Annotated in this window: 30 protein-coding genes (1 of these 30 only partly in view); 9 read left to right on the top strand and 21 right to left on the bottom strand. The window is 61.3% G+C overall.

Features of this window, described 5'->3' with window-relative positions; all coding sequences use genetic code 11:
* Nucleotides 1-86 carry the end of a tRNA 2-thiouridine(34) synthase MnmA gene (gene mnmA / locus DXD56_RS02280; RefSeq protein ID WP_117639788.1) on the top strand. It extends 1,015 nt beyond the left edge of the window, so the window shows 86 of its 1,101 coding nt (coding positions 1,016-1,101); the start codon falls outside the window, past its left edge; the stop codon is at nt 84-86.
* Nucleotides 87-94: 8 nt separating this feature from the next.
* On the opposite strand, the gene DXD56_RS02285 is transcribed toward mnmA, so the two are convergent.
* The 3 genes from DXD56_RS02285 to fucO all read right to left on the bottom strand — a co-directional run bounded on the left by DXD56_RS02285 (nt 95) and on the right by fucO (nt 4,424).
* Nucleotides 95-1,345: a DNA-binding protein gene (locus DXD56_RS02285; protein WP_117639790.1), complete on the bottom strand. Its 1,251-nt coding sequence runs from the start codon at nt 1,343-1,345 to the stop codon at nt 95-97.
* A 264-nt stretch (nt 1,346-1,609) separates the two neighbouring features.
* On the bottom strand, nt 1,610-2,653 hold the full coding sequence (locus DXD56_RS02290; RefSeq protein WP_117639792.1) for a M42 family metallopeptidase: 1,044 nt from the start codon (nt 2,651-2,653) through the stop codon (nt 1,610-1,612).
* 604 nt (nt 2,654-3,257) lie between these two features.
* Complete coding sequence (gene fucO / locus DXD56_RS02295) at nt 3,258-4,424, bottom strand: lactaldehyde reductase (protein WP_022094861.1); 1,167 nt, start codon at nt 4,422-4,424, stop codon at nt 3,258-3,260.
* Between the two features lie 415 nt (nt 4,425-4,839).
* On the opposite strand from fucO, the gene DXD56_RS02300 reads away from it, so the two are divergent.
* The gene (locus DXD56_RS02300; protein ID WP_117639794.1) at nt 4,840-5,376 is read left to right on the top strand and encodes a hypothetical protein; all 537 of its coding nucleotides are present in this window, start codon (nt 4,840-4,842) and stop codon (nt 5,374-5,376) included.
* Nucleotides 5,377-5,499: 123 nt separating this feature from the next.
* On the opposite strand, the gene DXD56_RS02305 is transcribed toward DXD56_RS02300, so the two are convergent.
* Nucleotides 5,500-6,216, bottom strand: coding sequence for a YoaK family protein (locus DXD56_RS02305; protein WP_117639796.1), 717 nt, complete (start codon nt 6,214-6,216; stop codon nt 5,500-5,502).
* 253 nt (nt 6,217-6,469) lie between these two features.
* Between DXD56_RS02305 and DXD56_RS02310 the strand changes: the two genes are divergently transcribed.
* The gene (locus DXD56_RS02310; protein WP_233524905.1) at nt 6,470-8,611 is read left to right on the top strand and encodes a YgiQ family radical SAM protein; all 2,142 of its coding nucleotides are present in this window, start codon (nt 6,470-6,472) and stop codon (nt 8,609-8,611) included.
* Here the strand turns inward: DXD56_RS02310 and DXD56_RS02315 are convergent.
* From DXD56_RS02315 to DXD56_RS02365, 11 genes are all read right to left on the bottom strand, one after another.
* The gene (locus tag DXD56_RS02315) at nt 8,608-9,519 is read right to left on the bottom strand and encodes a CPBP family intramembrane glutamic endopeptidase (RefSeq protein WP_117639800.1); all 912 of its coding nucleotides are present in this window, start codon (nt 9,517-9,519) and stop codon (nt 8,608-8,610) included. The genes DXD56_RS02310 and DXD56_RS02315 overlap by 4 nt on opposite strands.
* Nucleotides 9,520-9,553: 34 nt before the next feature.
* Nucleotides 9,554-9,757, bottom strand: coding sequence for a hypothetical protein (locus tag DXD56_RS02320; protein WP_055252556.1), 204 nt, complete (start codon nt 9,755-9,757; stop codon nt 9,554-9,556).
* A gap of 215 nt (nt 9,758-9,972) precedes the next feature.
* Nucleotides 9,973-11,349 (bottom strand): ATP-binding cassette domain-containing protein, encoded by a 1,377-nt coding sequence (locus tag DXD56_RS02325; RefSeq protein ID WP_147325170.1) that lies wholly within the window; start codon nt 11,347-11,349, stop codon nt 9,973-9,975.
* Nucleotides 11,350-11,352: 3 nt separating this feature from the next.
* Nucleotides 11,353-12,411 (bottom strand): ABC transporter substrate-binding protein, encoded by a 1,059-nt coding sequence (locus DXD56_RS02330; protein ID WP_117639804.1) that lies wholly within the window; start codon nt 12,409-12,411, stop codon nt 11,353-11,355.
* Between the two features lie 2 nt (nt 12,412-12,413).
* Entirely contained in the window at nt 12,414-14,168 is a 1,755-nt protein-coding gene (locus DXD56_RS02335; RefSeq protein WP_117639834.1) for a [FeFe] hydrogenase, group A, read from the bottom strand.
* 50 nt (nt 14,169-14,218) lie between these two features.
* A complete protein-coding gene (locus DXD56_RS02340) occupies nt 14,219-16,051 on the bottom strand; it encodes an NAD(P)-binding protein (RefSeq protein ID WP_117583958.1) in 1,833 nt (610 codons plus the stop codon).
* 256 nt (nt 16,052-16,307) lie between these two features.
* The gene (locus DXD56_RS02345) at nt 16,308-17,690 is read right to left on the bottom strand and encodes a 6-phospho-alpha-glucosidase (protein ID WP_055310193.1); all 1,383 of its coding nucleotides are present in this window, start codon (nt 17,688-17,690) and stop codon (nt 16,308-16,310) included.
* A 3-nt stretch (nt 17,691-17,693) separates the two neighbouring features.
* The gene (locus tag DXD56_RS02350) at nt 17,694-19,310 is read right to left on the bottom strand and encodes a PTS transporter subunit EIIC (RefSeq protein WP_117639806.1); all 1,617 of its coding nucleotides are present in this window, start codon (nt 19,308-19,310) and stop codon (nt 17,694-17,696) included.
* A gap of 99 nt (nt 19,311-19,409) precedes the next feature.
* A complete protein-coding gene (locus DXD56_RS02355) occupies nt 19,410-20,264 on the bottom strand; it encodes a PRD domain-containing protein (RefSeq protein ID WP_117639836.1) in 855 nt (284 codons plus the stop codon).
* 18 nt (nt 20,265-20,282) lie between these two features.
* Nucleotides 20,283-20,795, bottom strand: coding sequence for a PTS glucose transporter subunit IIA (locus DXD56_RS02360; RefSeq protein ID WP_158549283.1), 513 nt, complete (start codon nt 20,793-20,795; stop codon nt 20,283-20,285).
* Nucleotides 20,796-21,243: 448 nt separating this feature from the next.
* The gene (locus DXD56_RS02365; protein ID WP_199411529.1) at nt 21,244-23,505 is read right to left on the bottom strand and encodes a DEAD/DEAH box helicase; all 2,262 of its coding nucleotides are present in this window, start codon (nt 23,503-23,505) and stop codon (nt 21,244-21,246) included.
* Between the two features lie 560 nt (nt 23,506-24,065).
* On the opposite strand from DXD56_RS02365, the gene DXD56_RS02370 reads away from it, so the two are divergent.
* From DXD56_RS02370 to DXD56_RS02385, 4 genes are all read left to right on the top strand, one after another.
* Entirely contained in the window at nt 24,066-26,405 is a 2,340-nt protein-coding gene (locus tag DXD56_RS02370) for a cation-translocating P-type ATPase (RefSeq protein ID WP_117639808.1), read from the top strand.
* Nucleotides 26,406-26,552: 147 nt separating this feature from the next.
* Nucleotides 26,553-26,774 carry a heavy-metal-associated domain-containing protein gene (locus DXD56_RS02375; protein ID WP_117639810.1) on the top strand — a complete coding sequence of 74 codons (222 nt, stop codon included), beginning with the start codon at nt 26,553-26,555 and terminating at the stop codon, nt 26,772-26,774.
* A gap of 47 nt (nt 26,775-26,821) precedes the next feature.
* Nucleotides 26,822-27,094, top strand: coding sequence for a metal-sensing transcriptional repressor (locus DXD56_RS02380; RefSeq protein WP_006235337.1), 273 nt, complete (start codon nt 26,822-26,824; stop codon nt 27,092-27,094).
* Nucleotides 27,095-27,240: 146 nt separating this feature from the next.
* Nucleotides 27,241-27,714: a hypothetical protein gene (locus DXD56_RS02385; RefSeq protein WP_117639812.1), complete on the top strand. Its 474-nt coding sequence runs from the start codon at nt 27,241-27,243 to the stop codon at nt 27,712-27,714.
* 133 nt (nt 27,715-27,847) lie between these two features.
* Here the strand turns inward: DXD56_RS02385 and DXD56_RS02390 are convergent, their stop codons facing one another.
* From DXD56_RS02390 to gltB, 5 genes are all read right to left on the bottom strand, one after another.
* Nucleotides 27,848-29,218: an amidohydrolase family protein gene (locus DXD56_RS02390; protein ID WP_233524907.1), complete on the bottom strand. Its 1,371-nt coding sequence runs from the start codon at nt 29,216-29,218 to the stop codon at nt 27,848-27,850.
* 488 nt (nt 29,219-29,706) lie between these two features.
* On the bottom strand, nt 29,707-30,783 hold the full coding sequence (locus DXD56_RS02395) for a hypothetical protein (RefSeq protein WP_147325171.1): 1,077 nt from the start codon (nt 30,781-30,783) through the stop codon (nt 29,707-29,709).
* 278 nt (nt 30,784-31,061) lie between these two features.
* On the bottom strand, nt 31,062-31,769 hold the full coding sequence (locus DXD56_RS02400; RefSeq protein WP_117639818.1) for a hypothetical protein: 708 nt from the start codon (nt 31,767-31,769) through the stop codon (nt 31,062-31,064).
* Between the two features lie 424 nt (nt 31,770-32,193).
* Complete coding sequence (locus DXD56_RS02405) at nt 32,194-33,675, bottom strand: glutamate synthase subunit beta (protein ID WP_117639820.1); 1,482 nt, start codon at nt 33,673-33,675, stop codon at nt 32,194-32,196.
* Nucleotides 33,676-33,680: 5 nt separating this feature from the next.
* Entirely contained in the window at nt 33,681-38,378 is a 4,698-nt protein-coding gene (gene gltB / locus DXD56_RS02410; protein WP_117639822.1) for a glutamate synthase large subunit, read from the bottom strand.
* Between the two features lie 486 nt (nt 38,379-38,864).
* Between gltB and gpmA the strand changes: the two genes are divergently transcribed.
* Together gpmA and DXD56_RS02420 are read left to right on the top strand one after the other, a co-directional pair.
* Complete coding sequence (gpmA, locus tag DXD56_RS02415) at nt 38,865-39,611, top strand: 2,3-diphosphoglycerate-dependent phosphoglycerate mutase (protein WP_192934503.1); 747 nt, start codon at nt 38,865-38,867, stop codon at nt 39,609-39,611.
* A gap of 75 nt (nt 39,612-39,686) precedes the next feature.
* Entirely contained in the window at nt 39,687-40,943 is a 1,257-nt protein-coding gene (locus DXD56_RS02420) for an Nramp family divalent metal transporter (protein ID WP_117639824.1), read from the top strand.
* A 307-nt stretch (nt 40,944-41,250) separates the two neighbouring features.
* Here the strand turns inward: DXD56_RS02420 and DXD56_RS02425 are convergent, their stop codons facing one another.
* Complete coding sequence (locus DXD56_RS02425) at nt 41,251-41,394, bottom strand: rubredoxin-like domain-containing protein (RefSeq protein ID WP_055251878.1); 144 nt, start codon at nt 41,392-41,394, stop codon at nt 41,251-41,253.
* Nucleotides 41,395-41,542 lie beyond the last annotated feature (148 nt).

The following is a 41,542-nucleotide window of genomic DNA, read 5'->3' on the forward strand; positions in this document are numbered from 1 at the left end:
GACCCATCGCCCCCGGCCAGGCCGTTGTAGTCTATCGCGGCGACATCGTCCTGGGCGGCGGTACCGTGACCGGCGCACTTAAGTAGCCGTGGGTTTATCGCTGCACGTGTCGAAGTACCTCAACAGCGGCACCAACCTCGATTACGCGACGCTCGAGGCCGCGGCAAATGGCCTCGAGTCGACCCTCCGCCGTCGCCCATTCGCTCTGCGAAAGAATCTCGATCGCCTCATCAACAAATCCGTTGAGCCGCGATGAATCGAACCAATCGAGCGAGTCCGCAAGCGCCAGCTGAGCGGAAGGGTCGGGCCCAAACGGCTTAGCGGAAAACCCAAACTCCCCAGCCGCGAGCAAGACAGTTGGCACGTTATACCACAGACAGTTGCCGCTATCGAACAGCGGTGCAGGTTTTATCTCCAGGGTGTCGACATTACGGATGATGCCGAAGTTTCGCCAATGGCGGTCGCTGTTGGCCAAAAGGGCATCGCAGACAATCATCTGCGACATAGACCTTCTCACAGCGACCTCATCGGCACCATGCTTGCCAAGGTAGCGACAGTATCGATCGTATGTCGAGTCTCCCCGCTGGCTACCAAGTGCGCCCTTAACGTAAACAGCCGGAACGTATTCCTCGCGGCCGTCAAGAAAGTCGTCGCACAGACACACAGGGCCATCGAACATCCGCTCAACCGTATAAGGAACAAACTCGCCCTCCGACAGCAAGCGACGATGCAGAGCCGTTGCAACCGCCTCGTTAAAGGGACGCTGATCGTCCATGCCGCGTCCTTTAGCCAAAATGCGAATGCCGTTTCGGATCATCCACGATTTAGGAAGCTCGCCCTCGGACGTGTTATCCGGATTTTTAAGACCGATGCCTTCCAGCCAACCCGAACGCTCTTCGGGCGCCGATCGCTCAAATTCGTTCTCAAAATAATTGATGTTTTGCCATTTGAGTTCGGCACAATCGGTCGGCCGCAGCCAATAGCAATCCGAAAGCGAGAGGCCCAGGCACTGAACCGGCACCTCAACGCCGCTGACAACCCCCAGCTCGCGGTAGCGCGAGATAAGCCCAGGGCGAACATCGGGCACCGACCGATGGCTCCACCACACGTTGAGCTCCCGCTTATTCACCGTTGGAGAAAAGCTCGAACACGTGCCAAACGGCATTCGTTGCGTATCGAGGACCTCGGCGATTTCGAAGGGAAACTCGCGCGTCGGATCAAATGAGACATGCGCGACCTCATGGTCGGCCGACATCAGCGTAAACTTGCGCCCCACATCGGCTGCAGGACGGCGCCCTCGTTTGCGGACCTTTTGATAGGCGATCGCGGAATTATACTCAACCATCTTCCGTCCACCCACAGTATTGCATGCGAGCGTTCCGGATGCCGCCAGTTGCGATATGCGAGCCTTTGTGACGCCTAGTAGACGGGCGGCATCACCCATAGATAAGTATTCCGATGTATCCATGCGCCGCATCACCTCGTTAAGTATTTCACGCGTTAAAATAACTTATCTTATACAGGATAATACTAAACGGACTGAATTGAAAAAAGGCCCGAGCAATCGGGCCTTAGAGCAATTGGTCAGCCAAGCTATGAACCGCTTCCCCTAGCGCTGAACGTAGGCGCGAACGAGCTCGTAGGTATTGCGCGCGCCGTCGATGTGGCTGCGCTCGTAGTTGTGGCTCGCGTACACGCCGGGACCGATCAGGCCGTGGCGAATGTCGTAACCAGCCGAAAGCGTAGCCTCGACGTCGGAGCCGTAGTGCGGATACACATCGATCGCGTAGTCGAGCTCAAGCTCGCGCGCGATGTTGGACAGCGTCGTCACCAGGTCGTAGTTGTACGGACCGCCCGAATCCTTGGCGCAGATCGAAACCATGCGCTCGGTGCAGCCCAGATCGTCGCCCACGCAGCCCATGTCCACGCTGATCATCTCGCGCGTGTCGGCCGGCACAAAGGCGCCGCCGTGACCGACCTCCTCGTACACGGTAAAGAGCAGTGACACCTTGCGCGAGAGCGTCACCTCGCCGTCAGCAACGGCGCGAGCCAGACCCAGCAGAATCGACGCGGACAGCTTGTCGTCAAGGAAGCGGCTCTTGATGTAGCCGCTCTCCGTCACCGTGGTGCGCGGATCCATAGCGATGATGTCTCCAGCCTGAATGCCCAGCTCGAGCACGTCGTCCTTGCTGTCGACGTTCTCGTCGAGCAGGATTTCCATGTTCTTCTCGATGGTCTTGACCGGCTCATCGGCCACATGCGCCGAAGGCTCGGTATTGAGAACCACACCCGTGTAGACATTGCCATCGCGCGTGTAAACGGTGCAGTTCTCGCCATCGGCCGTAGACCACTGATGCCCGCCAAGCGTCGTGGGACGCAGGCGACCATTGTCCTTGATGGAGCGCACCATGGCGCCCAGGGTATCGACATGGCTCGCCAATACGAGCGGCTCGCCCTCGCCGCCAAGCTCAACCAACACGTTGCCCTTATTGGAGCGCTCGGGGCCAAAGCCCATATCGCGCAACGTTTCCATTAGATAGTCAGTAGCCGCACGGGTATAGCCCGTAGGTGAAGCAATAGAAGTCAGCGTCTTCAACTGGTCAGTAATATAGGAGAGCGTCTCCTCTAGAGAAGCATCAACATTAGAAGCCATATGCATCCTTCCAAGTAAAACTAAGACCGAGCCCCGATTTTAACCTTTCTGCACGTGCAATACTCTAGAAACCGAGCCGACTCCAGACGTCCCCGCACCGGTTTTGTGCACGCGCTCGGTTTACAGTCCCAATCTTGCATAAATCCTATCGGTATCTGCATAAATATGAGGCATCTATTTGCTTCGTCTCAGGGTACCCCACCTTGGACCGTGCAAAATACGGAGTATTCAGCACCGTGGACCCCGTCAGCCCCATCGCAAACGGCAAAGCGACGCGGTTACAGCAGTGTTGCAGGTCGTCGCAAACCAAAAACGCGGTGGCAGCCCCCTCCGCTCATCGATAGCCCGCCCACAAGGGCTGTCGATGGGCGTCTGCGGGCCACTGCGGCCCATTCACAACGTTATGCATTTTTCAGAGCTTGCTGAATACTCCCAAAAATGCACGCTGAGAAGTGCACCACCTATCCGCAGCGGGCAGCATGCCTTGGTTTTGCCCATCTTGGGGCATCGGCGCGGCACAAAAAGCCCCGCCGCGCGTAGCACGGCGGGGCCAGCAGCAAGTCAAAAGACCATACGCCTACGGGCGAAGGACCACCAAACTGGGCTAGGCAGCCGGGCAAATCTTCTTGAAGAGCTCGATGACGTCGTCGAGCGTCGCCTCGCGCGGGTTACCCGGGAAGCAAGCGTCGGCCATGGCGTCCTTGGCCAGGACCTCGATCTCGTCGGCCTTCATGGCCTCGCAGACGTGCGGGATGTTCACGTCGGCGGAGAGCTGCTTGACGGCGGCGATGGCGGCGTCGGCAGCCTCGTCGGTGCTCATGCCCGTGGTGTCAACGCCCATGGCGACGGCAACCTTGGCCAGGCGCTCGGCGCAGACCGGCTTGTTGAACTCCATGGCGATCGGCAGCAGCATGGCGCAAGCGACGCCGTGCGGGGTGTCGTAGTGAGCAGACAGGGTGTGAGCCATGGCGTGGTCGATGCCCAGGCCAACGTTGGAGAAGCCCATGCCGGCGACATACTGACCAAGAGCCATGCCCTCGCGGCCGGAGCCGGGCTGGCCGGACTTGGCCTCGGCAACGGAGTCGCGCAGGTTCTCGCTGATCAACTTAATGGCCTCAAAGTGGAACATGTCGGAGAGCTCCCAGGCGCCCTTGGTGGTGTAGCCCTCGATGGCGTGGGTCAGAGCGTCCATACCAGTGGAAGCGGTAAGGCCGGCGGGCATGGAAGCCATCATGTCGGGGTCGACGACGGCAACCTCGGGGGCGTCGTTGGTGTCGACGCACACGAACTTGCGGACCTTCTCGGGGTCGGTGATGACGTAGTTGATGGTCACCTCGGCGGCGGTACCGGCGGTCGTCGGCACGGCGATGGTGAACACGGCGTGGTTCTTGGTGGGAGCAACGCCCTCGAGGCTGCGGACGTCGGCGAACTCGGGGTTGTTGATGATGATGCCGATGGCCTTGGCGGTGTCCATGGAGGAGCCACCACCGATGGTCACGATAGCGTCAGCCTCGGCGGCCTTGAAGGCCTCGACGCCGTCCTTGACGTTCTGGATAGTGGGGTTGGGCTTGATCTCGGAGTAGAGGCTCCAAGCGATGCCGGCGGCGTCGAGCTCGTCGGTCACCTTAGCGGTAACGCCAAACTTAACCAGATCGGGGTCGGAGCAGACGAAGATCTTCTTGTAGCCGCGACGCTGGAGCTCACCGGGGATCTCCTTGATGGCGCCGGAACCATGATAAGAAATGGTATTGAGAACGAAACGATTAGCCATTGATAGCCTCCCATCGTGTGCGGGGCACCCATTACGCCCCGCGCTGCAAGTTCCATCCTAACGCTTTTGAAACAAAAAATGCATGAGAACGTCAAAAGTGTTAAAGCGTTTCAACATAATAACGGAGCCCCAGCCCTTCCCTCCCGACTGCAGCGAAGGCTAGATTATAGGAGCAATTGCCCAAAGAATACGACCAACTCAGTCTATAAATTGTTTCTGTTTTAGCAATATATGTTTGACAATACGTTTATAAAAGGATACTTTATAGTAATTAATATGCATGCAGCAAATAGTGTCATTCATTTTGTTAGAAATTGCCCATGCGGTTATTGCAGCTGCATGTACTGCAACGTACAGCGTAATTCTCCGCACGAAGCAGAAGACGGTTCCAATTCGATCGAGGCGATGACGCGTGATGGCTACTGGTCCTAAATCGAGCAAGACGGCTACAAACGAATATCGAATCTCAATTGAAGGTAACCCTTATCCGCATGCTCTGGCTCTCGTCAACCCAGCGGGAGACAACCTCAACATCAAAAGACATGGGTTCACGGGTCCACTAGGACAGCTATTGAGTCTTAAATACACCGTTTATGACGATGCAAATGAAAAGCTCTTTACTGTCGTCGACGGTGGTTTTAGTAACATGCCCAGGGTTGCGCTCATCATCGAACACAAGGAAGTTGCGGTGTTCGATTATGGCCTAAACAGACTTGAGATGAAGTGCGTAACGAACATACCGAATTACACAATAAAAGGTAACTTCCTATTTGGAGATTACGATATATTCAGTCAACGGGAAGTGAAGCTATCTTCAGTTAACGTCCTTCAATGTGATAAACAATCGTGCTTTAACATACAGGTTTTGGATAAAGCCGAATTAGCCGCCGCAATTGGAATACCCACAGCCATTGCCCTTCTGAGGGCTCGGATTGAAGAGCATCTCGAATAAATTGCAAAAAGCAGTTCGTAACAACATTCAGGAGCTAGATAGTTTTTTCCTGGCTCCTGAAGCTGTACTACATAGAGATGAAAATATATTGCGGCAAAGGGGCTGTCCCTTTGCCGCATTCGGTTACTTTCGACAGCCCTCTTTCCAAGCCTCGGCCGCAACCTTCCAGCGAAAACGCAAGTCGCGCTCGCGGTCGATGAACATGATGGCAAACGCGACAAACAGCAGCACGCTCGCCACGACGATGGCGTGCAGGCCCATGCGCTCAATACACCAGTTGCCCAACACGGCGCCAAACACAAAGGTAAAGATCACGCCAAAGTACAGCAGGCCGTTTTCCAAAAAGCCGCGCTTGTGGGTGATGATGTAGTCGTCCACGTTTTGCAAGGCATTACGGAGGTTGCCGATACACATGGTCGTGGCGATGCCGTGACCGTGGATCTTGCGGAAGCTCTCGACCTGCATGCCGCAGGCAAACGAGGTGAGGCAGTTGGCGAGCAGGTTGTAACCGCCGCCCGGGATAAAGCTCACGCCCAGCAAGATAACGGCTTCAAAAAACACCGTCACCTGGCGCCAGTGAATCACACTGCCAAACCGCTCGTGAACCAGGTCGGCAAGCATAATGCCCACAGCAAACGACACCACGGGGAAGAAGTAGCGCCCCGCCAGTGCCCAGTTGCCTTCCGAGATGCTCACGCCCACGAGCAGGATGTTGCCCGTCTGCGCGTTGGCGAAAACATGATCGCGCCCAATGTACGAATACACATCCATAAAGCCACCGGCGAGCGCCAAGATGATGCCCAGCTCAATAGACTCCGATATCTGTTTGGCACGCTGCATCGTCGTGCATCCTCCTTGTTGACGACTCTCTCGTGCGTTGGCGGAAACATAGCCGCCGTTCATACTGTAACCCATTGACAACATGGCATGCGCGCGAGACGGGCTCCCCAACGCGCGGATACACAGTCTGGAAACAAACGGCACCCGCATCGATACGCCGATCCGCCAACCCATGTACTCCACCAGTCTTTTTAGCCCCGTCCCAAAAAGACTGGTTACAATTACGTGCAGCATACAAACACCGGGAGGGATCGTGGCAAAAAAGCCTCAGCACGCTCAGAACAACCAGCGCAGTCAGCAGGGCAAACAGGGCCAGCAGCAAAAGCGCGGCGGTAAGGCGCAGGCCACGGTCGCCCGCACCAAGCATTCCCAAGCGACGCCCGCCCGCCCCTGGCGTCCGGGCCGCGATAAGTTCCTCCCCGTCAGTCGTGCCGACATGGATGCGCGCGGCTGGGACCAGTGCGACTTTGTCTACATCTGCGGTGACGCCTACGTGGACCATCCCAGCTTTGGCATGGCTATCATCAGCCGCGTCCTTGACGCGCACGGCTACAAGGTGGGTATCATCTGCCAGCCCGACTGGACCGATCCCGCCAGCATCACGGTGCTCGGCGAGCCTCGCCTGAGCTTTCTCGTCAGTGCCGGCAACATGGACTCCATGGTCAACCACTATTCGGTGACCAAGCACCGCCGCCACTCCGACGCCTACACCCCCGGCGGCGAAGAGGGGCACCGTCCCAACCGAGCCGTCACGGTCTATGGCAACCTCATCCGCCAGACGTTCAAGGACGCTCCCATCATCATCGGCGGCATCGAGGCGAGCCTGCGCCGTCTGGCCCACTACGACTACTGGCAGGACAAGCTCAAGCGCTCGGTACTGCTCGACTCGGGCGCCGACATCCTCATCTACGGCATGGGCGAGCACGCGATTGTCGAGATCGCCGACGCGCTCGACGCGGGACTGCCCGTCGACCAGATCACCTATATCAACGGCACCGTCTACCGCACGGGTTCGCTCGACGAGGTCTACGACTACGACCTGCTGCCCAGCTGGGACGACCTTACCGCCGACAAGCTCAACTACGCGCGCAGCTTTAACGTGCAGCAGCAGAATATGGACCCCATCACCGGTCATCGCCTGGTAGAGCCCTATCCCAACAGCGTCTATGTGGTGCAGAACCCGCCATCGGCGACGCTCACCACCGACGAGATGGACGATGTGGCCGAGCTTCCCTACGCCCGCGATTGGCATCCCGACTACGACGCGGCGGGCGGCGTACCGGCCTTTGCCGAAATCAAATTTTCCATTAGCTCCAACCGCGGCTGTTTTGGCGAGTGCTCGTTTTGCGCCCTCACCTTCCACCAGGGCCGCGTACTGCAGATGCGCAGCCACGACTCGATCATGCGCGAGGCCGAGCTGCTCACGCGCGATCCCGAGTTTAAGGGCTACATCAACGACGTGGGCGGACCGACGGCCAACTTTAGCCGCCCGGCCTGTGACAAGCAGCTCAAGCACGGCGTGTGCAAGAACAAGCGCTGCCTGTGGCCGAGCGTATGCAAAAACATGGTGGTCGACGAGAGCGGCTACACACAGTTGCTGCGCGACCTGCGCCAGCTGCCGGGCGTCAAAAAGGTCTTCGTCCGCAGCGGCATCCGTTTTGACTACACCATGGCAGATGCCTCGGACGAGTTTTTGCGCGAGCTGCTGGAACACCATGTCTCGGGCCAGCTGCGCGTAGCGCCCGAGCATGTGAGCGACGCGGTGCTCTCTGTGATGGGCAAGCCGAGCCGCGCCGTCTACGACGCGTTCTGCCGTAAATTTGAACGCTTGAACCGCGAATACGGACTCAAGCAGTACGTAGTGCCATACCTAATCTCGAGCCACCCCGGCTCGACCATGAAGGAAGCTGTGGACCTTGCCGAGGCCGTGCGCGACATGGGCTACATGCCCGAGCAGGTGCAGGACTTCTACCCCACCCCGTCCACCATGTCGACCTGCATGTACTACACCGGCGTGGACCCACGCACCATGCAGCCGATCTACGTGGCACGCGACCCGCACGAGAAGGCCATGCAACGCGCGCTCATCCAGTATCGCAAGCCCGAGAACTACAAGCTCGTGCGCGAGGCGCTGGAAAAAGCCGGGCGTCGTGACCTGATCGGCTACACCAAACACTGTCTAATCCGCCCCGTGCCGCCGCGCCCGGGTGAGACGCCTGCTGGCGGTGGGCATGGCACCGGCAAGAAAGGCGGCAAGCCGCACGGTGGCGCTGGCGGCAAGGGACCCAAAGGCAGCAAGGGGCACGGCGGCATGTCGCGTGCACAGAACACTGCCGGGCGCAACCGTGCAGCTCAGGGGCGTCAGGGCGCCAACGGAGGCGGGCGTCGCAACTAGGGCAGCGGCGCGCTCGCTGCGCCCATCCCACACGCGTGGCGCAGCGAGCGCATAGCCTCAACGAGGATGACGCCGGCGATAGCGACCGTGATTACCACGTCGAGCGGTGTGTTCACAAACCACAACAGACCCATCAGGTACGACCCGGCGTTAAAGGCAAAGTGCAGCAGGATCGTGTAGCGGAGCTTTCCGGTGGTCACGAGCACCCAGCCAAAGATGAGGCCGGCGGCACCCGCATAGCAGCCCTGTACCCAGTTCATGTGCATAAAACCGAAGATTGCCGCCTGCAGCACAATCGCCGCGGCGATACCCCACGTGCTTGGTGCCGCCCAGGGCACCATGGCGCCGTCCTGCGCGCTCGCACGACGCCTGCGCTTCCAAAGCGGGCGGCACTGCGGATTAAACGCTCGTAGCGAAAACTCAAAAACAATGCCGCGCACCAGCAACTCCTCGCAAAACGGAGCGCCGAGCACCGTGGTCAGGACGGCAAGAAGGTTGGTATCGCCCAAGCCTGTTTCCTCGACGAGCTCGCTATAGTCCGCCGCAACCTCGGGCAGCAGCGACAGCACGCCGTCGCATAGGTAGCTAATGACCACCTGCATGGATAGGCCGATCACGACAACGCATGCGACGCGCTTCCATGCAGCATTTGCTCCCCCGCCGAGCGGGCGTTCACCTTGCCGGCGCGCCATGAAGGAGCGGGGCCACAGATAGCGCCACCACAGCAGCGCCATCAAAAACGACGCCGTCTGAGCGGCGGCCTGAAACCATTGAATATCGAGATTGTCGATCGGGAAACCCGTCAGTGCCGACACGATGTCCAGCGCGGAGAACAAAACAATGCTCAGGGCAATATCGGCAGCGACGACACCAAAACAGGCAAGCGCCCAAACCAGCGCATTGAGCATGCCAACCTCCTCAAAACCCGGCACTTGGGGACAGTCATTGTTGATGAGAATCGGGCGCAGCGCCAAAAGCCCCGTTGGGCGAAATGTCGAACGGGAAGGTGCCGCAGCGATTGAACGCGGCGATAAACATGCGGATGGCGTTGGACGGCGTGGTGCCCACGAGCTGGGTTGCCGCCGCGAAGGCCGCCTTTTCCTCGGGCAAGACCTTCGCGACAACCGGGGTCATGTGTTCTGCCATGGCGCTTCCTTTTTGAAACGACGGTGGTGCGGATAGATGCGGGCCACGCGGCTGGGCGACGGGCTGTGAAGGCAACCCGATTGGCCCGCATCCGGAGTTTGTTTCTGCTGCGTTGGTATTACTTGGTATTCCTAAGTATTACCCCGCAGATAGAATAGCACACCCGACCCAATGGGGGCGGAGGAAAACGAATCATTTTGTTGCTGAGTAGGTATTTAGAGCGTGATGATGTCCGAGATATCGAGGGCCTGAGCGTCGGCGACATCGTGCGATGCAAGCAGCAGCATACGGCCGTCGAGCAAGTCGAGCACGACCTCGGCGCATGCGTCGCGCGCAGCGGTATCTAAACCGGTAAAGGGCTCGTCAAGAATCACCGCGCCGCCCGGGCACAGCAGGGCTCGAGCGATCTCGACGCGACGGCGCTGCCCGCCCGAAAGCTCGGCCACGCGAGTATGTACATCGACCCCCGGCACCAGCAGGCGCAACAGGGCCGCAGCACTCGAGGCGTCCACGCGTGCATCGGCGCACACTAGCACGTTATCCAGCGCCGCGGCGGACTCGACCAAGTGTGCATCCTGAAACACCATGGAGCACGGCGCGCACTCCCCCGCCGCAAGGGCAAGGAGCGTAGACTTGCCCGCACCCGAGGCGCCCATCACACAGATACGCCCAGACGCGGGCACGTTGAGCACCAGTCCGGCGAGCGCCGGCGCCCAGGGCGCGCGATCGCCCACGGCGAGCGCAAGCTCCGCCGCAGCGCCATCGCTCGCGGTCCCCGCGCGCCCGCGCAGTCCATCCCCATGCGCCCGCACGGCCGCTCCCCACGCCACGGGTCCCGAAACCCGCAGCAGCCACACCAGCACGCGCTCGCACGCCCACGAGGCGGCAACGACCAGCACGGTCCACGCCAGCAGATCAGCCGTCTCAATCAAAAGCTTTGCCTGATAGATGCGCTCGCCCACGGAACCCACCGCCATGCCGATAAGCTCGGCTGCCGCACCGGCCTTCCAGCTCATGCCGATGACCGCCTTCGCGCACGAAAGCACAAACGGCAGCACCTCACGCCAGGTATGGGCGCAAAACAGTCGCCAGCCCCGCACGCCATGCAGGCGGAACATCTGCTCCAGCGGCTTATCAACCTGCGTCAAACCCTCGACCAGCGAGAAATATACGCCCGGCAGCGCCATCAAAAAGACCGCCGCGATGCTCACACGTGCCGACCCCAACCAAATGAGCAGCAGGACCACCACGCAGGCAACCGGCGTCGCCTTTACAAACGACAGCGCCGGAGCCACCAGGCGCGCAAACGCACGCGAACGTGACGAAATCCCGGCAAGCACGCCACCACACACCGCGGCAAGCGCCAGCCCGCCTAGTATCCGCGCGCCCGAGCCCGCCAAAATCGCCCAGGTACCGCCATCGCACACCAGGCGCAGCAGCGCCAAGGCAACAGCGCCCGGCCCCGGCAAAATCAGCGGCTGCGCCACCAGCGCCGCCACCAGCATCCACACAGCAAGCCAAAAGGCGGCGACGGCACCCACTGCCGCCACCGCCTTCGCACGCTCAGTCATTTGTCGAGCAAACGCACGCACGGGCTACTCCATGTAGTAGAAATCGTCAGCCGGGAGCTTACCGCCCACGGCGCTCGCGTCCGCATCGGCCAGCACCTGTAGGTACCCACCGAGCGCCGCCTTCATATCTTTCCCCGTCTGACACACGAGCATGCACCCGGGAATCGCCTTTTCGGCAATCGTGGCATTATCCACGATGCCCGCATCGACCACGGCCTGAGCCCAGTCCGCCGGCGCCGCATTTACGGCCTCAACGCTCGCCGCATGGCAGCTCAAGAACTCCGCCACGGCCTCGGGATGCTCCTCGGCAAATGCACGGCGCACCACGGTCACGCCCGTCAGCAAACGGGAGCCCGTGTCACCCGCGAGCTCGTCCCACGCGTCGGTCAGGCTCACCGGTACCGACAGACTGCCCTCGCTCTTGGCGATGGCAGCGGTCTTGAATGGCTCCGGCAGCACGCCCACGGCGGACGGGTCGGCAAGCAGGGCCGACAGCACCTCGGTGGGCTCGCTCTTAAACTCGAGCGTCACTTGACCGGTCAGGCCCACGCGCTCCAGCAGGTAGTTCATGACGTACTCCGGCGTGGTGCCCTTGCCCGTCATGTAGACGGTACGACCCGCCAGATCGCCAAACGAGGCCACGCCTGCGTCGCCCGTCACAACGTTCAGCACGCCCAGCGTGTTGATGTCGATGACCTGCACCGCACCCTCGGTCTTGTTGTAGAGCACGCTCGCCAAGTTGGCCGGCACCAGGGCAATGTCGATATCGCCCTGAATGACCTTGGGCACAATCTCGTCGGCCGCGGCGCTGATCGCAAAGTCGAACTCATTGTCCGTCTCGCCATCGGCAGCCTGGTCCATAAACTGCACCAGACCGATCGACGTCGGTCCCTTGAGCGAGGCAACGCGCACCTCGACCGACTCAGCGGCAGCGCCACTCGCCGCAGACCCAGCAGCCGAACCCGCAGAAGACCTCGCCCCCGCAGCTCCGCCGCCACAGCCAACCAGCGCAAGCGACAACGCGCCCGCGGCAAGCGCCGAGGCAAATCCCCGGCGCGACATTTCAAAATCAAACGCGCGCATCGCTAGCACGTCCCCTCGTTAGGCATCGTCCATGCGTGATGGTCGGTATGCAGCAATCCCTCGGCCAGCGGCGACAGCGGCGCACCCAAGAACTCGCGATAGCACGCCTGGACATCGGGATTCTCGTGCGAGAAGCGAATCTTGGCGTTCGCATCGAGGCCCCACAGTACCTGGCCGCGCTCGGCTGCCAGCTCACAGCCGTCATGGATGGGCTGACCGCCGCCACCGACGCAGCCGCCCGGGCATGCCATAACCTCAACGAAGTCATAACTCACGCGGCCGTCGCGAATCGCGTCGAGCAGACGGGCAGCGTTTCCCAGCCCGTGTGCCACGGCGACGCGCACCTTGGTGCCATCGATATCGGCCACGGCCTCCTTCCAGCCATCGAGTCCGCGCACGTCGGTAAAGAAATCGGCATCCGGGTTCTTGCCCGTCACCAGGTAATATGCCGAGCGCACGGCGGCCTCCATCACGCCGCCCGTGGCGCCAAAAATCACGCCCGCGCCCGTGCCAAAGCCCAGCGGCGTATCGAGCGGCTCCTCGACCAGCGTGTCGACGCTCACGTGGCTCGCGCGGATCATGCGCACCATCTCGCGCACCGTCAGCGCAACGTCCACGTCGGGCGCGCCGCCCTCGCCCATCATGCTCGGCAGCGCACACTCGGCCTTCTTGGCCGTGCACGGCATCACGGACACCACGAACAGACGCTCGGGCTCCACGCCCAGCACCTTGGCGTAGTAGGTCTTGGCAATAGCGCCGAACATCTGCTGCGGCGACTTTGACGTGGACAGGCTGTCGACAAACTCCGGGTAGCGCGCCTTTACAAAGCGCACCCAGCCCGGGCAGCAGCTCGTAAACATGGGCCAGCCGCGGCTGTTACTCTCGCCCTTGGCGGCGGCGCCCAGGCGCTCGATCAGCTCGGAGCCCTCCTCCATAATGGTGAGATCGGCCGAGAAATCGGTGTCGAACACGTACTCAAAGCCCACGCGGCGCAGCGCGCAGGCCAGGCGCTCAACGGTGGCATCCTCGCGCGGAATACCGAGCTCCTCACCCCAGGCGGTGCGCACGGCCGGCGCTATCTGCACCAGCACGATCTTATCGGGATCGGCGAGAGCATCAAACACGGTCTCGGTGTCGTCGCGCTCGCGCAGCGCGCCCGTCGGGCAATGCGTGATGCACTGACCGCATGCGACACAATCAGTCTTGCCGATGGGCGCGCGCCCGCGGGTACCCACGGCGGTGTGCGTGGCTCGGCTGGTCAGGTCCCAAATCCCTAGGCCTTGCACGTTCTCGCACACCTTGATGCAGCGCATGCATTTAATGCACTTGTCGTTTTCGCGGATGATGGGGAAATCGAAGTCCCAGCCCTCGCCCGCCAAATGCCTTTGATACGGCAGATAGAAAATGCCCAGGTCGTTGGCGATGGTCTGCAGGTTGCAGTTACCGCTGCGCACGCAGCTCGTACAGCGCGAGTCGTGCTGGGACAGCAGCAGCTGCACGTTGGTGCGACGCGCCTCGCGGGCCTTGGGGCTGTTGGTGTGGACCACCATGCCGTCGAGTACGTAGTTGTTGCAGGCGGCAACCAGCTGGTCGCAGCCCTCAACCTCGACCACGCACACACGGCAGCCGCCGATCTCGTTCAGATCGCGCAGATAGCACAGGGTGGGAATCTGGATGCCGACGGACTTGGCCGCATCCAGGATCGTGGTGTGCTCGGGCACCACGACCTCGCAGTTATCGATCGTGAGCTTGACCATGTTGAGTGCTCCGCTTTCGGTGTTGTCGCTGACAGTGGTTTTGTTGGGCTCTACCATTCCAGGTTCCTCCCTCCGCGGAACGCGCCAAAGCCAAAGTGGTCGCAACGCAGGCAGCGGCTTGCCTCCTGGCGTGCCTCTTCCTCGGTAAGGCCCTGCTCGACCAGATTCCAATCGCGGATGCGCTCGCCGGCCTCGCGCTCGCCCAGCTCGCAGCGGCCGCACTCGTGCTTGCCCTTAAACTGCACGGTCGGCAGCTCAACGTCGAGCTTGATCTTGTGGTCGAAGCCCAGGTAGCGGTCGATATTTGCCGAAGCAACGCGGCCGGCGTTGATGGCCCGGATGACGGTGGCGGGACCGGTCTGGCAGTCGCCGCCGCTAAAGAGGCCGTCGAAGTTGGGCACGGCGCCATCCGAATCGGTGACGACGCGACCCCACTTGCAGACGATGCCCATGTCCTCAAACGGCTTGGAATCGATGTCCTGGCCAATGGCCACGAACACGCGCTCGCAGGGAATGACGCGCTCGGGCGTCGCGGCGGCACGCGGGGCCGGACGACCGCGACGGGGCTCGCCGATAATCTGCGGCTGCACGCGCAGGCCGCTCACGCGACCGTCCTCGCCCGTCTCGATGGCGAGCGGCGCCGTCAGCTCCAGAACCTCGCAGCCCTCGGCCTGGGCACCGGCAATCTCGGCGTCCTGAGCCGTCATATCGCAGATGCGGCGGCGGTAGACAATGCTCACCTTTTCGGCACCGCAGCGCACGGCAGAGCGCGCCACGTCCATGGCCACGTTGCCGCCGCCGATGACGCACACGCGCTGGCCGCTCAGGTCGGGCAGCTCGTCGTCACCGATGGCGCGCAGCATCTTGACGGCCGACTCCACGCCGGGCGCCTCTTCGCCCGGAAGGCCGAGCTTCTTATCGCTGTGGGCGCCAATGGCCAGGTAGACGGCATCGAACTCGTCGCGCAGGCGGGCAAGCTCCTCGCCGTTGACGGAGTGATCGAGCTCAACGTCGATGCCGGCGCTCAAAATCCAGTCGATCTCGGCCTGCAGGCGCTCGCGCGGCAGACGATAGCTGGGGATGCCATAGCGCAGCATGCCGCCCAGGTGGTGGCGCTGCTCAAAGATGGTCACCTTATGGCCCATCACGGCCAGGTAGTAGGCGCAGGAAAGGCCGGCCGGGCCGCCGCCGATCACGGCGACGCGCTTGCCGGTGTTGTCCACTACATGCGGCTTGTGGTCGTTGAGCTCACCGTGCTCGACGGCAAAACGCTTGAGGGCGAGGATGTTCATGGGGTCGTCGACCATGCCACGGCGGCAGTGCATCTCGCAGGGATGCTCGCACACCAGGCCGCAGACGAGCGGCAGCGGATTGTTCTTGCGGATGACCTTGACGGCGTCGGCATAGCGGCCGGCCTCGACCAGCGAAATGTACCCGGGAATGTCGACGTGCGCCGGGCAGCCCGAAACGCACGGGACGCGGGCCTCGCGGTCAAAGCCGCAGGAGCGCTCGCGGATGTGATGCTCAAAATCGTCGCGGAAGCCGCGAATGGCCGTGAGTGCCATGGCGCCAGCTTCGTAGCCGATGGCGCAATCGCTCGAAAGATAGATGGTGCGGGCGGTGCGCTCAATCAAGTTGAGCGTGGACTCATCGGCGCGCCCTTCGAGCACATCGGCGAGCAGGTCGCTCAGCGCGCTCAGGCCCACGCGGCAGGGCGTGCACTTGCCGCAGCTCTGGGTGGAGCACAGATTGACGAGCGCTGCCGTAAACTCAACGGGGCACGGGGCGAGCGAACTCACCGCCAGACGACGTCCGAGCGCATCGTGCAGGTCGTCCATGACGGCCTGAGCGTGGCTGCGTTCCATTACGTGCAGTCGAGCCATAAGATCCCCTCTCACATGGCAGCCCGGAGGCGAGGCCGGGCGAAGTTGCTACACGCACAACACTGACCTAAAAAGTTGCTAGGTCTCCACGCAGTTCGGCAGGCGGTATGAAATGTCACCCTCGGCGGTGAAATAGAACATTACCGCAGATAAATGCCATATTTGGTAAAACGCGTTACCAAATGACAATGCCCCGCCCACGCAATCACGTGGACGGGGCATTGCTCCAGGTATGCGGCCAGCGACCCTGTTGCTTTTACTTAAGCTCGGGCCAGTAACCCTTGTTGGCCTCGATCATGTCGTCGAGAACCTCCTTGGCGACCTTCATCGAAGGCACGGTCTTGTTGAGCGTAAAGGCCTTGAGCGCCTTCTCGTAAGAACCCTCGATCGTAGCCTCGACCACGAGCTTCTCGGAGTTCAGCTGCTGCATCATGAGGCCCTGCTGGAACAGAGGAATGTTGTCGCGGCTGATGACCTCGGGGCCATTCTTGCCAATGTAGGCAGGCAGCTCGACCATAGCGTCGTAGGGCATGTTGGGGATAGCGCCCTTGTTCTCGCAAATGACCAGGAAGCGCTGCTTGGTGTCGTTCTTCAGAGCGATAGCCAAATCGGCAATCCAGTCGCCGTGGCTGCCCGCATAGAACGTGCTCTCGTCGATCTCGCCCGTCTTCTCGTAGTGGTCGATGCCGTCGAAGAGGTTCTTCTCACGCGTCTCCTCAACCTCGTTAGCACGGGTGCGCTCGGGGTTGGAATGCTCGACGAACTCCTTCTGCTGCAGGTAGTAGTTCAGATACGTGTTGGGCAGGTACTCCGGGAAGCACTCCATGATCTCGTACTCGCCCTTCCAGACGTAGTACCAGCTGCCCTTGGTGTGGCGGTTCTGCTCGGGGTGCTCGTCAGTGGCCTCCTCGGGCTTCTTTGCCATGAGCGAGCCCATGCCCTTGAGGTAGGAGTCGGGCAGCAGAATCTCATGCTCCTTGATGTACTCGCGCAGCTGCGGGAGCACCTCCTCGCCCTTGTGGCGGATCGAGGTGAACCAACCAAAGTGGTTGAGGCCAAAGTAATCGTACTCGACATCCTTCTTGTCGATATCGAGTGCGGCGCAAACCACGTCGATGATCGCGATCGGCATGTCGCAGATGTTGATGATGCGAGCGTTGGGACGCAGCACGCGGCAGCCCTCGGACACGATGGCAGCAGGGTTGGAGTAGTTGAGAATCCAGTAGTCCTTCTTAGCGTACTTCTCAACGTCATCGATCAGCTCGACCATGGGGAAGATGGTGCGCATGCCGTAGGCAAGGCCGCCGCAGCCGCAGGTCTCCTGGCCCACGCAGCCGTGACGCAGCGGAATCTTCTCGTCCTGCTCGCGCATGGCATAGCCGCCCACGCGCATCTGGGCAAACACGAAGCTCGCGTCCGTAAAGGCAGTCTCCTTGTCGGTGGTCACCGTGAGCTTGATGTCCAGGCCGAGGTCCTCGTGCAAAATCCAGTCCACGAGCACGCCGATCTTGCGCTGGCGCTCCTCGTTGATGTCGTACAGACGAATCTCGTCAACGTCGAGCTCGTCCTTGCGCAGGGCGATGGATTTGACGATGCCGGGGGTAAAGGTGGATCCGCCACCACACAGAGTAATGATCATTGTTTACTGCTCCTTCTCAATTGCGTTTTCGACCTTGTCACGCATCTCGGCGACCTTCATGCCAAAGATGATCTGGATATTATTGCCGTTGCGGTTGATGCCGCTGTTGGGCACGTGGTTGATGAGGTCCTCATTGATGAGGTCCGGGTTCTTAACGTTCACGCGGAGACGCGTAAAGCAGTTCTCGAGCTCCTCGATGTTGTCCTTGCCACCAAGACCTGCGACCAGGTCGGCGATGCCTGCATCGACGCCCTCTGCGGGAGCCGCGGCAACAGCGCCCTGCTTCACCGCGACAGACGCGGCGGCCTCGCCCTCGGCAACGGACTCGGCGAGCTCGGACTCTTCCTCGCGACCAGGCGTGTGGAGGTTGAGCTTCTTAATAAGGAAGGTGAAGAGGAAGAAGTACAGAGCGGCGTTGACGACTCCAAGCACGAGCATCATCGGCCAGTTGGTCTTATCGACACCAAGGACCAGGTTGGAAACCACGATGTTGATGATGCCGCCTGCAGTCGAAGCGGGCACGGAGAGGACCTTGAGCAGGACCAGGAAGATACCGGAAAGAACCGAGTGAACAACAAAGAGCACGGGAGCGGCAAAGACAAAGAGGAAGTCCATGGGCTCGGTGACACAGGAGAGCACGGCGGTGATGATCAGCGGGATGATAACGGCCTTGGTCTTATCCTTGTTCCCCTTGTAAGCGGTGAAGATAAAGGCGAGACCGATACCGATGTAGGGCCACAGGTTGTTGAAGGTGTAGCTGTTGAAGTAGGTGCTATCGGAGAAGGGCTGGCCCGTCATTGCCATCTCGGCGACACGGATGGGATAGGCGCCGGCGATAACCTGATCACCCAGCGTCAGGGTGCCACCCACATCGGAGAACTGGAACGGAGTGTAGATGAGGTGGTGCAGACCGGTGGGAACGAGCAGCTTGTTGAGCATGCCGTAGATAAACAGACCGATGTTGCCCGACTCCTTAATGATGCCGGCAACGGAGGAGATGGCGCCCTGAACCGGAGGCCAAACGATGCAGAAGCCAGCGCCCATGATCCAGGAGATGATGATCATGATCAGGAACGGGAAGCGAACGCCCGAGAACATCGAAAGGGCAATGGGGAACTGCTTGTTCGAGTACTTGTTGAACACGGCACCGGTGATGCAACCAAGAATGATGCCGCCAAACACGCCGGTATCGAGCACCTGAATGCCCATAACGGTGCTCTGGCCGGTTCCGGTAAGACCGAGCATGCCGCTCGCTTCGGCAAGAGAGCCGGTGGCGTTGAGCACGATGTTGTTAGCCTGCAGGAACAGGAAGAACGACATCAGGGCAATCAGCGAAGCATGGCCCTTGTTCTTCTTTGCCATGGCGCCGGCGATGCCCACGCAGAACAGAATCGAGAGGTTGTTGATGATAAACATCAGCGACTGATAGACAACGGCGCCCACAAGCTGGAACGGACCGGAGCCCAGTACGGGGATCAAGGCGCAAATGGTCTTGTTGGTCAGAATGATGCCCACGATGAGCAGAATGCCGGCAACCGAGAGATACATCATCGGCTGAACGATCGACTTCGCGAACACCTCCAACGGCGCTTTGAAATTGAACTTCTTTTTTGCGGTCATAGCGGTACTCCCCTTCCTTTTCCGCAAATTAAGACAGATGTGCCCTGGACAAGACCGTGAGCCTTGCCTTATATCAATCGATGTATGGGCACGTTATGCCTAGAGACCAGGTTCTCCAAGCAGGTTAACAATGTGATATGCGAGATAACTCTTCTCGGCATCGGTAACGACAACGTTATAGGTAGACGACAAGTGGGCGGCTATGGCGTCCGCGCACGAGAACGCGCACGGATACTTAGTTTCATCGATTCGGAACAGTGCATCGTCATTGATCTGCCCGGCCGCGGGGTCAAGCGCCCGCTGTGCGAAAAACTGCAGGTGGCGGACGAAACGCTCATAGGGCAGCGAGGTGTCATCGAGGGTCGTAGCATAGCGCTCGGAAACAATTGCGAGCACGTCGCGAACAAGCTGGACCGAAATGATGAGGCGGTCGGAGCGTTGCGGCATAGTGGCGTTGACGATATGCAGCGTAATAAAACCCTGCTCTTCTTCGCTCATCTGGATGCCCATATACTCCTTGACAATCTGCAGCGCACGACCAGCGAGCGCATACTCCTTGCGATAGAACTGCTGGATCTCGAGCAGCAACGGATTCTCGCAGGAGACGCCCTTGCGCTCGCGCTCCAAAGCAAGGCTGATATGGTCTGCGAGAGCAATGAGAATCTTGTCGTTGATGTCGACATTGAGCTCTCGACGAAGCATCTGAACAATGTCCTCGGAAATCACGAGGTTGACGGTGGGAATGGACTCCAAAAGATGTGCCAAGCGGTCAATCGTACGCGAATCCTGAGAAGTGCCCTCCTGCAGCGCATAGGTCTTTTCGACCGATGCTTCATCGATAGCGTCGCCGGCATGACGGCCAAAGCAGAGGCCTCGACCGATGACAATAAGCTCGGAGCCATCGTCCGAAGTGACCATTGCGACGTTATTGTTGAAAACTCGCTTGATAACCACGGTACCCACCACAAGAATTTACTCGGAAAGCCAGACGACAGGCTCTTTAACAGCAACAGGGCCGGAAGCATGCTCACGAAGAGTCGAGTTCTCCGAACGCTCGCATACAATAACGAAGACCGTGGGATCGAAGCCGGCGGCGCGGACCGCGTCAAAATCGACCTCAACGAGGGGCTGGCCCGCGTCGACATGGTCACCCTGGGCAACAAGCGCATGGAAGCCCTTGCCCTCAAGTTTAACAGTGTCGATTCCGATATGCAGCATCACCTGAGCAGAGCTGTCGTCGGACATGATGCCCAGTGCATGCTCGGTCGGGAACAGCGCCGCGACGGTACCGGAAACAGGAGCGCACACCGTTCCCTCTTGGGGAACCACGGCAACGCCATCGCCCACGGCACGGCTGCTAAAAGCGGGGTCATTGGTATTTTCTAGATGAACAAGCTCGCCGGAAACAGGAGCGAGGATTTCGAACTCGGAAGTTGCAGTCTTCTGCTCATCCGAACCGCCCATCAGGCGAGAAAAGAAACCCATGGTGGCATGTCCCTTCATAAATATAGCCCAACCAAAATCAAGCGAATGCGTCCATAGAGACACATCCGTTCAAAGACTTTGGTTAGGCCCACGTCCGAGGGACTCGGTAACCTTCCGCATTTCTTTTTACGGGAGCTATTGTAGACAAGCCCAAAGCCAGAACAATCATTATGACCGGCGAACGGTATTTTTTCTTCGATAAACGGTATTTAAGCGACACTTAGGGACACTCCTTGTTTGGTGCATGGGGGACAGGTTACTTTGCACCAATCATGAGTTGCGGTGAAATAGGGACTGAAAAGCCGCTCAAAAGGCCAAAACAGTCCGTATTCCACCGCAACTTCAAGACGTTGGTGCAGATTAACCTGACCTCTTTGCACCAAAAAGGGCCCCGAGCATAGTCTGCTCGGGGCCCAAACTCATCTCGCCTTATCGCGCGATGCGTATGTTATTTGCGCTTGCCGCCGCCGTCGCCGGGACGACGGGAGCTGCCGCCGCGCTTGCCGCCACGATTGTTACCATAGCTGCCACGGTTATCGCGACCGCCGGCGCGGCCGCCACGAGAGCCGGACTGGTTGCCGCCGCGACCACCACGATAGCCGCCACGGCGCTCCTCGCGGGTGTCGTCGTAGTTGCGCCAATCATCGCGACGATCGCGGCTGGCACGCGGGTCGCGACGATCGCGCGACTCATTCGAACGACCGGCGCCGCTGCGGCCACCGTTGCCACGAGCGCCCTCGCGACGCTCACCACCGCGGCCTCCGTCGCGGCCGCCGCGCTCTTCAAAGCGCTTGCCGCCACGGGACTCACCGCTGCGGGTGCCACGCTCACCGCGACCCTCGCCGCCGCGACGCTCGTCTCGGCCGCCGCGACCGTCATCGCGACCGGAACGACGACGGTCGCCCGAGCCGCGCTTGCCGCCACGCGAGCCACGGCCCTCGTCCTCGCGCTCAACACGGCGACGACCGCCGCGGTCCTCGTCCTCTCGGCGACGGCGGTGCGCCTCGCCCTGGAACTGCTTGGCACGGCGCTCGGCACGGTTGCCTCGCGGGACCTGCTCGACGGCACCAGCACCGCCGCGCTCCTCGGCAGCCACCTCGCGGGCAACGCTCTCCACGGCCTCGTCCACGCGAGCCTGAACGCCCTCGCGCACGCGGGTCTTGCCGCCGCGCTTGGGACGGCTCGGGCGCTCGCCGTCGCCACGACGCTCGTCGCGACCGCGGTTGGAACGACCAGCCACGTCGCCGTAATCGTCGCCGTTACGCTTGCCGTCGCGACGCGCCTGCTCAAGCTTCTTCTTGCTCTTGGACTTGCCGCGCTTGGTCTTCTTCTTCACCTTAAAGGCGGCAGGATCGCGCTCGGGATCGACGGCGGGCGGGTTGGGACCCACATGCAGGTCGCCGGCTTCGTAGATGTCGGCCGTCTTGTCCATGAGCTTCTCAATCTCGTAGAACTCGTCGACGTCCTGCTCGGTCACAAACGTAATGGCCCAGCCCAGCTCGCCGGCGCGGCCCGTACGGCCAATGCGGTGGATATAGTCGGTCGGCTCGGCCGGCACGTCGAAGTTCACGACGTAGCGCACGTCGCTAATGTCGATGCCGCGGGCGAGAACATCGGTTGCCACCAGCACGTCGACGGTGCCGTCGCGGAAGGCAGAAAGCGCGCGCTCGCGCTGGGCCTGGCTGCGGTTGCCGTGAATCGCGGCGGCCTTGATGCCTTTGCGCTCAAGGCGACGGCAGCAGCTGTCGGCGCGGTGCTTGGTGCGCATAAAGACGATGGTGCGCTCCGGGCCCTCCTTTTTGAGGAACTCAGGCAGCAGGTTGTTCTTTGCCTCGATGGACACCGGGAACACAAACTGGTCGACGGTGTCGGCGGTCGACGTGGCCGGCGCGATCTCCACGCGGGCCGGGTCGCTCACCAGGTCGGTGATCTCGCCCACGGCCTCCTCGTCGAGGGTCGCCGAGAACAGCAGCGTCTGGCGCTCGGCCGGCGTCTCGCGCACAATGCGGCGGACGGCGGGCAAAAAGCCCATGTCGAGCATGCGATCGGCCTCGTCGAGCACCAGCACCTTGACCTCGTTCAGATGGCAGGCTCCCTGCTCGATCAAGTCGACCAGACGGCCTGGCGTTGCGACCAGGATGTCGCAGCCGTACTTGAGGGCAGCGGTCTGCGGCTTGTAGCTCACGCCACCCACGACGGTCACGGCAACGTGGCCGGTGACGTCGGCGATCTTGCTCGCAACCTCGTCGATCTGCTGGGCAAGCTCGCGCGTGGGAGTGATGACGAGCATCACGGGACCGCGGCCGTTGCCCTCGGGCTTCTTGGCGCCGCGACGACGGTTGCGGCCGCCGCGCTCGCGCACGGGTTTGGGAGGAGCGATGTGCTCCAGGTTGTTCATGGTCGGCAGCAAAAAGGCAGCCGTCTTGCCGGTGCCGGTCTGAGCGGCGGCAAGCAGGTCGCGGCCTTCGAGCACCACAGGAATCGAACCGGCCTGCACGGGCGTCGGCGCCGTGTAGCCCAGGTTCTCGATAGCACGAAGCATCTCGTCGGAAAGGCCCAGCTCGTCAAAGGCGGGCAGGCTCTCGGTAGCGGACTCGACGGCCTGGGCAGCATTGGCCTCATCGGCAGCATCGAAGGCAGCCTGGGTCATGGCCTCGCGGGTCTCGTCCAGAATCTCGGCGTCGGTGACGTCGGATACAGAATTACGCATATGTTGTTGTTCCTTATCTGCACGCGCAATGGGCACGGCATGCGGCCGCGCGGGCGTGCTTGGTAGTGCGCTAATACATACAAAAACGGGTGCGCACAGAGAGGACGTTGCTCAGCACGCTGGCGATCGCTTTGGCAGCCCTATCACGCGCCGTCCAGACGCAGCAGCACTAAACGATGGAGCAGATTCGCCGCCGGTTAGTATACCCGTGCTTCACATGCCCCCACGTAAACCACAGATGACGGAGCGGACGAGGCGGGCCTGGGCCGATTGTCTCAATCTGTAACAGTTACGAGACAAAACCGGGTCTACACGTTACAGATTGAGACGAACTCAAACATCGCAAAACATAATCTCGATCTGTAACAGTTAGAGGTCATTTTCCCCGCTAGATGTTACAGATCGAGATGTTTGACATGAGCTGCCAACGATTGAGCAGCCACCCGCATCTGTAGCGAAATGTCATACATTTTCATCCCCACTGGACACCCCCAGGGGGTATGGGTATATAGTATCGGCAGGTTAACAATTCCAACACCGAACTGCAGAAAGGAGAAACCATGGCTCAAGATAAGTTCGACGTGGGCGGCATGACATGCGCCGCCTGTCAGGCGCATGTGGATCGCGCCGTGAGCAAACTCGACGGCGTCCAAAGCGTCGCGGTCAACCTGCTCGCCGGTTCCATGATGGTCGACTACGACCCCGCGCAGGTCACCTCCGACGACATCTGCACCGCTGTCGACCGCGCGGGCTACTCGGCCTCGCCCATCAGCACGGGCACCGACGCTGTCCAAAGCGGAAGTGCGCAAGCCAGGTCCGGCGCCGCGCATATGGAGTCGCCGACCAAAAAGTTGGAGGCCGCCGCCTCTGCCATGCGCACCCGCCTCATCGTCTCGATCATCTTCCTCATCCCGCTGTTCTACATAGGCATGGGGCACATGCTCGGTTGGCCACTGCCCGGCGTCTTCACCGACCATGCCCACAGCATGACGCTCGCCCTCACCGAGCTCGTCCTGCTCATCCCCATCGTCTATGTCAACGACGCGTACTTTATCAATGGGTTTAAATCGCTCGCGCACGGCGCGCCTATCATGGACGCCCTCATCGCCGTGGGCGCCACCGCGTCCATCGCCTGGTCGCTCTACGCCATGTTCATCATGGCCGACCAGCTAGCCGCAGGTCAGGTGCACGAGGCCATGATGACGAGCATGGACAACCTATATTTTGAGAGCGCCGGCACCATCCTGTCGCTCGTCACCGTGGGCAAATACCTCGAGACGCGCAGCAAGTCCAAAACCGGCGGCGCTATCGAGGCGCTCATCGACTTAGCACCCAAGACCGCGACCGTCGTGGCCGAGGACGGTATCGAGGCCACCGTCGACGTCGATGCCATTCTGCCCGGCCAGGTGCTGCGTGTGCGCCCCGGCGAGTCCATCCCCGTTGACGGCGTGGTGCTCGATGGCAGCTCGGCCGTGGACGAAAGCGCGCTCACCGGCGAATCCATTCCCGTGGAGAAGACCGCCGGCGACACTGTCAATGCGGCCACGGTCAACCGCACCGGCTCGTTTACCTTCCGCGCCACGCGTGTGGGTGCCGAGACATCGCTCGCCAAGATTATCCAGCTCGTCGAGGACGCCAACGCCACCAAGGCGCCCATCGCCCGCATGGCCGACAAGGTCGCCGGCGTGTTCGTGCCCGTGGTGTTTGTAATCTCTGCCGTAGCTTTTGTGGCGTGGATGGTGCTGACCGGAAGCGTCAACGAAGCGCTTACCTCCGCCGTCGCCGTGCTGGTGATCAGTTGTCCGTGCGCGCTCGGCCTGGCCACGCCCGTCGCTATTATGGTGGGCACCGGCAAGGGCGCCGAGATGGGCATTCTGTTTAAGAGCGCTGAGGCGCTGGAGAACCTGCGCAGCGTGGGCACCGTGGTGCTCGATAAGACGGGCACGGTCACCCGCGGCAAGCCGGCCGTGACCGACATTGTGGTTGTCGCGCGCGCCGACGGCTCGCCCGCTATGAGTGAAAAGGCGTTACTGAAGCTCGCTGCCGCGCTGGAGCGCTCGAGCGAGCACCCGCTGGCCGAGGCGATCATGGCCGAGTGCGAGGCACGCGGAATTGTCGCGCGCATGGTCGAGGACTTTGCCGCCGTGCCCGGTCGTGGCGTAACGGCGCGCGAGGGGCAGAATGTCATCGCAGCCGGCAACGTGCGCCTGATGGACGAGTTGGGCGTTACCGTGCCCGCGGGTCTTGCCGAGCAATTTGCCGCCGAAGGCAAGACGCCGCTGTTCTTTGCCAAGAACGGCGAGCTTGTCGGCACCATCGCCGTGGCTGACGAGGTCAAAGAGACGAGCGCCGAGGCCATCGCTGCGCTCCGCAAGCTCGGCGTCGACGTGCGCATGCTCACCGGCGACAACCGCGTGACGGCCGAGGCCATCGCCCGCCGCGTGGGGCTGAGCAGCGAGCAGGTCATCGCCGACGTCCTCCCCGCCGACAAGGAGCGCCACGTGCGCGGGCTGCAGGATGCGGGCAGCAAGGTCGCCATGGTGGGCGACGGCATCAACGACTCCCCCGCCCTGGCGCGCGCCGACGTGGGCCTTGCGATCGGCACCGGCGCCGACATCGCCAAGGAGGGCGCCGACGTGGTGCTCATGCGCAGCGATCTCATGGACGTCGCCCGTGCCATCGAGCTGTCACGTGCCACAATCCGCAACATCAAGCAGGACCTGTTCTGGGCGCTGTTCTACAACGGCATCGGCATTCCGCTGGCGGCGGGCGTGTTCTTCCCCCTCACCGGTTGGCAGCTCTCGCCGATGTTCGGCGCCGCGGCCATGAGCCTGTCGAGCGTGTGCGTCGTAAGCAATGCTCTGCGCCTGAAATCCTTTAAGCCTAAAGTGGCAAAATAAGCTCACCATTAAGTCCATTTAGAACGGGTTTTCCAGGTGCCCGAGATTGACCTGAAAGAGGAGCGACGCGTACTTTGGTACGCGAGCGACGGCTTGAAGGTCAAGGTCGGGTGCCTGGGAAAGCCGACGCAACAGAGAGGAATACCCATGCGTTACACAATCAAGACTTCCGGCCTCATGTGCGGCCACTGCGACGCCACCGTCGGGACCGCGCTGCTCAACGTGGCCGGCGTGACCGATGCCGACGCCGATCACGAGACCCAGACCGTCCAGGTGGAGTGCGCCGACACCGTGACCGCCGAGCAGCTCGCTGCCGCCGTCGAGGCCGCGGGCGAGAAGTTCCATGCCCTTTCGGTGACCGCAGCCTAGCGCCGTCGGTAGCATCCGCCCCTATCGATCAGAAACGAGGACCCGCCATGATGGCAGACCATAAATCGGTGACCCGCATGCTCAAGACGGCACGCGGTCAGATCGACGGCATCTTGCGGATGGTCGAGGAGGACCGTTATTGCGTCGACATCTCCACGCAGCTCATGGCCACGCAGGCACTCATCGCGCGCATTAACGCCGATGTGCTCAAGGCGCATATCGAGGGCTGCGTGACTTCGGCAATCGAATCGGGCGACGAAGACCTCAAAGCCGCCAAGCTCGCCGAGATCGAACGCGTCGTCGACAAGCTCTCCAAGTAATTGGGGCATTGGGGACAGACTGCTTTGCACCATCTTGGTGTATCGGGGATAGGTACGTTTGCACCACCTTGGTGCAGATTAACCTGTCCCCCTTGCTCTAAATCGGGTATAAAGGCGAGCAGCATATCGAACGAAAGGCAATTTGCATGAATGACTTTATGAAGGGTCGCAATGGTGCCGATGAACTCACCATCGTGATGGGTTTTGCCGGCATCGTCATCGCGATGATCGGATCGATAGCCCGCATCCAGTGGCTCAGCTGGATCGCCATCGCCGTGATCGTGATTGGCGTGCTGCGCGGCCTGTCCAAAAACATCGATGCGCGTCGCAAGGAAAACGCTGCCTTTGTCACCGCGACCGCGAACGTCCCCGGCTTGGGCAAGTTTGTCGCCAGCTTGGGCGGCGGCGCTGCGGCGGCCGGCACCTCGCGCGCGGCTGGAACGAGCAAGGAAGACTTTGAGCGCGCCAAGCGCACGGCCAAGAAGATGTGGAAGGGTCGCAAGACCACGGCATACCTCAAGTGCCCCAACTGCGGCCAGATGCTCTCCGTCCCCAAGGGCAAGGGCAAGATCCGCGTCACCTGCCCCAAGTGCCACGCTAAGATGGAAACCCGCTCCTAGCGCCCGCACGCGGGACAAATTAATCAGGTTTGTTTGTCCCAAATCTTAAGTATTTGTTCGATAAAAAAGCCGAGGCCTCGTGTTGAGACCTCGGCTTTTTACATGCGGCAACGGAGCTACACCTTTGTCACACCTATGCCACACCGTCGCGGGCGAGCTCCTCGGCCAGCGCCTCGGCCGGCATGGCCATAATCGCGTCGAGCTCGGCGTCCACCTCGGGAATACGCTTTACCTTGAGCTTGCGTACCAGATCACCGCGACACATCACATGTATCGGCTCACGCAGAGCGCACAGGTCATCGAGCGGATTCTTGCGCGTCACCAGGATATCGGCGGCCTTGCCGCACTCGATCGCACCGGTCTCGCCGCCCAGCCCCAGCAGCTCGGCGTTGACTTGCGTAGCCGTATGCAGCGCGAAGGCGTTGCTCACACCGACATACTTGGCAAAATAGGCAACCTCACGCCACATGTCGTACTGCGTCACGAACGGGCAGCTCGAATCTGTGCCAAGGCCCACCTTAACGCCAGCTTCCAGCGCCGCACGAGCACTCTCGATAATGCCCGAGCACACGATGTCGCCGTTCTTCTTTTGCGTGTCAGTCGAATGGGTCTTCCCCGGATCGAGCAACACAAACGGCAGCGCCGGGCTGATCGTGCAGGTAACGCTGGGCGCACGTCCCTCGAGCTGCGTGCCCGCGGCGCCACGGTACAGCTCCAGGATCTCGGGCGTCATCGGGGCACCGTGCTCGATCGTGTCGACCCCGGCCTCAAGCGCGGCCTTCACGCCCTCGGTGCTCTCGACATGAGCCATAACCGGCAGGCCCACCTCGTGCGCCGCCTTGCACGCCGCCGCGGCAACCTCCACCGGCATACGCAGCACGCCCGGCTCGCCCACCTCGGTCGCATCGAACACACCGCCCGTTACGAACAGCTTAATGACGTCGGCGCCGCGCGCATACAGGTCTCGCACCTGCTCGGCTACCTCGACGGGGCTGTTGGCCACCTGGGCGAACAAGCCCGCGCCATGGCCACCCGGCACCGTGGCGCCCGTTCCCGGCGCTACCAGGCGCGGACCCTGATACTTGCCGGCGTCGATAGCGTCGCGCACGGCAATGTCGGCAAACAGCGGGTCGCCCGCGCCGCGCACCGTGGTCACGCCGCTTGCCAGCTGCTGCTGGGCACTGCCCTTGAGGATGCGGCGGACGATGGCACGCCCCACGGGATTATCGAGCTTCTTCATCAGCGCTCCCGCATCGCCGGCCGAGACAGGCTTGCCCGAGCCGCACAGGTGCGCGTGCATATTGATGAGACCGGGCATGAGATACGCCCCTGCCAGATCGATGACCTCGGCACCCGCGGGCGCCTGCGCCACAGCACTCGGCCCCATCCAGGTGATGACGCCGCGCTCAACAGTCACGGCCATATCGGGTTGCGGCTCCATATGCTCCGAACCGTCCAGAATGGTCGCATTGATAAACAACGTGGAACGATCGGCAGATGCCATATCGAGCTCCTCCCTCACGATTAACTTGAACATTTGTCCATTATCACCCAGTGCGGCAGGGTTGCTGCGGACATATCGGTTAACGGAGAAAGGATGAGACACGGAGAACGGAATGCATTGCAGTCCCATCCCAGCGACATCCGGGAAATGTCTAGATCTGTAACAGGTAGACCGGGTTTTAGCAGCCAGATGTTACAGATCGAGATCTTTCGGCACCGCGTCCAACCTTTGTCTCGATCTGTAACAGTTAGAGCGGTTTTTGGCCGTTAGATGTTACAGATTAAGATATTCTCCAGCCCTGTCGTCAAACGTCTAAATCTGTAACAGTTAGACAGGTTTTCGGCCTCTAGATGTTACAGATTGAGATCTTTTAGCGGCAGCCAACCTTCTGTCTCGATCTGTAACAGCTACGAGGCCAAACGGCCCCTTGTTGTTACAGATCGAGACAAACTCGGCAGGAACAACCACATTCGCGTCAGTTGCACCCCTTAGCACCCATACCACTGACGCTTCCATTCCTCAGCCAGATCGGCCCGCTGTGGAATTCCCGCCAGTCTCATCTTTTCAGCCAGGTTCCCCGGGTTCTTGAGTTCGTTAAACGTAAACCGAAGCACCTTATGCCCGAGCATTGTCAGATGAGATTCCCGCTGACGCTCTGCCACGAATGGGTCAACCGACTCCCGACCCTCGCCGCTCTGCAAGGTGTACTTCCCCTTTCCGTCGAGCTCGCCGATGACACACGTCCCGTCCTCGAGCCGCCAAAAATAGTCGACGCGAAACACCTGGCTCGGATCGAGCGGGTCGCGAAACTCCACCTGCAGCTCCGGAACCGGAAAGCCGTACGCAATAAAGAATGCTCGGAACCGAGACTCGCCGCCGTTTTCAAACAGCCCGTCCGCATACGACGCAATCACCTGTGCCCTGCGATACCCTCGCCTGCCCTCGCAATCGGCGCGGAGGCGCTCGCACAAATCCCCACGTGATACGCCTTTCGCCCGCAGTGCAGAATCGGCAATCGCCAACCCGTAGGAGAACGGCGCACGCAGTAGGCAATCCTCCACCGTGCGCCAAAACGACGTCACCCGCACGCCATCAACATGCTCGAGTGCGCCCGCCATCTGCGGACGCAACAACCTGCACCCGCCGCTCAACGCCACCGAACAACCCGTCTTAACAAGAAAACGCGACCCAAGCAGATCATTCGGCACCTCCAGACCCCACAAAAGCGCCGCGTCATAGCCCCAAAACGCCCAATCGGGATGAAACTCTGCAAGCCCTTTGATGGTACGCAGCGTTCGCTCCGCCGGCGTCAGCACACCCCAATCACGTTGAAAGCAGAACAAATACGGCTCGGGTTCCGCGATATCGTCGGTTCCAACATGACGCCGCAGCCACATGAGCTCGGCATTGTCATGCGTTGCGAGCAGCGCACCTTGCTCGGTCGCCTCCGTGAGTCGCGCGAGCATCCTATTCCGCGCCAACGTGTTGCGAGTCGTATGCTTGTGCTTGAAAACGGTATTAGACACTTCCATCACCACCACATCGGACAAATGGACCATCGTCACCGTTGCCTCCGCCGACAAACGTTTCGACCTGTAACAGGAAGACCGATTTTTGGACTGTAGATGTTACAGATTGAGACATCCCCCCCCAGCCAGGTGCCAAACGTCTCGATCTGTACCAGTAAGACGTTCTCCAGGCCCCTAAACGTTACAGATTTAGACAAACCAGCGGCGCCCAAGCATTCGTCTCGATCTGTAACAGATAGACTGGTTTTTGTCCCCAAACGTTACAGATCGAGACAAAAGGGCAGAAGGCAAGGCAGGCGACAACCGCCCATCCTCTACCCCCATTCCTGTTCGTAGATGTTGAGGGACTTTACGTACCGCCCCTGGGCGCCCATGATGTCGCGGACCAGACGCAAGAAGAAGCTGATGCACGAGGTGTCAAAGCCGTCCTGCAGATCCTCGGGATGCACCGCACCCGGTCCGTCGACCGCCGTGTCGTTCAGGCGCGCGATGTCATACAGGTAGAGCTGCCCCGCCGTAAGCCAGACATCGTCGACGCAGGCGAGGCGCACCGCAATCGCGCCGTCGTTCCAATGCTCCTTCTGCACGATATGCGGGTCGTAGACATCAAAGCGATGATCGGTGCGCGTGTCCTTCAGCACGACCATGCCGGACGCAGGATTCTTGTCCAAAATGCCAAAGCGCGAGAAATACTGCGTGTCGCGTACCTGCTCGAGCCGCTTGAGCGAGGCAGGCGAAAGCGATGCCGGCGGCTCGTCAACATATAGCTCGAGCAGCGTTTTGCCATGGCGATAGGGGCGCTCAAACAGCAGCCAATCGGTAAACGCCATGTTGTAGGCCATGATTTCGTTTTGAGAAGGCCCCTCGCAATAGCTGAGCCACGGGTCGACAATGACCTCGAACTGTTCGCGTGCCGGCTCCAGGAATTGAAACTTCCGCAGCATCCAAAAGTGAGCCATGTCGGCAATATCGTTGCCGACGGCTTCAGCAAGCTCTGCTCGGTCAAAAGCGTGGTCAGTCATGGCATCCTCCTCAAACTGATGGACCTCAATTTGAGCTTACGAGGAGGGTGGGCAGCCACGACCAGCGCGGGCAAAATAGGCCTCCGGCTGCAAACCAGATGCTGACCAAACACTTGACGAAAAGCTTGACCGAAAATGCGCACCGCAACAAAACCGCAGGCAAACATAGACGGCCAACCCGCCCTTTTGAGCCAGATGCCCGCAGCCACCACAGAAACAACAGGTGACCACAGCCCAAGAAGTCGACAAATGAACACCCGCACGTCGACAAACGAGCAAACTGCTCGCAAATCCGCAAGGAGTGTCCCCGAATGCCGGCACAAAAGGAACGTCCCTAACTGTCGGCACTTAGGGACGTTCCTTTTGTGCCGGCAGTTAGGGACAGCCCTTGCCGATTCGATTGTTGAATATCTCCGTGACTACTTTACAGTTCCAGTGCCTCGGCAACCTCGGCAGCGCAGGCGAGGGCATCGGCCATGGCACTCACCACGAGCGAGCTGCCGTTGCGGGCGTCGCCGGCCACATACACCGGCGCGGCATCCGCAGCAACGCCATCCACGCGGGCCGCGAGGTGCGAGCCCTCGGCAGCCATCACCGGCAGCGGACGACCAGCGGTGGCAACAGGCACGCTCACCACATCGAACACGCCATGCTCGGGACCCGTAAAGCCACAGGCGATGAGCACCAGCTGCGCCGGCACCTCGTGCTCGGAGCCCGCAATGCGTTCGGGCTTGCCGGCCGACCAATCTAGATCGACTACGCGCAGACCCGCGGCCGCGCCCTTCTTGTCCAGCAACACCTCGAGGGTATCCACACCCCAGGCGCGCATCTCGCCACCCATGGCGGCAATGGCCTCTTGCTGGCCATAGTCGGTCTTCTTCACATTGGGCCACTGCGGCCAGGGGTTGCTCGCCGTACGCTTATCGGGCGCCGCCGGCAAGAACTCAAACTGACGCACGCTGCGCGCGCCCTGACGTACGGCGGTACCCACGCAGTCGTTGCCCGTATCGCCACCGCCAATGACCACAACGTCCAGGCCGCGCGCGTCAATAGCGGGCTCGCCGCCGTCGAGTACCGACACAGTCGAAGCCGTCAGGTAATCCACGGCATACACCACGCCCGGGGCATCCACATTCGTAGCCGAAAGACCGCGGGGCGCACGAGCACCAGCAGCCACCACAACGGCGTCAAAGCCATTGAGCTTGGCTGCCACCGCAGGGTCCGTCACATCGGCGCTCAGCTCAAAGACGATACCCAGCTCGCGCATGAGCGCCACGCGACGCTCGACCACGGACTTCTCGAGCTTCATGTTGGGAATGCCGTACATGAGCAGGCCGCCCGGGCGGTCGTCACGCTCAAACACCGTCACGCGGGCACCGCGACGCGCGAGCTCCCACGCAGCCACCAGGCCAGCCGGGCCAGAACCAACCACGGCGACCGAGGGCGCGTCCTCCCCCGCCGGCTCAAAGCGACGCGGACCGCCATTTGCCCATTCGTGGTCGCTGATCGCACGTTCGTTGTCATGGATCGTCGTGGGCTGGCCATCGACCGAACCCAGGTTGCACGCGGCCTCGCACAGCGCCGGGCACACACGACTCGTGAACTCGGGCATGGGCGAGGTGAGCGACAGACGCTCGGCAGCCTCGTCCCAGCGGCCGCGGTACACCAGCTCGTTCCACTCGGGAATCAAGTTGTGCAGCGGGCAGCCGCTCGGACGTGCCTTGCCAAAGCTCGCGCCCATCTGGCAAAACGCCACGCCGCACATCATGCAGCGGCTCGCCTGGGCGCGACGTGCGTCGTCATCGAGCTCCACATACAGGGGATCAAAATCATGACTGCGCTCCTCCACGGGACGCAGCTCGTGGGTCACGCGATCGATATCAAGAAAAGCACCGGGCTTACCCATGGCACTTACGCCTCCTTCTTGGTCGAAGCAACAGGGCTGGCAGCCACGGACGCAGCGCCCGCAGCACCGCCCGCAGCATCGAAGCGAGCGAGATCCGCAGCGCTCGCGCGACCGGTCACGATGTCAAACGCCAGCTCCTCTGCCTGCGCATGCGTCTTGCCGACGGCCTCGGCGGCGGCGACAATCGCCAGCACACGCTCGTACTCGGTCGGAATGACCTTCACGAAGTGCTTGCTCATCGTCTCAAAGCTGTAGAGCAGCTTGATGCCGCGCGGGCTCTGCGTCGCGTCCACGTGCTCCTGGATGAGCTCGCGAATCTGTGCCAGCTCGCCGGCCGTCGGGGCCTTGAGCTCCACGCTCTCGTGGTTCACGCGGGCACTGAGCGTGCCGTACTGGTCAAAGACATAGGCCACGCCACCCGTCATACCGGCGGCGAAGTTCTGCCCGACCTCGCCCAAGATGAGCGCCAGACCGCCCGTCATGTACTCGCAGCCATGGTTGCCGCAGCCCTCGACCACCACGGTGGCACCGGAGTTGCGCACGCCAAAGCGCTGGCCTGCCAGACCGTTAATGAAGCCGCGGCCGCTCGTGGCGCCAAAGAACGCAACGTTGCCCACGATGATGTTCTCGTCGAACTTGTAGGTCGCATGCGGGTTGGGGCGCACCGACACCTCGCCGCCCGAAAGGCCCTTTCCAAAGTAGTCGTTGGCGTCGCCGCACACGTTGAGCGTAATGCCGCGCGGCAGGAACGCGCCAAAGCTCTGACCGGCCGAACCATCGCAATCGACGGTGATGGAGCCGGCGGGCAAGCCCTCGGGATGTGCCTTGGTCACCGCGTTGCCCAGGATGGTGCCCACGCAACGGTTGACGTTGGCGATATCGGCGCGGAAGCGAATCGGACGCAGGTGCGCACGGGCATCGGCCGTATAGGGCACGAACAGCGTGGAGTCGAGCGTCTTGTCGAGCTCGCTGTCCGCGGCCATCTGCGGCAGGAAGTGACGACCGTCGGCACCCGGGATATGGGCACCGAACTCGCAGGTCGCGCTCGCCAGCACGGGCGACAGATCGAGCAGGTTGGCCTTACGGTTGCCCGGGACCTCAATCTGGCGCAAGCACTCGGGATGGCCGACCATCTCGTCGACGGTGCGGAAGCCCAGGCTCGCCATGACCTCGCGCAGTTGCTCGGCAACAAAGAGCATAAAGTGCTCGACGTGTTCGGGCTTGCCGCGGAAGCCGCGACGCAGGCGGCAGTTTTGCGTGGCGATGCCGGCGGGGCAGGTATCCTGCTGGCAGTCGCGCTGCATGAGGCAGCCCATCGAGATGAGCGGCATGGTCGCAAAGCCAAACTCCTCGGCGCCCAGCAGGCAGGCGACGGCAACATCGGTGCCGTCCATGAGCTTGCCGTCGGCCTCGAGCACCACGCGCGAGCGCAGGCCGTTTTGCAGCAGCGTCTGCTGGGCCTCGGCAAGGCCAAGCTCCAGCGGCAGACCGGCGTGCCAGATCGAATCGCGAGCAGCGGCACCCGAGCCGCCATTGTGGCCGCTGATCAAGATCTTGTCGGCAGCGCCCTTGGCCACACCGGTTGCGATGGTGCCGACGCCGGCCTCGCTGACCAGCTTGACCGACACGCGTGCGCCAGGGTTGGCGTTCTTAAGGTCAAAGATGAGCTCGGCCAGGTCTTCGATGGAGTAGATGTCGTGATGCGGCGGAGGCGAGATCAGGCCGATGCCGGGCGTAGACTGACGGACCTCGGCAATCCAGGGGTAGACCTTCTTGCCGGGCAGGTGGCCACCCTCGCCGGGCTTGGCGCCCTGGGCCATCTTGATCTGAATCTCGAAGGCGCTGCACAGGTAGCGGCTCGTCACGCCAAAGCGCGCACTTGCCACCTGCTTGATCGCGGAGTTCTTGGAATCACCGTTAGCCAGCGGGGTCTCGCGACGCGGGTCCTCACCGCCCTCGCCGGAGTTGGAACGGCCGTGCAGGCGGTTCATGGCGATGGCCATGCACTCGTGCGCCTCTTTGCTGATGGAGCCATACGACATGGCGCCGGTGTTAAAGCGGCGGACGATGTTGAGTGCGGGTTCGACCTCGTCGAGTGCCACCGGAGTGCGACCGCTGGCATCAAAGTCCAGCAGGTCGCGCAGGCGCACGGCGCGGCCGGTGCGGTGCAGGCGGGCGCTGTACTCCTTAAAGGTGTCGTAGCTGTCCTCACGGCAGGCGGTCTGCAGCAAGTAGACAGTCTGCGGATCGATGAGGTGATCCTCGCCGCCGAGCGGGCGCCACTTGGTCAGACCCAGTGTGGGCAGCTGATCGGGAGCCGGGCTCTTAAGGATAGCGAGCGCGGCGTCGTAGCGCTCGTTTTGCTCGCACTCAACGTCCTCGACACCCATACCGCCCACACGGCTCACCGTGCCGGCGAAGTACGCGTTGACGAACTCCGGCGTAAAGCCCACGGCCTCGAAGATCTGCGCCGAATGGTAGCTCTGCACCGTGGAGATGCCCATCTTGGACATGATGGAGACGATACCGGCGGTCGCAGCCTTGTTGTAGTTGGCGATGCCCTGCTCGGCCGTCACGTCCAGGTCGCCGCGTGCCGCCAGATCGCGGATGCACGCATGTGCGTTGTACGGATAGATGCCGCTCGCGGAGTAGCCCACCAGTGCCGCAAAGTCGTGCGGGGACACGGCGTCGCCGCACTCCACCACGATGTCGGCAAAGGTACGCACGCCAGCGCGAATCAGGTGGTTGTGCACACAGCCCACGGCGAGCAGCGACGGCACGGGCACCTCGCCCGCAGCGGCACGATCGCTCAACACCACAATGTTCACGCCGTCGCGGACCGCAGCCTCAACGTCCTCGGCAAGCTGTTTGAGCGCAGCCTGCAGCGCGCCCTCGCCGGCATCGCGGCGGTAGACGGCACGGAAACGACGGGTCTTAAAGCCAACACGGTCGATGGCACAGATATGCTCGAGCTCTTCCTCGTTGAGCAATGGGCGCTCCAAGCGCACCAGCTGACAGGCCGTGCGGGAATCCTCGAGCAGGTTGCCGTGGTTGCCCAGGTAGAGCGTGGTCGAAGTCACCATGTGCTCGCGCAGGGCATCGATCGGAGGATTCGTGACCTGAGCGAACAGCTGATAGAAGTAGTCAAAGAACGAACGCGTCTTCTTGGACAGGCAGGCCAACGGCGCATCGATACCCATCGAGGCGAGCGGGGCCTTGCCCTGCTGGGCCATGGGGCGCACGACCTCGTCAACATCATCCCAGTGATAGCCGAGCTTGGCCATGCGCACGGCGGCGGGCACCTCGGCATCCTCGGCGGGCGCGGGCGCGGCGGGCTCATCGAGCGCGTCGACGGTCAGTGTCTCCTCGGCAATCCAGTCGCGGTAGGGCTTCTCCTTGGCATAGCGGGCGCGCAGCTCGTCGTTGTAGATCACGCGGCCGCGGGCAAAATCGACCTCGAGCATCTGGCCCGGTCCCAGGCAGCCGCTCGTCAGGATGTTCTCGGGGCTCACCTCGATGGTGCCCACCTCGCTTGCCAGCATAAAGCGGCCATCGCGCGTCACGTAGTAGCGGGCGGGGCGCAAGCCGTTGCGGTCGAGGGCGGCGCCCAGCGTGCGACCGTCGGTAAAGGCGATGGCCGCCGGGCCGTCCCAGGGCTCCATGAGCATGGACTGGTAAGCGTCGTAGGCGCGGCGCTCCTCACTCAGGCTATCGTTGTGGTCCCACGGCTCGGGCAGCAACATGGACGCGGCACGCGTGAGCGGGCGACCGTTCATGACCAAGAATTCGAGCACGTTGTCCAGAATCGCGGAGTCGGAACCCTCGCGGTTGATGATGGGCATCACGCGCTCAAGATCGTGCTGCAGCACGGGGCTGTACAGGTTGGGTTCGCGGGCGCGAATCCAGTTGACGTTGCCCTTGAGGGTGTTGATCTCGCCGTTATGGATGATAAAGCGGTTGGGGTGCGCACGCTCCCAGCTGGGCGTGGTGTTGGTGGAGTAGCGCGAGTGGACGAGCGCCACGGCCGTTTTGACGGCGGCGTCGTTGAGGTCGATGAAGAAGCGGCGCATCTGCGTGGCGACCAGCATGCCCTTGTACACGATGGTGCGCGAGCTCATGGAGCACACGTAGAAGATCTTGTCTCGCAGGGCAAACTCGGCATCGGCCTTCTTTTCGATGGTGCGGCGGCACACGTACAGGCGACGCTCAAAGGCATCGCCGGCGGGCGTGTCGTCCGGACGGCCCAGGAAGGCCTGCAGGATAGTGGGCATGCAGGCGCGGGCCGTCTCGCCCAGGTCGTGCGGGTCGACGGGCACCTCGCGCCAAAAGAGCAGCGGCACGCCGGCCTCGGCACAGCCCTCCTCAAACACGCGGCGGGCATCCTCTACGCCCTTGTCGTCCTGCGGGAAGAACAGCATGGCCACGCCATAGTCGCCCTCTGCCGGCAGAATCTGACCGCACTTTTGAGCCTCTTTACGGAAAAAGTGATGCGGAACCTGGAACAGGATGCCAGCGCCATCGCCGGTATTCTTCTCGAGTCCCGTGCCGCCGCGGTGCTCCAAGTTGACCAGAATGGACAGTGCGTCGTCCAGAATCTGGTGATGGCGCTCACCGTTGATATCGGCAAGCGCGCCGATGCCACATGCATCGTGGTCGAATTCGGGGCGATAAAGGCCCTGCTGCTGAGCGGAATCTGCCTGCATCGCGATCCTCCCCTAGATATTTAGACAGTCAGTTGAATAGGCATAGTAGGAGCATCGTCGGCCCGTTGTGTTTCCCACCCGTTTCGAAACAATCGCGTAACGCACGCCCTACGAGTGGACACCGCCGACCTCAAGGGCGACAACATAGGCCCCAAGTTCGGCCTGTTAGCTCACCACTTCAAACATCTCAATCTGTAACATGAAGGGCCGGTTTTGGCGGTCAGCTGTTACAGATCGAGATTTTCCATAGGACCATTTCTTCCTGTCTTGATCTGTAACACCTAGGCCCAATTTCCATCCCTAGTTGTTACAGATCGAGACATTTCGGCAGCCCCCCTTCACCATCCCATTCAAATACAACAATTTTGTTAGTCTCGGTTAACTTTTAAGCCTAAAACGGGTATCCTTTGCGGCGTCAAGCAAACGGCACGCACACCGTGCCAGATCAAGGAGGCCCCTATGGCGCACCAAGCAGACCAGCAGACGATGCAACTCGTCCTCATCCGTCACGGAGAGTCCGAGTGGAACAAGCTCAACCTGTTCACCGGCTGGACCGATGTTGAGCTCACCGACACGGGCCGCGAAGAAGCCGCAGCAGGCGGTCGAGCCCTCAAAGAAGCCGGTTTCGACTTTGACGTCTGCTACACTTCGCGCCTCAAGCGCGCGATCCACACCCTCAACATCGTGCTCGGCCAAATGGATCGCGAGTGGCTGCCCGTCATCAAATCCTGGAAGCTCAACGAGCGCCACTACGGAGCGTTGCAGGGTCTCAACAAGGCCGATGCCGCGGCGGAGCACGGCGACGAGCAGGTGCTCATCTGGCGCCGCTCCTTCGATATCTGCCCGCCGGCACTCGAGCCGAACGACGCGCGCGATCCCCACACCCAGGAGCAATACCGTGATGTCGCGCCCGATCAGCTGCCCTATACCGAATGCCTCAAGGACACGATCGCCCGCGCCTGGCCCTATTTCGAAGACGAGATTCGCCCCCAGATGCTCGCCGGCAAGCGCGTACTCATCGCCGCACACGGCAACTCCCTGCGCTCACTCGTCATGAAGCTCGAGCACCTCACGCCCGAGGAGATCCTCAAGGTCAACATCCCCACCGGCGTGCCGCTCGTCTACACCTTCGATACCGATTTCAATGTCCTCGACAAGCGCTACATCGGCGACCCGGCGACCATCGCCGCCAAGATCGACGCCGTGGCCAATCAGGGCAAAGCGCACAAGTAGCCCCAACCCAAATCCGACGCGTGGCGCCGCACGACCCAGATGCGACGTCACGCCGCCCATACGCAGGAGCGCACCATGCTCAACCATCTCAAACAACACTTTGGCTCCCGACGCACCGGTGGTCACGGAGGCCTAGACATTGCGCGGCATATCGGCCCCGGGCTGCTCGTGACCGTCGGCTTTATCGACCCGGGCAACTGGGCCTCCAATATGGCCGCGGGCTCGCAGTTTGGCTACGCGCTGCTGTGGATCGTCACGCTGTCCACGATTATGCTCATCGTGCTGCAGCACAACGCGGCGCACTTGGGCATCGCCACGGGCGCCTGCCTTGCCGAGGCCACGACCCGCTTTCTCCCCCGCATCGTGGGACGCGCGGTGCTCGGCAGCGCCTATCTCGCGACTATCGCCACCGCCATGGCCGAAGTCCTGGGCGGCGCGATTGCCCTTCAAATGCTCTTTGGGCTGCCCGTGCGTGCGGGCTGCGTCATCGTGGCGGCAGTATCGATGGCGATGCTCATGACGAACTCCTACAAGCGAGCCGAACGCTGGATCATCGCCTTCGTAGGCGTGGTAGGACTCTCGTTTTTGGCCGAGCTTGCACTAGTCAAGGTCGACTGGCCGCAAGCCGCCGCAAGCTGGATCACGCCCAGTATGCCCACTGGCTCTGCCGCGATTATCGTGAGCGTTCTGGGTGCGGTCGTTATGCCACACAACCTTTTTCTGCACTCCGAGGTCATCCAATCCATGCACTTCGAAGGCCAAGGCGAGCAGGTTATCGAAGAGCGTCTGCGCTACGAGCTCTTCGACACGCTCTTTTCGATGGGCGTGGGCTGGGCAATCAACTCGGCCATGGTCATCCTGGCCGCAACGACCTTCTTTGCGCACGGCATGGTCGTAGACGACCTCGCCGTCGCAGCGGCCACGCTCTCCCCCATCTTGGGCCCGGCGAGCTCGACCATCTTTGCGGTAGCGCTGCTGTTTGCGGGCCTCTCGAGTAGTGTGACGGCGGGCATGGCGGCGGGCACCATCACCGCGGGCATGTTCGACGAGGAATACGACATCCACGACCGACATTCCTCGGTCGGGGTGGCGGCCTGTTTCGCCGGAGCAGTGGCGGCGTGCCTGGTCGTTCCAAATCCTTTTGAAGGTCTCATCTGGAGTCAGGCGCTGCTGTCGCTTCAGCTGCCGATTACGGTCTTTGTGCTCATACGGCTCACCAGCTCACGCCGCGTCATGGGCAAATATGCCAATTCGCGCCCGCTCAACGCGCTGCTCGTAGGGATCGGTGCCATCGTGACGATTCTCGATGTCGTGTTGTTGACAGGGATGTAATGGGGCGGGGCACCTACTCAGGCAAACGTCTCGATCTGCAACATCTAGACCCGCTTTCGATGTCTAGATGTTACAGATTGAGATCTTCTGCCGGACGGTTTTGGTTTGTCTCGATATGTAACAAGTGGGCCCAATTTCCACCGTTAGATGTGGCGGGTTAAGACAAAAGGTCGGCCGGACTCACAACAGACAGGATCGGCCAACAGCAACCGTGATCCCTTGGGGGCGGAGGAAAAGGGCCCCGGCCGAGAATTCGACCGAGGCCCTTGGACAGAGCTATGTTCGGCTTTCGCCGTGTGTCTGCGAGCTACTCCTCGACGAGCTCAAACTGATCGGGACCGACGCCGCACACCGGGCACACATAATCCTCGGGCAGCTCGGGCGTATCGACCTCAACCTCGTAACCGCAAACGACGCACACGAACTTATACGTCTTCTTCTCCTCAGCCATGATGTTCTCCTCTCAAACGCGACTGGTGATGTACTTCATTTATCAGTATAGATTCTCAATAATATAATGCAAGTACTTTTAAAACATTTCTAGCCTTGATACGAGGACGCCCTTGATTATCGACTTTATCCGAACACCTCCCACATTC

Source organism: Collinsella sp. TM06-3 (genome assembly GCF_003436395.1).
GTDB lineage: Bacteria > Actinomycetota > Coriobacteriia > Coriobacteriales > Coriobacteriaceae > Collinsella.

What these genes read in the sequence shown, in the direction of transcription:
- DXD56_RS02285 (WP_117639790.1), bottom strand. Translation starts at nt 1,345, where the DNA reads ATGGTTGAGTATAATTCCGCGATCGCCTATCAAAAGGTCCGCAAACGA.
- DXD56_RS02290 (WP_117639792.1), bottom strand. Translation starts at nt 2,653, where the DNA reads ATGGCTTCTAATGTTGATGCTTCTCTAGAGGAGACGCTCTCCTATATT.
- fucO (WP_022094861.1), bottom strand. Translation starts at nt 4,424, where the DNA reads ATGGCTAATCGTTTCGTTCTCAATACCATTTCTTATCATGGTTCCGGC.
- DXD56_RS02300 (WP_117639794.1), top strand. Translation starts at nt 4,840, where the DNA reads ATGGCTACTGGTCCTAAATCGAGCAAGACGGCTACAAACGAATATCGA.
- DXD56_RS02305 (WP_117639796.1), bottom strand. Translation starts at nt 6,216, where the DNA reads ATGCAGCGTGCCAAACAGATATCGGAGTCTATTGAGCTGGGCATCATC.
- DXD56_RS02315 (WP_117639800.1), bottom strand. Translation starts at nt 9,519, where the DNA reads ATGCTCAATGCGCTGGTTTGGGCGCTTGCCTGTTTTGGTGTCGTCGCT.
- DXD56_RS02320 (WP_055252556.1), bottom strand. Translation starts at nt 9,757, where the DNA reads ATGGCAGAACACATGACCCCGGTTGTCGCGAAGGTCTTGCCCGAGGAA.
- DXD56_RS02330 (WP_117639804.1), bottom strand. Translation starts at nt 12,411, where the DNA reads ATGCGCGCGTTTGATTTTGAAATGTCGCGCCGGGGATTTGCCTCGGCG.
- DXD56_RS02335 (WP_117639834.1), bottom strand. Translation starts at nt 14,168, where the DNA reads ATGGTCAAGCTCACGATCGATAACTGCGAGGTCGTGGTGCCCGAGCAC.
- DXD56_RS02340 (WP_117583958.1), bottom strand. Translation starts at nt 16,051, where the DNA reads ATGGCTCGACTGCACGTAATGGAACGCAGCCACGCTCAGGCCGTCATG.
- DXD56_RS02345 (WP_055310193.1), bottom strand. Translation starts at nt 17,690, where the DNA reads ATGATCATTACTCTGTGTGGTGGCGGATCCACCTTTACCCCCGGCATC.
- DXD56_RS02350 (WP_117639806.1), bottom strand. Translation starts at nt 19,310, where the DNA reads ATGACCGCAAAAAAGAAGTTCAATTTCAAAGCGCCGTTGGAGGTGTTC.
- DXD56_RS02360 (WP_158549283.1), bottom strand. Translation starts at nt 20,795, where the DNA reads ATGGGTTTCTTTTCTCGCCTGATGGGCGGTTCGGATGAGCAGAAGACT.
- DXD56_RS02365 (WP_199411529.1), bottom strand. Translation starts at nt 23,505, where the DNA reads ATGCGTAATTCTGTATCCGACGTCACCGACGCCGAGATTCTGGACGAG.
- DXD56_RS02370 (WP_117639808.1), top strand. Translation starts at nt 24,066, where the DNA reads ATGGCTCAAGATAAGTTCGACGTGGGCGGCATGACATGCGCCGCCTGT.
- DXD56_RS02375 (WP_117639810.1), top strand. Translation starts at nt 26,553, where the DNA reads ATGCGTTACACAATCAAGACTTCCGGCCTCATGTGCGGCCACTGCGAC.
- DXD56_RS02380 (WP_006235337.1), top strand. Translation starts at nt 26,822, where the DNA reads ATGATGGCAGACCATAAATCGGTGACCCGCATGCTCAAGACGGCACGC.
- DXD56_RS02385 (WP_117639812.1), top strand. Translation starts at nt 27,241, where the DNA reads ATGAATGACTTTATGAAGGGTCGCAATGGTGCCGATGAACTCACCATC.
- DXD56_RS02390 (WP_233524907.1), bottom strand. Translation starts at nt 29,218, where the DNA reads ATGGCATCTGCCGATCGTTCCACGTTGTTTATCAATGCGACCATTCTG.
- DXD56_RS02400 (WP_117639818.1), bottom strand. Translation starts at nt 31,769, where the DNA reads ATGACTGACCACGCTTTTGACCGAGCAGAGCTTGCTGAAGCCGTCGGC.
- DXD56_RS02405 (WP_117639820.1), bottom strand. Translation starts at nt 33,675, where the DNA reads ATGGGTAAGCCCGGTGCTTTTCTTGATATCGATCGCGTGACCCACGAG.
- gltB (WP_117639822.1), bottom strand. Translation starts at nt 38,378, where the DNA reads ATGCAGGCAGATTCCGCTCAGCAGCAGGGCCTTTATCGCCCCGAATTC.
- gpmA (WP_192934503.1), top strand. Translation starts at nt 38,865, where the DNA reads ATGCAACTCGTCCTCATCCGTCACGGAGAGTCCGAGTGGAACAAGCTC.
- DXD56_RS02420 (WP_117639824.1), top strand. Translation starts at nt 39,687, where the DNA reads ATGCTCAACCATCTCAAACAACACTTTGGCTCCCGACGCACCGGTGGT.
- DXD56_RS02425 (WP_055251878.1), bottom strand. Translation starts at nt 41,394, where the DNA reads ATGGCTGAGGAGAAGAAGACGTATAAGTTCGTGTGCGTCGTTTGCGGT.